This is a genomic window from Clostridium muellerianum (genome assembly GCF_012926525.1).
In the GTDB taxonomy this organism is placed as follows: Bacteria; Bacillota; Clostridia; order Clostridiales; family Clostridiaceae; genus Clostridium_AM; species Clostridium_AM muellerianum.
Genome location: NZ_JABBNI010000013.1, coordinates 57,672 through 115,342, shown reverse-complemented (window position 1 = coordinate 115,342; position 57,671 = coordinate 57,672). Strand labels below are relative to the sequence as shown.

Here is a 57,671-nt window from a genome sequence, read left to right as displayed (position 1 = left end):
TTTTAAACTCCTTAATATACATATTTTATCAAATAGCTACCATCCGTAACAGCTGATACCTCTCTGAATAAGTTTTTCTAAAACTCAAACGCAGATAAATATTACTCATAAGTAAGCTCCACCTAAGTCTAAGAATCACTTGATAGTATATTATTCTTTCCAATTAAATAGTATGCTTAAAAATTTAGTTCATTAATGTATATTTTTAACTATTTATGATAGTTATTTAACTGGTTTAAGGTTAAAAACTTCGAAAAATTATTTAAATAATAACATCACCTTAACATTTCTACTAAAAAAGTACTATTCTTTATTAAGTTGAAACAGTAATACATTTCCAGCATATAATTTATATATAGCATATAATTTATATATAAAAAAATAAGAACCTCTAATGCATAAACTAAATAACCCACATCTTGATTTAATGTAATTATATATATAAATAAAAAAGTTTTAATTTTATCCTTTACATATTACACCTCATCATTATTAATTGTTTAAAAGAACTGTTCTATCACTAAAAAATGTTAGGAGGCGTAAATAAATGAAAAAACTCTTTTATTATGTACTTATTATAACTACCTTTTTAACTTTAGGAATGTTTTCAGGATGTTCAAAAAATACTGATGCAGAGAGTAAAGAAATCGCTTCTCGGTATATTACTTTTTTCTATACTATTGATAAAAACGATCTTGAAAATTATAAAATAATAACCAATGGATTTATACCAAACGATGCAAATTCATACAATAAATTTATAAAAGCTAAAAATAGTTGCGATGATAAATTTAAGCCCTTAATGACTGATAGCGCCTATAAAGATTTACTTTTAACAAGAATGTCCTATAGAAGAGCAAAGGATGCATATGAAAATCAGTATTATTGTAAGGTGAAAAATATTAAATTAGAAAAATACGATGAAATTAAAGATAGAAATGAATTAATTTATTATTATACTATTGAAATTATACAAACATCTGTGGTAAATAATAAAAAAACTATAATTAGACAGGGTAATCAAATTTGTATTGTTAAGGAAAATTCAGCATGGAAAGTAAGCTTAGCACCTTATTAAACCATTAACTAAATCATTTAATTTAAGAAACATTGTATTTATAAAAGCGTTAATAAGAATTCTAAAAATACCCTAAATACTTAAAAGTAATGTCCTTTTATAATTCAATAAAATAGCACGCCATTTTTATATTAAATAGCGTGTTATTTTTAATTCTATTCATACTTTAAAGTGATTACTGTTAAAATTGTTATACATAAACATAATCATTCATTACTGGCTGTAAGCCTTTAGATTTAATTGCTTCATAAACTTCATCTACAGATCTTGTGTCTGCAATTTCAAATTGATCGTCTCCCTTATCCTCTGCTTCTTCAACATGACTTCCAATTCCAGTACTAACACCAGCTGAAATCTTAGTAGCTGTAAGACCAATTACATTATCACGGAACCTTTCACACTCTCTTGTGGAAATGGTAATGCTTGCAAATGGCATAAAGAGACGATATGCTGTCATCACCTGCAAAAGCTGAGGTTCATGAACGTCTTTTGGGTTAATTTTATCATTGTTTATAATAGGTCTTAGCCTAGGGCAAGAAAAAGCAATTTCTGCATGTGGATACTTTCTTTGTAAAAGATATGCATGCATTCCTGTGGCAAAAGCATCCTTTCGAAAATCATCTAATCCAAGTAAAGCTGCAAAACCAACCCCACGCATGCCACCTTTTAAGGCTCTTTCCTGAGCATTAAGTCTATATGGGAATATACGCTTGTGACCTGCTAAATGAAGAGTCTCATATTTATCTGAATTATAAGTTTCCTGGAATACAGTAACAAAATCTGCACCACACTTATGAAGGTATTCATACTCATCAGAATTCATTGGATATACTTCAAGTCCTACTAGCTTAAAGTATTTTCGTGCTATTTTACATGACTCTCCAATATATTTTACATCTGACATCTTCCTGCTCTCACCAGTAAGAATCAGTATTTCTTCTAAACCTGTTTTAGCTATAGCCTGCATCTCTTTTTCTATTTCTTCAGAATTTAATTTGGCACGACGTATTTTGTTGTGACAGTTAAATCCACAGTAGATACAGTAATTTTCACAATAATTAGCAATGTATAGAGGTGTAAACATATAAACAGAATTACCAAAATGCTTTCTTGTCTCTTCTTTTGCAAGACGAGCCATTTCTTCTAAAAATTCTCCGCCTGCAGGAGATAATAATGCTGCAAAATCTTCTAGTGTACGGTAATCATGGTTTAATGCTCTTCTTACATCTTCTGCTGTATATTTGTTATAGTCATAAGCATGCATATCACTTATAACCTGATCCATAACATCTGACTCTAATACTTCCATTCCTGGCATGTATTCCATATGATTTGTACATTGTTCACTCATAAATATCTTCCCCCTATTCTGCTAAAAATCCAGTTAATGGTGATGATGCACATGCACCCTTATGTAATACACGTCCTAAACCAGAAAGATATGCTGCACGTCCCGCTTCAATAGCTTGTCTAAAAGCTCCTGCCATAACTGGAATATTACCAGCAGTTGCAATTGCAGTATTAGCCATAACAGCTGCAACACCCATTTCCATAGCTTCACAAGCCTGAGATGGACGTCCAATTCCTGCATCAACAATAATAGGAAGATCAATTTCATCTACCAATATCTTAATAAAATCCTTTGTACTTAATCCTCTATTAGATCCAATTGGTGATGCTAAAGGCATAATACAAGCTGCTCCAGCATTATATAAATCACGAGCTACATTTAAATCTGCATGCATATATGGCATTACTATGAATCCTTCCTTTGCAAGAATTTCTGTAGCTTTGATTGTCTCGTAATTATCTGGAAATAAATACTTTGAATCATGAATAACCTCAATTTTTACAAAGTTTCCACAACCTAATTCCCTTGCTAATCTTGCAATTCTAACTGCTTCCTCTGCATTTCTTGCTCCTGATGTATTAGGAAGTAATGTTATACCCTTTGGAATGTAGTCTAAAATATTCTCATTTCCTTTAGTATTAGCACGCCTTACTGCTAAAGTAATTATCTCTGCACCAGCATGCTCTACTGCTGCCTTAATCAAATCCAAATTATACTTTCCTGAACCTAGAATAAATCTAGATGAAAACTCATGTCCTCCAATTATTAATTTATCCTTCTCCATTATTTATATCCTCCTTTAAACTTCTTTTACTCCTAAAATTAATCGTAAAATCATATTTGCCTGGTGTCCTGCACAAATAGATACTCTAGGTGCCATAAGACCCCTGCCTGGTTCTGCATTACTTTTCCTATCCCCACATAAATAAAGATTATTAAAAACCTTAGTGGTTGTAATTGAATTACTACTTTCATAACCTGCTAGTCCTGATGCTGACACTAATTTAATTCCTGGCTTATTTTCTAATAAAGTATTTATAAGCATTGCTTTATATTCAGCCTTATCAAAGGCCTCACAAACAATTGAATCATTTTCAAATAAAATAGCAGCATTTTCCTCTGTAACCTTTATAGTATCAATAGAAACTTTAATATAAGGATTAATATCTTTAATTTCTGATTTTAAGGCTTCTGTCTTTTTCATGCCTAGATGACTTATTTTATAAGCCTGACGATTTAAATTGCTAGGCTCTACTATATCAAAATCTACTAAATGAAGATGGCCTATACCGGTTCTTGCAAGTGCCACTGCTACACTGGAACCTAAACCACCAAGCCCTGCAATTCCAACTCTTGCACTTTTTACTTTTTCATGAACAAAAGGCGTATGTCTAGCCATCATTAATGCTTCTAGTTCATCTTCTGAAGGCATAACACCTTTCTCTATAAAAGATATACTGTCACCTTCCTTAAGCTCAATGTCATTTTCTGTTTGAAATCCATTGTAAATTGTAATAATATTAGAAGCTTCTAAAAACAACTTTTTTCTTAATAAATACAGCGAACAATATTCTGTTGTCCTACTTTTTCCATTTATATAAATATTCACATTAGCCTCCCCCTACAAAATTAACTACTTCTAAAAAATCACCATCTTTAATATTTGTGTTACTATACTGAGCTTTTGGTACTATTTCGCCATTTAGTTCAACAGCAATTCTCTGAAGTGAATAACCTTCATTTATAAGCAGTTTGTCCAAAGGTATATCGTTTACATTGGTTATTTCTTTTTCATTTAACTTTAGCATTTACTCACCTCTTTTACATCAAGTAAAAAAGGCCACACGAAGAACTACACCCATGGTGGTGTACCCCTTCGTGTGACCTTCACACTCTAAGATTCATTATTTAATTACACTGAGATTATAACATTGAACTAAATTAGCGTCAAGTTAAATCATATCTAAAAAAACTATAAAATTAAGGTATTAACCTTATATTCTATAGCTTTCTAAATTAAAAATAAAATTTTATAAGGCATATGAAAGAAAATAGCAAGTCAAAGATGTTAGTATATTTTGTGTCAGACAAGGAAACAGGTTCCGCTGATAGTTGTTCTATCAAAGGGTTCTGTTGACGCAGTATGACGCAAAATATACTAACATACTGACTTGCTATTTTTTTGAATATGCCTAAACTATCCTTTTAAAATCTAAAGTTCTATTCGTGGTCTTGTAGGATCACATTTAGGTTCCTTTATATCGGAAAACATTGAAAGTTTTGTTAGATAGTAACACTCTTCTCTTGACATATGATCAGCTGCTAATGGTGCTAACGTGCCCAGCACTTTCTTATCTATAATTTCTTGCTTTAACTCATCTAAGAAATCTCTAAAACAAGTCATTACTTTGTCCGCATGATGATTAAGCTTATTAAGTGCAGGAAAATCAAAAATACCAGTTCTTGTGTATCCATTGTATTCTATACTCTTTGAATATAAATTATCAAATTCATTACAATATTCCTTACTGTTTTTAATTAATTCTTTTTCTGTAGGATCAAGATTACTAACTAAAGTGGAAGCATGACCTGATCCATCAAGAAGCCATAAAAGATGAAGATGAATAGCTCCCACATTAGCTATCTTCCCTCTTATTAAAGCATTTAAAATTAATAAGTATTCATCTAACTCATTAAGCATATGATTAATAAAAGTAGGTGGTAGAGACATATTAATTTTACCTGTAATGTGTTTATTAAGTATATTTAGCTTAAATTTTCTAATTCTTATTGCTGCCGTATATGCCTGCTGATTAAGCCTAGGAAAATCTGATTTAGACATGGGCTGTCTTGACTGTATTAGCAAATTATCAAATAAACTTATAAATTCACTTGCCTGCTTAATAAAATCTTCTTCCTTGGGGGAAAGTGAATTTAAAATAAAACGAGAATGATCTCCTAAAATTTGCAGCCAAAATTGATGTTCAAATAATTCCACTTCTTCAATACTATTAAATTTCAAGTATATCCTCCACAACACAATTATTTCACTAACTATATAATATGCTTATATTAAAAATGTGTTACTATTTTTATAGAAAAAAATAGTAATGTAATTTAAATTAAAAAAACTTTCCTACACTTTCATTTATAGGAACCTCAGAAAATACTATGTTCGTAGATGTAGTAGCCTCCAAGTTTGAAACATCATCAACAAATTTTTCAATTTCTGAAATAGATTCCGCACTTAATTTCACAAGTATGCAAGAATGTCCAGCTATCCTATAACAAAAAATCACACGTGGATGATTATAAATAAATTCTTTAAACTTCTCAAATTTACTGTTTTTAAGATCAATTTGAATGATACATTGTATAGACATACCAAAAGCTTTTTCATTTATTTTTATAGTATATCCTTCAATTACTCCACTATCCTCTAGTTTTCTTATCCTTTCTGTTACAGAAGGAGGTGATAAATTAACTCTTTTTGATAGCTCCCTTATAGATAGACGGCTATCTTCTTGAAGCTCCATTAAAATTTTAATATCTGTATTGTCCATTTTCATATGATATAAATTTCCTTTCATTTTATCTCATTTAAAATATATTTATTAAAAAACTAGTATTAAATACTAAGTTAATTTTACCATTTATATATTATAATATAGTTAATTTAGGTTATCAAATTGAAAGGATGATTAAAATGAAAAATATTAGAAGTTATACAGTTTTAAATAACGGAGTAAAAATGCCATGGCTAGGATTTGGCACTTATAAGGGTGACGCTAAAAATAGTATTGTTGAAGTAGTAAAAGAAGCATTGAAGATTGGATATAGACATATAGATACAGCTTCTTTTTATAATACTGAAGAAGGCGTAGGAACTGCAATAAAAGAAAGTGGAATTTTACGAGAAGAAATATTTTTAGTAAGTAAAGTTTGGAACTCTGACCAGGGGTATGAAAAAACTCTTCAAGCTTTTGAAACTACTATTAAAAAGCTTGGAACAAATTATCTTGATTTATACTTAATTCACTGGCCTCAACCTCAAAGTAAAGAAACCTGGAAGGCACTTGAAAAACTTTATAAAGAAGGACGTGTTAAAGCTATCGGAGTAAGTAACTTTTCAGTTAAACAACTCAAAGATTTAATTGCCGATGTTGAAATAATGCCAATGATAAATCAAATAGAATTTCATCCTCAACTTATTCAAAATGATCTAATGGAATTCTGTAAAAATCATAATATACAATTAGAAGCCTGGTCACCATTAATGCGCGGCAAAGTTTTTGAAATTCCACTTTTACAGGAGCTTTCAAGAAAATATCAAAAAACAATTTCTCAAATTGTATTAAGGTGGGACTTACAAATAGGAGTTGTTACCATTCCTAAATCAACCACTCCAGCAAGAATAAAGGAAAATTCAGATATATTTGATTTTGAATTAAGCAAAGAAGATATTAATAAAATTAATGCTTTAAATATTAATTTTAGAATGGGAATGGATCCCGATAAGGTTTATGCAGGGCAAATAATTAATAATTAACTAAGCTTTGGCAGTTTAAAAATAATGCTATATTATAAGCATTTTTCTTTAACATGATTAAAATTTAAGACTTCAACTTAAAAACATTAATTAAAAACTTAAATATATTAATTTGATTCTTTAAAATATTAATTTAAATATTAATAATATCAAATTGTATATAAATCAATATTAAAATTTTTAATTTTAATATTGATTTTTTTAATTTAAAGTGATATATTATAAACACAGGAAAGGAAGTGATAATTTGGCATACAAAGTTGTTAGTAAATGCCCCGTTTGTTCTTCTAAACTTTTCATTTCAAAATTAAAATGCTCTAAATGCAGCACTATAATTGAAAATGATTTTGAAATGTCAAAGTTTGAATATCTTTCAGAAGAACAATTAAAATTTATAGAGGTGTTTTTAAAAAACAGAGGGAATATAAAAGACGTTGAAAAAGATCTTGGCATATCCTATCCCACAGTAAGAGCAAAATTAGATGAAGTTATAACTTCTCTTGGCTATAAGGTATCAAAGGAACCTTCTGTAGATAAGAAAAAAATAGTGGATATGCTTGATAAAGGAGAAATAACTCCAGACCAGGCCATCAAAATGTTAAATGAATAATATATAAAAAACTTTATTATTAATCATAAAAATGTAAGAATAATTAAAACCAATAGTATATGGTAATCCAAATAGAATATTAAAGGAGAGTTTAAAATGAATGAAGAAATGTTAAAAATATTAAAAATGATAGAGGAAGGTAAAATAACTTCCGAAAAAGCAGAACAACTTATTGAAGCACTTAACTCAAAAAGTACAGCTATCCAAACTTTAGGAAATGCTTCAAATGATACAGACATTATAGATAAAATGCTTAAAGTAAAGGTTACTTCTCATGATGGAGACGATGTAAATGTAAATCTTCCAGTTAAATTTATAAAAACAATGCTTAAAACCATAGGTAAAATACCAATAACTGATAACATTAAAGGAATGGAAAACTTAGATTTAAATCTTATTTCAGATGCAATAGACAATAATCTTTCAGGTAAAATAGTAGATGTAAAAAGTGCAAATGGCGATTTAGTAGAAGTTAGTATAGAATAGAGGAAAAAGCTTATGAGAGTATATATTAAATCAGGTAATGTGGGATTTACAATACCCGTTCCCAATATGTTTTTAAAATTTGGAATTTCAATTGTAAATACCCCTTTTATTCAAAAACACATACCTGAAGAAGATAAGAAATATGTAAATATAATTGATTGGAAACAACTTTCAGGTTGTATTGATATCTTAAAAGAATACAAAGGTTTAAAAATTGTTGATGTTCACTCAAAAGATGGAAGTCACGTTACTATAACCTTATAAATATTATTTAGTAATCAATTTTAATAAAAGGAGACAAAATGAAACTTAAAAGAAATTTATCATTTTATATGTTGGGAAGATTTATATCCTATATTGGCACTGGAATACAGCAAATAGCAATACCACTTTATATATTGGATATAACTCATTCTGCAATTATGATGGGACTATTTTCTGCTCTTAATCTATTACCTAATGTAATTACGCTGCCCTTTGCAGGAATTCTAGGCGATAGAAAAAATAGAAAAACCATCATGGTAGTAACCGATATTGGAAGAGGAGTTCTAATACTGGCTTTAGGATTTTTAGCCCTAGTCAGCAGTTTAAATATTTATATACTATTTTCAGTTCAGATATTTATTTCTATTATGGATAGTATTTTTTCAGCATCATCCACAGCAATTCTTCCAGAGCTCATAGAGGAAGAAGAACTTATGAAGGCCATGTCTCTTAGAGGTGGCAGTGATGCAATTTCCATGATTATAGGTCCTTCACTTGGAGGTATAATATATGGAGTTTTAGGAATTAAAGCAGTATTTTATTTAAATGGCTTATCTTTTATAATATCAGCAGTTTCTTCCTTTCTTATAATTTATAAAAATGTAAATGACAATAAAGAAAAAATCACCTTAAAATCATTTTTCACAGAAAATGCCAGTGTGCTTAACTTTATAAGGAAAAATAAAGCTTTAACTCAACTATCAGTGTTCTGCTTACTAATTAATTTTCTTGTTTCACCATTCTTTGACATAGTATTTCCTTATGTATTAAAAAAATGTGTAGGTTTTAATTCACAACAGTATGGTTATTTAATTTCATGTTTTACTGTTGGTATACTCCTTGGAAATATAGCAATAGGTGCTTATTTGAACAAGTTTAGCACAAAAGTAGTAATAAAGCTTTCTATTTTACTTCAATCAGTTGTGCTTTTTGTACTTGCATTTTCAGTATATCCAACTTTCATAAATTATATTGGCGGTCATAACTTGAAACTATTTATAGTTCTAGCAGCAGTAATACTATTATCTGGACTATTCAATTCAGGAATAAACACTCCTATAAATGTCAATCTTCAAAAAATGGTTCCAAATGAAATGAGAGCAAGATTCTTTGCCATACTTGGTGTATTCTGTCAAGGAGCTATTCCCTTTGGATCATTAATTTATGGGTTTATATTAGGCAAATTTGCCTATCAATATGTACTTCTCATTGTAACAATAATATTCTTTGTTACCTGCTTCATTTTTATAATGAAATCAGTGGCAGAAGTTTACGAACCACCTATGTTAGAATCTCAAGCATAGTTTTAATTAAATTTTTTCTATTAATAAACATCATCAAGCAGGAACTTTCATTTTCTGCTTGATGATTTATAATAGTAAAACAAGCCTATAACTTAAGAGCTTCCGAACCATTTTCTATGCACATTTTTAAAACTATATCTTTACTAAACCCCATGTTCTCAAAATACTTTATTTCATCAAAAATACCATCAACCTGTTCCACAGCATATGCGCCAGCATCACTTCCAAGGGCAATTTTAACCCCCATTTCATAAGCCTTTACTATATTTTTAGCCTGTATGGTATATACTTTTCTTATTGTATCAAGCTGATTTTTAAAATTACTATAATTTCTATGAAGTATATTTCCAAGAGGAGAAAGCGTAGGCACCCATATTATTTCTTTTTCAGCCATTTCGTATAATTCTTTATCAGAAATAAGAAATCCATGTTCTATAGTATTAACTCCTGCTTTTATTGCAGCAGATACACCTTCACTACCATTGGCATGTACCATTATTGGAACCCCATATTCTTTTGCACTTTTAGTCATATATTCTAGTTCATTATATGTAAATGCCACATCTCCTACATCACCAAATTTATCAAAGTTAACTATTCCTGTTAATATTATCTTTAGATGATCTAATTTATTTTCTTTCAAAACATCAAATTCTCTCTTAAAATCCTCTATTCCATTGACAGCTCTTCCTAAAAATGATCCATAATGATCTTTCCTGCAAATTGCAAATACAGGTGTTCTGTATATCATTCCTTCCTCCTTTGCAATTTCTCGTGCTAAACATGAAGCAAATATTCCATCTCCTCCATCTCTTAAAGCAAATACATTCTTCTTTTTATATTTCCTTAAAATTTCAGTAATCCATTGTCTTTGCAATTCAATTGGAGAATTGCTCCACTGCTTTTTTTTAAATAAGGTATTATGAGCGATGTGTATATGCGAATCAATTATCAACAAAATCACCTTCTTAACTTTTATTAAGAACTCTATATTAATCTTCTATAAGTTTTTATTACCCTAACTTGTAATGTCACTAGCTATGCCCCTTTATAATTAATTTTTTTTAATTTGAACTAATTTTTTTATCTAAAACATAGTCTAAAAAATCGTATTTACCATTAAAATATGAAGAAGCCTTAAGAGGAATATTAACATCAGGGTATATAGAATCCGTTTCCTTATCAGTAGTTTTAAAGTAATTACTAGAATAATATATATTTACATTTGTATTTGATAAATGTATTACTTTTACTTCACCAAAATGATTTGGTTTACCTCCTGTAGGTTCACCAATAAGTATTGCTTTTGTACTATTCCTTAAATCCATAGAATTTAATATTGCGGAAGAAAATGTCTTTCTTCCAACTATAACAAACAAATTCCCTTTTTTATTAATACTATTCCTTTTATTTATTTCATCTAAAAAATTATCAAAAAGCTTAGAATTTCCACCACCATTATCACTAAAGTCTATAACTAAAGTTTTAACTTTTTTGCTATCAATGGTATTAAAAACATCCCTTGTAAATTGTGAAAAAGAATAATTAGGCATATTGGAACAACTATTATACTTTACATAAAGCAAATTACTATTTTGAATATAATCAAACCAATAATTTTTATCCTGCTTTTGCTTTGAAATTGGAAATTTTTTATTGTACTCAGTATTATCTGATAAAAACTTTACATTTTTGTAATCTGATTTTTTTATAGGTTGTACATTTACACTGTTTGGATAACCTTCAAAATTTAAGACTATATTATCTTCCTTAGTTATTCCTGCAATTTTAAGCATTTCCACAGATCTTAGTAAAGTACAAAATTGGTTCTTTATAATAGCTTTATTATCTTTAGATATAAAAGGATCAATTTTTTCTTGAACTTGTGTCATAGAATACCCATTAACTGAAGTTAATTTTTTCCCCCATAACTCTTTATATTTAAGGGAAGAATCAACTACATAAACTCCATCATCGAATTGAAAAAAACTTACTGGATAGGATGAGTCTTCTTGAATATCAACTCTTGTATGACTATCATTTATAGAACTTATTATTTTTATAAGTTCACCCTTAATTTCCATATCGTTACATTTACTAACTTTTCCAATAAGTGAATCCATTTGATTATAAAATTCAGTTTTACTCTTAGAAAAAAATAAATTTTTATGTTTTTTAGGTAGTTCTTTTTTTACAAATTTTAAATCTGATATCCACTTTTCATCTCTATTTGAAGTATTAAGCATAGGTGAGCTAATAGTCCTATTAAACATAGATTTATAGAAATAAATACCTGCTGCTGCAGTTATAAGCATCATACTTATTACTATAAAAATTAAATTTTTCTTTTTTAATTTCATGTACATATTTTCCCCCTTAAAAATTATTATAATTAAATTTTAAATTGCATTTACAATTTAATCATAGTATTTCTAACTACAAATGAAATAATTTAAACAATACATATGAATGATTTTCGACCTTAAAACCTTTATTTAATAATAGTTTATATAAAAAATAGGTGGATTGTCCACCTATTTTAATCTTCTTAACCTTACAGTTTAAACTTATTTATCTCATCTGTCATGTCATTAGCCATATCTCTTAATTTCTCAACAGTAGAAAATAAATTTTGAGCAGTTGAACTCATTTCTTCAGATGAAGCTGCTATTTCCTCAGATGAAGCCGAGTTTTGTTGTGAAATAGACGAAGTACTTTCTACATTAGTTAAAATTGAATCTTTTTGTTTATTTATGATTTCAGCCGAAGAGCTTACATTATCTATTTCAGGAATTATATTTTCTATTTTATTTACAATTTCTTTAAAACACTTAATAGTTTCACTTATTAATGTTATTTGATTATTTAATTCATTACTCATATCACTGCTGTCATTTAAAATAATTTTTGTATCACTGGATATATTGCCTAATAATTTAGTAATTTCATCAGAAGAATTTTGACTTTGCTCAGCAAGAGATCTTATTTCATCAGCAACTACTGCAAAACCTTTACCAGATTCACCTGCTCGTGCTGCTTCAATTGCTGCATTTAGAGCCAATAAATTTGTTTGTTCTGCAATACTGTCTATTAAATTTATTATATCATTTACTTTATTAACATTATCACCTAATATATTAAGCTTTTGTCCAAATTTCTTGAAGGTTCCATCAACGTTTTCTACTGATTTAGCTAAACCATTCATGTTATTATTACTTTCATTTGCCACATTATTAATTAATTTTGATTTCTTTTGAACTTCAACTAGTGTTTTTGTCATATCATGTATTGAGCTTCCAAACTCAGCAAGTATATTGGTTACTTCTACAAGTTCATTAGCTTGCTTTTCTGTTCCTACTGCAACTTCTTGAATTGCATTTGCAACCTCACCAGATGAACTTTCTACAGTTTTAGCAGAACTATATAGATCCTCAGCCTTTTTATCAATAGACTCAGAATGACTTTTTATTTTAAAGAACATTTCTTTTAAAGCAGACTGCATTTTATTAGTGGACTTAGCAATATCACCTACTTCATCATTAATATTTAGATATTCTGAATTAAGGTTATTGGAAAAATCACCCTTTTCCATTAATTGAAGATGTTTAGTTATACTGCTTATAGGGCTTGCAATTCTTTTTGACAAAATAATTGTTATAGCTACACTTAACGCTGCAAATATTAATATAAGCAAAAATGAAATTTTCCCTATAATCTTTGCACTACTCATAAATTCATTTGTTTCAATAAAACATATGTAATTCCAATTTAAATTTGAGTTTGATGGTCTTTGAACATTTATAGAATATTTTTTCCCATCTTCAAGTTTCATTTCAAATGAAGTATTTTTATTATAAGAATTATTTAATTTACTTACATTTAATTCTTTTATGTTTTTCGAAATTAATTTTGGATTTTTAGCATTTGCTAAAATAGTACCATGTTCATCAACTAAAACAATGTATCCGTTTTCTCCAACTTTAATACCTTTAATCATTTTTGTAAGCTTATCAAGGTCAATATTCATAGTTATTGCCCCTTTAACTGTACCAGCAGAATCCTTTATTAAGCAAATTGAAACTATACTTTTAGATCCATCTGAAGAAAAGTACACATCACTTAAAACAGGTTTATCTGTATTTGCAAGTGCAAGCTTGTACCAATCCCTTTTTCTCGCATCATAACCATTTTTTCTAGATGAAGCTGGGTACTGTACATATCCTCCATTTGATTCAACTCCTAATGATACACTTTGTATTTCAGGATGCGAATCCTTAAAATTTTTAAAAGTACTATATACTTCTGCTTCAAAAGGATCATTTGTAAGTGGTGTCATTGGAACCACCCCTGAAGGATCTTTTTTATCAACATATGAAGTTATTCTTGAATCTGATTGTTGAAGAAGCGCACTTTTAGCTAATACTTGGGTATCCTCCTGAATTAATGAAATATAGTCATCTATGCCCGTATTTACCTGAATTAATTGTTTATTTACTGAATTCGTATAATCTTTTTTGGTTTGTATAACTACTTTCCAATAAACAATTGTACCCATTAAAAGTAGTGCCACTACAGTTAAAGAAACAAAACATACAATTAGTTTATTTTTGATATTAAGCTTTAAATTAAACTTTCCTTTCATATAAATATCCCCTTTCCCTTCTGCAAAATTTACTTCAAAATGCAGTGTTAATTAAAATACGAACTTACCTTATTTTATCATACATTCATGATTTTTTTCCAAAATAATACCAAAAATAATATTTTTTTCTTCTACTTGAATAATCACTATATACTTTTAAATTATTTTAAATCTTAAAACAACTTGTTAAAAAACTATACTATCTTAGCAAAATACTATAACCTATATTGGAATATAATCGTCAATAAAAAAATGCCCGCAGCCCATATTGAATACAGACTGCTAGGCTGTGTACTAATATAAAAATATTTCTGTCTATATTAGCCTATACATTTTATCCTAACAAATAACTTTTAAACATATATCTATGCTTTTAAAAATTAAACTTAGGCATATGAATGAAAATAACTAGTCAAATATACTTAACATACTAACTAGTTATTTTTTTGAATATGCCTTATAACATTTCTAATATTTCTACTGTATAATTTTCACTTGGAGCATTAACTTCAACTACATCTCCAACTTTTCCGCCCATTAACGCTTTTCCTAAATCTGATTCTACACTTATAAGCATATTTTCTGGATCAGCATCTATAGTAGTTACTAATGATATAATTTCTTCATATTCATCTTCTACAAATTTAATTTTAAACTTACTATTAACTCCTATTACTGATTTATCTATATTTTTACCATCTATTACAGTTGCAGTTGAAATCATAGTTAATAAATATTGAATTCTATTATCATTTTCTCTATAGTTTGCACAAGCTTCTTTATACTCTGCATTTTCAGACCTATCACCATGTGCCGCAGCTACTAGTTTTTCCTTTGCTATTTGAGCTCTTTTTACAGTCATTCTATAATCTAATTCCTCTTTTAATTTATTAATATTTTCTTCTGTTAGTATATTCTTCATATGATGTAACCTCCCCAAGATATATTCTGTTAATATTATATATTATCTAGAAAAAAAATAAAAATTTCTTTATTCCGTATCTTCTACAAATTCGCCCATTTTCTTCTATTCCCATGTAAATAGAATCCACAAGCTAATACTCTATGTAAAGCTTATGGATTAAATATAACCTTTTATTCTAAAATTATAACTAATTGTTAACCTATAGCACTATTCTCATATCCATCATTTACTATTTCTTCAATAACTTCATTACTATATTCCTTACATAATAGTGCCCTAATATATCCTCTATCTTTATTGGTGGATTCAATATAGAATCCCCTACCATAATAAAATCTAACAAGTGATAACATTCTAGACGCGGTATGTAGATATAAATTTGTAACTCCTACCTGCCTCATTTCATTATCAACTGCATTCATTAATATTTTTCCTATACCCATATTTTGAAAATCTTCTCTAACAGCAAATCTACTTAGATAAGCAGTATTATCTGGTTTTACTTCAACTCTAACACTTCCAACAAGAACTCCATCTAAAATCCCTACAAACATAACTTTAGTTTTTATTTCTTTTTCTAAATCTTCATAGGTTTCATTAAGAGAAGCAACAAGTTCCGTTATTTCTGCTCTCTCTGCATATAATCTAAAAGCTTCTTTAGATATATCTTTTATTTGAGGTATATCCTCAAAAGTAGCTCTTCTAACTACAAAGGTCATATTTTTCATCGATCTATCTCCTTTTTCTATTTGTTAAAATAAAAGAACAACCACCATATGTATGACCAATTGCTAATTATTTTATGTATAATTATACAATTTTATGATTAAAAATTCAATATCTAGTTTAAGAAATTTTACGGCTTTCATTTAACATTAATAATTTCTAACACTCCTATAATATTAAAAGTAACACGCCAAAAATCTCCTTGTTTACATTAAATCAGCTTACATTTTAATCATAGAAACATTTTATATTCTCTTGTAAATTCTTTAATTTTAATGTATTATGGCATGTTTTTGATCAAAAAAGTTTTGAATTCCTATTAATAAAAAACCGCATTAGATTAATCTAACACGGTAAGTAAAATAATTCATCTCTTTTTAATTTTAGCATTATAGGCTAATCTATTAGCAGCTAACTTTCCACTAAATAAAGCTCCTTGCATCCAACCATGTGTTGCAGAAGTATGCTCTCCAGCAAAGAATACCCTATTATCATATTCTGGTTTTAAAATATTATGTGAAAAAATTCTTTTTTGTTCTGGTGTAAAGAATGCTACAGCCCCTCTAAACCATTCTTCATTATTCCAATGAAGAAATTTTGACTGTGTTACTATAGAATCCAAATAATTTCTAGGGAGTCCGTGAACTTGCTCAACCTGTCTTTTAACTTGCTTAAAATGTGCATCTCCCCTTATACTTCCTATATGTGTGGCATATTTGTTTAAATTGTACGAACCTGTTAATACTCCTGGTTCATTTGGGTTAGCCCCAATCATGGCATGATCTGAAGGATATAATATATTTGTTATAGATAGGTCAGTATTAGTTACACCACCTACAATCCCTCCATAATCCGTATCCTCTTCCCAAAAACGCTTTTTACATAACAGTAGGGTTCTATGTCCATCTACATAATTTATTTCTCTTATTGCCTGCATTTTTCTATTACTAAAGAAAGGCAAAATATCCACAGTTGAAAGTGTTGTAAATGGAATAGCACAAATAACATAGTCAAATTCTTCTGCACTTTCTCCTTTAATATTATTACCTTTATATCTCAATACAACCTTTTTTTCATTTTCAGCTTTATATATTCCCAATACCTGACTGCCACCTTTCCAGTTCACCTTTCCTAGTTCATTTTGAGGTATCCTATATTCTTTAGGTACTTTAGATGTTAAAGACTTGTAAAATGCAATTGGCAAGTTTACATTGCCACCAGCAACTCTATAAAGATAAGAAAAATTTTCTGGATAATCCTCCTGTAATACCTCATTATAAGATAAATCAATTAATGCGCCTGTAAATGCATCAACGCTTGCTATCATATCTATAGCATCATGACTGAGCCCCAGCATTTCAAAATTTTGACGAATGCTAATATTAAGTAAAGTATTGTAACTTGGATCATATGCAGGAAGAATCTTTAAAATTTCAGCTCTTGTTTCTGGATGCAGCTTATTCATGAAAAAATGCACTGCATATTCATAAAGCTTGGGCCAGATCGTATTTTTTTCTATTTGCCTTAAATTGTATTTTGGATAAATCTTTTCTTCAATGCTTTTAGGATCTTTTCTAGCTCTTGTTTCTTGTACATATACAAAGGCATTAGGATTGTTTTGAATAAATGGCTGTGTAGCAAGTCCAAAAAGATTAATATAATGCCAGGTGGTTTCATGTGCCACTGGAATCCTAAGTGGACCAAGTTCACCATAAAACTTTTTATCTTCGTCAAAATAGTAAGTATATACTCTCCCTCCCACTCTATCTTCTAGAGCATCAAATACTGTTATATCAAATCCAAGTTTTCTAAGTTCAAAAGCTGCTGACATGCCAGCAAGACCTCCGCCTATAATACCTACCTTAATTTGTTTAAATTCACCTGGATGCGCATAATTTAGAATATCTGATGGAGGACTCAAAAGTTTAATAATATTGTTAAAATCTCCTAATCTATCTGACTTACGTAATGCATTTTTTAGTAATGCATACCTTTGTTCATTAGTTGGATTTAATGGTTGGACACCAATTCCATATCTCTCCATAAAACGTTACAACTCCTCAAAATATCTCCTAATAACATATATATTCAATTTTATATGTCTAATTCCAAAATTAAAATTATATCCATGTATAAAAATAATAGATAAACCATACACATATTATTGTGTAGTTTATCTATTACTTTAACTTGCTAATTATGATGTTTTTCTTATATAAATCATACTTAAAAATTATCCAATTTGTTTACTTTATATTAAGTACCACAAAAAGTTCTATAAGCACAATTTCTTTTCTTAGGAAGAAGAGCATATTCATCCTGCTTTGCAGAGTATTCAAACGGGTTTGAAAGAACATTATTAAGTTTTTCCATTATACTATAGTCTCCATTTATTGCAGCTTCTAGTGCCTCTTCTACTTTGTGATTTCGTGGAATTATTGCAGGGTTGCTGCTTTTCATTAACTTATATGAGGATTCCTTTGGTTCCTTTTGTCTCTCCAGCCTTGTCTGCCACATTTCATGCCACTTAACAAATTCTTCAGTATCAAATATCATCATATCATCCGATTTATTAAGAGTTAATGCACGGAATGTATTTGTATAGTCTGCACCATATTTCTCCATTATACTAAGTAGTTTTCCAATAAGGGCTTCATCCTCTATTTCTATATTAAATATTCCAAGTTTTGCCCTCATTCCTGTTATCCAATTATTATGATACAAATCATCAAAGTTCGAAATAGCATCCTTTGCCAGTTTTACAGCCAGCTCCTCATTATCACTGATAAGTGGAAGTAATGCTTCAGCTAATCTAGATAGATTCCACGCAGCAATATTAGGCTGGTTACTATAGGCATATCGTCCATAAATGTCAATGGAGCTAAATACTGTTTCTGGATTATAGCTATCCATAAAAGCACAAGGTCCATAATCAATGGTTTCTCCACTAATAGCCATATTATCTGTATTCATAACTCCGTGGATAAAGCCAACTAACTGCCATTTAGCAATTAACGAGGCCTGGCGTCTAATTATTTCATCAAGCATAGAAAGATAGCGATCTTCATCATTATGAATCTCTGGAAAATGTCTTTTTAATGTATAATCAGCTAGTGCTCTAAGCTCCTCTACACTGCACCAGTTTGAAGCATATTGAAAAGTACCTACGCGCAAGTGACTAGCAGCTACACGTGTAAGAATTGCACCAATCTCTTCTTTTTCACGAAATACTTTTTCACCAGTTGTAACTACTGCTAAACTCCGGGTTGTGGGAATATTAAGTTCATGCATTGCTTCACTTATAATATATTCTCTAAGCATAGGTCCAAGCGCTGCTCTGCCATCTCCTCCACGAGAATATGGTGTTCTACCTGAGCCCTTAAGCTGAATATCAAATCGTTGTCCTTTTGGGGTAATTTGTTCACCAAGCAGTAAGGCCCTGCCATCTCCAAGCATGGTAAAATGTCCAAATTGATGTCCTGCATAAGCTTGAGCAATAGGTACAGCTCCTTCAGGAATTTCATTTCCAGCAAATATAGCTGCACCCTCATTATCTTTTAGCTTTTCAAAGTTAAATCCCAAAGACTTTGCAAGTGGATGATTGAGAATGATTAACTTTGGTGAAGATACAGAGTTTGGATTAAGTCTTGTAAAAAATGATTGTGGCAATTGTGCATAACTATTGTCTAAGTTCCATCCTGCTTTTACTACTGTTTTCGTCTCTGTTATCATATCTCTCTTTTCCTCCTATCTTTATCTAATGGCTGCCTTAAGGTTTATTGATATAAAAATAATGAAGCTATTTTTAGTGTCCTCTTCTTCTAATCTTATTATGCGTTTATGAATTTTATTTTCTTTAGCAATTTTGCACTTTACTTCATATGAAAAAAATGATTATGTTATAATAAAGAAAAAAGTTTTTATACTTCTGTATTAAACATTTTTTCAATACTTAAAACTTTGTTAGTATCATATCTCTTAAATTAACCATGTAAAATGAGGTTTTGATTGTGTTAATAGTCCCATCAAAATCTTATAAATAAGCTTAAAGTAGGTGTCAAATTTGGAAAAATCAAAAATTTTAATTGTAGAAGATGATGAAGAAATAAATAATTTAATTTTTCATTCTTTAAAAAAGGAAGGCTACGATATAGTTCAATTTTTTGATGGCAAAGAAGCTGTTGAAAAATATAGTAACTCTTTTAATCTAGTAATACTTGATTTAATGCTTCCTTATGTTGATGGAATAGAAGTACTTAGACAAATTAGAACAGTTAATAATGCTCCAGTTATTATTCTTTCAGCTAAGGATGAAGAAACAGATAGAATTATCGGACTAGGTATGGGTGCTGATGACTATATGGTTAAACCATTTTCAACAAGAGAATTGGTTGCAAGAGTTAAAGCTCAACTTAGAAGATACGTTTATTACAATGAAGATAAACATAATTCTGTTCTAACCTATGATAAATTGAAATTAGATACTTCAAATTATAAAGTATTTAAAGAAAATAAAGAGTTAAATTTAACCCATATAGAATTTGAACTTTTAAAATTCTTTCTTGAAAATCCTGATAGAGTATTTACTAAAGCTCAAATATTTAATAATGTTTGGAAGAATGAATATGTAAATGATGATAATACTGTAATGGTACATATAAAGAGATTAAGAAATAAAATTGAGGACAACCTTAATGATCCTAAATACATAGTCACTGTATGGGGAATTGGTTATAAGCTTGGTGAATAAAATGAAGTTATTGGTATATATTTTGAATATTATAGTAATGTTTCTTATAATTTTAATAGTATTACTGATTAAAAAGATAAACTACATAAGCAAAACAATAGATGAAGTTGTGCAGGGAAACTTCAATCAGAGAATAAGACTTCAAAATCATATAAAACCTTTAAATACATTATGCATAAAAATAAATAGCTTAATTATGAAAATGCAAAAAATATTTAAAAAAAGTAAAGTAAATGAAGATTCAATAAAAAAAATGATATCTAACATATCACATGATCTTAGAACTCCATTAACCTCAATGCTTGGATATATAGAACTTGTGCTTAATGATAATACTTTAAGTGAAGAAGAAAAAAAAGAATATATAAAAATAGTTTACAATAAGGGTAATCATTTATATAGCCTTATGGAAGAGTTCTTTCAAGTTTCCAAGCTAGATTCAAAAGATGTTAACTTTGAAATAAAAAAAATAAATGTCTCTGAAATTATAAGGCAAAATATAATATCATTTTTTAATGAATTAAAGAAACGTAATATGGAGCCACAAATAAATATTCCAGAAGAAGATATATATGCTTTTGGGGATGAAAAAGCAGTAAATAGGATACTAAGTAATCTTATAAATAATTCTTTGAAATATGGATCTGAAGGTACCCTGATAGGTGTTAATTTAACTTATGATAAGAACAATGTTTTTATATCTATATGGGATAATGGAGCAGGAATACCTAAAGAAGAAATAGATTATGTATTTGATAGACTATATACTGTTGAAAAATCAAGAAAATTAAATTTAAAAAGCAGTGGATTGGGGCTTTCTATAGCAAAAAAATTAGTAGAATCTTTAGGAGGGACTATCTCGGTAAGCAGTACTCCTTACGAAAAAACAGCTTTTACATTTACATTACCTATCAATTGAAAATAACTATAAGAAATACTTTACTTAAAATTCATGATTAAAAAAGGTAGTCCATGTGGGCTACCTTTTAGAGCATTTGAATCAATACTTTTAGCAAAATTTAATTAATACAAAAAAGCAAATCTAAAGAATTTCTGAAGAAATACAATTAGATACAGAAAATGAAAGCAGATAATTAAATTTAAGAAAATTGTAAGATCTATGTAAAATGGGTGTAAGGATTATATTGTATATTATATATAGAAAGAAAATTTAATATTTCAGACTAGTTTATAGGCAGCAAGAGAATTCTTTACTGTCAACAAAATTTGAATAAGTGGCAAAGAGAATATCTCTGCGCTATATAGGAGGGTAATATGAATAATATTCTAAAAACTTATAATCTAACCAAAGAATTTAAAAATTTTTCTGCAGTTAAAAATTTGAATATGACTATTGAAAAGGGAGATATATATGGCTTTCTTGGACAAAATGGGGCCGGTAAAACTACTACTATAAGAATGGTTATGGGACTTATAAAAGCAACTTCAGGAGAAGTGGAATTATTTTCTCAAAAAGCTTCACCAAAAAACAGAAACCTACTTCAAAGAATAGGATCGATGATAGAATATCCAGGTTTTTATCCTAATTTAACAGCAAAAGAAAATCTTGAAATACATAGAAGAATGATGGGAATACAAGAAAAAACTTGTATAGTAGATTCTCTAAAAATAGTAGGAATAGAGGATGTAAAGAATAAAAAAGTAAAGGAATTTTCTCTTGGTATGAAACAAAGACTTGGAATAGCCAGAGCTCTTTTACATCATCCAGAATTTTTAATATTAGACGAGCCTACCAATGGACTTGACCCTATGGGAATAAAGGAAATTAGGGAATTAATTATTGATTTATCACATAAACAAGGTATTACTTTTTTAATATCTAGCCATATATTAAGTGAAATTCAGCAAATGGCGAATAAGATTGGAATAATTCATAAAGGTGAACTTTTAGAAGAAGTACCTTATGATGAGTTACAAAAAAGGAACAGGCATTATATCAATATTAAGGTGAATGATGACAAAAAAGCTTCTTTTATTTTAGAACAAAAATTAGATATAAAAGACTTTGTAATATGGGAAAAAAATAATTTAAGGGTTTATGAAAAACTTCAAGAAGCTTCAAATATAAATAAAACTTTAATTTCAAATGACTTATTTGTAGATGAGATATGTTTAAAAGCAGACAGCTTAGAAGATTATTTCTTAAGACTTACAGGAGGAAATTAAATGTTTAATATAATATACTCTGAAATTTTAAAGCTAAAAAAATCCTATTTGTTTACTATAGCAGTAATTACTTCAGTTTTTTTACCTTCAATTGCATTTATTGTGTCACTTTCAAATGATTATAGTGGTATTACAAATGTTTTAAAATATTCACTCATTAAAGATTACAGAGCCAATATAGAAGTCAATTGTTTTTGCTTCTTATATACAGTTTTATTCTCTTTAATTGCCGGATATATCTTCTCCAGAGAGTTTGCTGATAAAACAGATAATATAATATATACTTACCCAATTAGTAGAACAAAAATATTTATAGGCAAATTAATAACCTTATATATAATAATTTCGTTTATATATGTTGTTCAATTCTTAGCTATGTATTTAAGTTTATCCATAGCCTGGCATGAATTACCTTCCAATAATTTTATTACTACAGATATGAAGGTCAACGTATATTCATTATTAATGGAATTTATATTAATGCCTATACCCATATTAATTGCCAATATAACAAAGAATATTATTTTTCCAGTAGTGTATGGGGTATTGGGTGCCCTTTCTTGTATGTGCGCTGTAGCTGTAGGTTCTGTGTATTCAGCTATTTACATGCAGTTTTCTCCTTTAATGCTACCTATACTTCCTATGTATTATTTTCATGCAGGAGATCCCATTGATTTTATATTAACTACCATAAGTGCAATACTCACTTTCAGCATATTTATGTTTTTATCTATTTACCATTACAATAAAATGGATGTCAATTAAGTTTAACGGAGGAATTTAAATGTTAAATATAATATATTCAGAATTTTTAAAGTTAAAAAAATCCTATATTTCATCTATAGCATTAATTGCTGGAATAGTTATGAGTATACTTATGATAATTGGAAATTTAGTTATCGGTATAAGTATGCCCTTTGAAAAATTTGCATGTAATATAGAACAGATGAATCTTGTAATATTAAATCCAGTTTTATTTTCTTTAATAGCTGGATATATATTCTCTAGAGAATTTACAGATAAAACTGCCAGCATATTATATTCTTATCCAATTAGTAGAATGAAACTTCTTATATCAAAATTGATTACAATATATGCATTAATTTTTTTAGTTTATTCTATTCAATGTATATCTGTAGGTTTAAGTTACTACATAGCAAATGGAATAGTGCCTTCATATGCTTCTATAATAAATTACATAAAGGCTAATATAGTTTCCATGCTATTTCAATTTTTATTAATTCCAATTCCAATATTAATTGGAAATATCACTAAAAATATTATAATGCCAACAGTGTACGGTATATTAAGCTTCATAACAGCAGGTTTTATAGGAATGAATTTCACTTATGCTGACTATATTCCTTTAATGGCACCTTATATTTCTACACAATATTTTTACTTTAATAAAGATATTAATCTTAATCATATTATATTTTCTACAGTCTTTTGTTTTATTATATTTATGCCAATTTGTATCTATGAATTCAATAAGAAAGAGATAGATTAGATTTTTTATACAAAAAGGAGTTCAACAATGAGTAAATTTATAAAAATTAGTTTTTGTTTTGTTTTAATTTTTTCAATTATATTTTCTACTGGCTGCGAATCCCAATATTTAGGTGGAGATAGAAATGCTAAGTGGAAAAAAGATTTAAGTTATTTAGAAGAAGCTCTTCCTAAAAAGCATACAAATTTATTTTTTAAAATTAGTAAAGAACAATTTCATAAGGATATAAGCAACTTGAAAAACTCTGTAGATAAATCAAACGATGATGAGATTGTAGCTGGAATCTATAAAATAATGGCGTCTATTGGAGATGCACACTCCACTGCTTATAAGGAATTTTCTAAAACATATCCTATACAATTTTATTACTTTAAGGATGGAATATATGTAATTAATACCACTAGTCAATATAAAGAGGCTCTTTACTTAAAGCTTGTGAAGATTAACGGAATAGATATAGAAAAAGTTAAACAAGCAATTATTCCTTTAATTGTTGCTGAAAATGAAGGAATGATTAAAAAAAGTATACCTAATTATTTATCAAATCCTGAAATTCTTCATGGAATTAAAATTACTAAAGATATAGAAAAAGCAGTATTTACCTTTGAAAATGATAAGGGAGAAAGCTTTGATATTAATATAAAAGCTATAGATAGAGGCAAAGGTGACAAGCTAATTGTAAATCAGTCCTATGACAGCTCCTATCCTTTATATATGCAAAAACCAGAGTCAAACTATTGGTACAAGTATTTAGAAAAAGAAAAAACTTTATATTTTAAATACAATAGGTGTTTACTAGATAATGACGAAAAAACTCCTAAAATAGAAGATTTTATAGCTGACATGTTAAAGTTTATGGATAATCATCCTGTAGATAAATTTGTAATTGATATGAGAGATAATGGAGGTGGTAAAGATAAGTATATAACTCCTATAATAGATAAATTAAAAAATAATAAGCTAAATAATAAAAATAGTTTATTTGTTATAGTTGGAAGAAGGACCTTTTCTGCAGCTATGGTTGACACAGTTCTTTTAAAGAAACAAACTAATGCAACCTTTGTAGGTGAATCTACTAGTGCTAAGCCTAGTCATTATGGTGCTGTGAAACATCTTACTCTTCCTAATTCAAAAATAGAGCTAGGATATTCTACACAGTTTAATGAAGCTGATGAACTTAATGAAAGTAATAAAGAAGGCAGTATGGATGGTAACTTAAACACTTTTATACCAGATAAGACAATTGAAATATCCATAAAAGATTATGTAAATAAGAAAGATCCTGTTTTAGATTATATATTGAATTTACAGTAGTTTCAAACATATCCTCCAAAATTAAACAATATTTTATAGTAAAAATTTATTACTTCTTAATTTCATATTTAAGATATGTATAATAAAATCTTGTACTTGATTGTAGAATTTTGATATAATTAAATAAAAGTATCAGAATTTTATCTAAATTTAGAATTATTGTTATAAGGAGGATATTATGATTAATATCAAACATGAGGACGTTTTAAAATTAATTGCCGAATTAGAAGTTGAAGCATTTTCAACTGGCATAATGTTTCTATTCATTGAAAATCGTACAATAAAGTGGAAAGTAGCTTCAAAAAAGTTTGATATGGATATATTTAAAGAAGGTTCCAATGTATCTGAAACTGCTATTGCCGTAAGAGCTATGAATGAAAGAAAAATTCTAAATGAAAAGGTACCAAGAGAAAAATATGGACAAAGATTAATTACCATTGCAGTCCCTCTTGTTGATGATTCAGATACATCAGTAGGTGCATTTTCTATAATACTACCAAGGCTTCATCCAGTTGCCGCCAGCTTTCCAAATTTTGCATCTATAGTGACTGAACTATTTCCAGAAGGATCTTTTCTATATATGTCCGATTTAACTAAAATAGCATATGTTCAAGGTTCTAAAAAGTTTACTTTACCTAATATGCATGTAGGTTATGAATTAAAGGAAACAGACATTGCATATCAAACTATTCATTCTGGAAAAGCTCAGGTAAGAGAAATAGATGCAGCGCGTTATGGTGTTCCTGTTTATGTAGCAAATCATCCATTATATGATGAAGATACAGGTAAAAATATAGTAGCAACCCTTGGTGTTGTGGTTCCTAAAAGTGCTTCCAGCAAATTAAAAGGTATTGCTGGAAATTTATCGACAAGTTTAAATGGTATAGCTGCAACTGTTGAACAGCTGGCTTCCAGTGCAACAAATATACATGAAAATGGACAAAACTTATATAATCATGTAAGTTCTGTTGGTGAAGTTTTAGAAAAAATAAATAGTATTTCTGAATTTATTTCTTCAGTAGCTAGTCAATCAAATATGCTTGGGCTCAATGCTTCCATAGAGGCAGCACGTGCAGGAGAACTGGGACGAGGTTTTTCAGTTGTAGCTAATGAAATTAGACAACTATCCACACAATCAAAAGAAACTGTACCTCAAATTAAAGTATTAACTGAAGAGATAAAAAATAAAATAAATGAAATTGGTAAGGAAAGTGGTGAATCCTTAGTAGCAAGTGAAGAACAAGCTTCTGCTACAGAAGAGATTTCTGCTAGTGTTGAAGAATTATCAGCTATGGCAACTGAATTAGAGAATATTGCAAAAGACTTATAAAACAAAAATAATTCACTCAACTTTCTTTTAAATTAAAGATTTTTCGTAGTGTAACGGAGAAAAATCCTCCTTCACTGTCCTCTGTCAATTGTCCTTTGTCCTCTCAAAAAAGTTGAGTGTTTTATCTTTTATGCTATTTTACACTCTCCATAATTATATCTTCATATCTAACTATTCCAAGTGGACTAACTCTTAATCCTATAATTCCTTTCCTTGAGACGTATCCAACCTGTGGATGATATAAAAATATCCATGGAGCATCCTTAACTATTATCTTCTGTAACTCTTTATACATTTCTATTCTCTTATGAGGATTTATTATTTCTTTAGCATTGTTCATCATGTTTGTTACTTTTGAATTACTATATCCAGTGAAATCAGTAACATTAGCTGGATTAAACATTGGCTCAAGAAAATTGTCCATATCTCCAGTATCCGAAAGCCACCTGCTTAAAAATAAGTCACTTTTATTAATTGACTCAGGTTCTAAATACTTATCTGGACTTACCTTTTCTAAAATGCATTCAACTCCTATATTTTTTAGATCATTTATAATAAATTGAGTTATTTTATTAAAAGTAGATTCACTACTTTCATCTCTAATTAAAACTCTAAGTTTTGCATTTCCTATCAATCCGCGCTTTCTATTTAAAATTTCTCTTGCTAGTGTAGGATTATATCTGGAATCTGATAAATATCCATTATCAATCATATTAGGAGGCATAGGTCCTAAAGCTTCTTCCCCAAGCCCACCTAAAACTTCATTAATAATTCTTTTTTTATCAACTCCTAAATTAAATGCGCGTCTAATTTCATTATCCCGTGCAAAAATAGAGTTAGATTTAAGATTAAATCCAGCATAATAAGTTCCCATAACACTTTTGTATTCTATATTGGAAATTTGAGCTTTCGATAATTTATCTATCTGTTTCTTATTATCTATTGTTATAAAATCACAATCTTTATTAATAAAACTCTCAGCAGCTCGCTTACCTTCAAATTCTATAATAACTTTGTCTACATATGCTGTTCCCCCAAAGTAATCCTTAAATGCAGTTAATGTACACTTTTCCTTTTCTATGCTTTCTATAATATATGGTCCACAGCCTGTAAACTTTCCTCTTTCCGCATCTTCTTTAGGCAGTATACAGCAAATATATTGTCCTAAATTAAGCAAAAATCCGCTGTACGGACATGTAAGTTTAAGAGAAATTCTATATCTATTAATTACATTTATTCCCTTCACTTCTCTTGCTTGTCCATTTAAATATTCTTCAGCACCTTCAATTTGCTCCAAAAACCAAGCATTAGGAGATCTTAATGAAGGACTTAAGAGTCTTTCATAAGAATATTTTACATCTTCAGCAGTTATTTCTCTTCCATTGTGAAATTTTGCACCTCTCCTCAAATTAAACACCCATGTTAAGTTGTCATCTTCAACATACCAACTTTTAGCAATTCCTGGAGTAATTTCCCCTGTTGAACTAATCAATAATAATCCACCATGAACATTGTATAAAATTTGCCCGCTTTGTGCATCAAAAGCTAATTGTGGATCATACTCTAAAGGAGCTTCACTTAGAAAAGTTTTAATTACTGATTCATTTTTGTCTTCAACTTGAATTTTTCCAAGAAGTTTAGTTGATATACTTTTAAGATCTTTAGACACATCAGAAAGGACATTTAAAGCAGTTTTTGTATATTGAGTATTTAATGATGTTGTTTCTACCATTTCCATAACTTTTTCTGAAGTTTTGTTCATTTCTTCTGTTGAAGAGATGATAGTCTCTAAACTTTTTGTTTGTTTTGAAACTGCAGTATTAATTTCTTCAGCTACATTACTGGTAGTGCCCACTGCATTTATTATATTATCAAATACTTCTTTAGTATTACTTGCAATTTCATTTCCTTCTAATACTTTCTCTATACTTTTATCCATAGCAGCTATAGTCTTATCTATACTGCAATTTATCTCACTAATGGTACATGAAATCTGATGTGCTGACTCAGAACTTCTTTGAGCCAAATTTTTAACCTCATTAGCAACTACTGCAAAACCCTTACCAGCTTCTCCAGCTCTTGCTGCCTCAATAGAAGCATTTAGGGATAATAAGTTTGTATTATCCGCTATATCCTTTATAATTGTAAGCATCTCATTTACATGCTCTGCTTTTGAACTTAAATCATTTACAACTTCTTTAACAGCTTTTACTGATTCTTTAATATCAGTCATAGCCTGTATGGAGTTATCAGCCGCTTTACTGCCTTCTTCAGCTATTTCCATTGTTTTTTCTGCTATTTGTTTTGAATTTTCAGTACTTGCACAGACTTCTTCTGCCAAAGCTGAATAATTATTTACTTCATTTACCACCTTTTCTATTGATTCCATTTGTACTTCTACATTTTCAGCAATATTTTGTGTTAATGATATTAAATTTTCAGTTGCAAAACCAGTTTCTTGAATTTTTTCGTTTATTCTGGTTACTATGCATTCCTGATTACATTTTAATAAACTTAATCCGCTGCTTCTCATATTGCTAATATCCCCCTGTTTATCAGTATTTTCAGTTAACTTGTGGCTATTTTTTCTCCAACCTAACATCGTTATCCCCCCACGCTAATGTAAAAATAAAGCTTTATGTAAAAATTATACCACAAAGTTACATAAATTAGACAGATATAAATCCCATATTTTAATAAAAAGGTTAATTTTTAAATTAAATTCCTACATTAATCCACATAAAAGAACATCAAAACTTCTAATCTTTATCCTATACCTGTTAGAAATCTTAATATTTTAATTTATTAATAATAAATACTTATAAATCTTCTCAAAATATAGTTCTATTACACAAAAGTGTTGATATATCACATAGAAAAAAGAGGGTTAGATCTCCCCTCCTTTCTGCATAACATAATATTATAAAATTTTTAAGTCCTATTCAAATATTGATTTCACATTCTTAAGCTCCTGACGAACTTTAATGCCTTGAGGACAATGCTCTTCACATTTACCACATTCTGCACAGTTTGATGCTTTTTCGTAAGGCTCAAGTGAATCATAATATTCTTTTTCACCAAACATATAATAATTATTATAAATGGTAAAACACATAGGAATGTTTACTCCTGAAGGACATGGCATACAATATTTGCAACCTGTACAATTAACCTTAGTTTTCTTCTTAATAATAGCCTTAACTTCATCAATTGTTTCTAATTCTTTTTTTGTTAATGAATTTGCTTCAGCTTCACTTGCTGTTTTCACATTTGCTATAACTTGTTCCATTTCATTCATGCCACTTAAAACAACTGATACTTCTGGATGATTCCACACCCATTTAAGAGCCCACCCAGCTGGTGTTCTTTTTATTTCCGCTTCATTAAATATATCTTTTGCTGATTGTGGAAGATTATTAACCAGCTTACCACCTCTAAGTGGTTCCATAATAGTAATTCCAAGACCGCGCTTTGCAGCATATTTTAGCCCTTCTGTTCCAGCTTGATACTCTTCATCTAAATAATTGTACTGTATTTGACAAAATGACCAATTATAATAATCTACTATTTCCTTAAATGTATCCAATTTATCATGAAATGAAAAGCCTGCATATTTTATTTTTCCGCTTTCTATAGCTTTATCCAAAAACTCATCAATACCAGCCTTTTTTAACTTATCCCAAATTGTACTATTAAGACTGTGTATTAAATAAAAATCTATTGTATCTGTTTCAAGCCTTTTTAATTGCTCATCTAAGTATTTATCCATGTCTTCTCTATTTTCTATAAGCCAGCTTGGAAGTTTTGTAGCTAGTTTAACTTTTTCTCTATAACCATCCTTCAATGCTTTGGCTACAAACGGTTCACTTGCTCCACCTTTTTCCATACCTTTTCCATGATAAGGATAAGCAGTATCTATGTAATTCACACCATTATCAATTGCCCAGCGAATTAACTTTGTTGCTTTTTCCTCATCAATATTAGATGTATCTTCTCCTTTAATAGTCGGAAGCCTCATACATCCAAATCCTAAAATTGAAACCATTTCATTGGTCTTTCCGAACTTTCTATATAACATAATATCCCCCCATTAAGTAAATAGTTAATTTTTAAGATTAGACAAAACTTATTTATGACGATTGTTTTTATTCAAATATTATAATAACTTACCTTAGCTTATAACAATATTTATACTCTTATTTTATAAAACATATTTATATTAGTAATAAAAGTACTATATAAAATTCTAATCTACTTATTTATAGTATAAGAAATATATATTCAGAAAAAAATTTTTAAATTCCTACTAAAATAAAAAAATAAGCCTGCTACATAACAGGCTTACATAAAACTCATTTAATAAATTCCATTAATTTATCTATAAAAAGCATTTCGTATAAATAATTTATCTAATAATACATACATTTTACCATGTCATCTTTTCATGTTGTCATAACTTTCTTCTTGAATTATTCAAGTACTTACAAATTACTCATATCTTAAAGCTTCAATAGGATCTAATTTTGCTGCTTTGGTGGCTGGATATAATCCAAAGAATATTCCAATTGCTGACGAAAATGCAAATGCTATTAGTATTATTCCAATGGATATTGGAATATGCATTTTTAAGAGGGCTCCAACAATCTTACCTGTAGTTATACCAAAAATGGTACCAATTATTCCTCCTATAAGACATAGTATTATAGATTCCATAAGAAATTGTATCTTTATGTCACGTGTTTTTGCTCCAATTGCTTTTCTTATACCAATTTCTCTAGTTCTCTCCGTTACAGATACAAGCATTATGTTCATAACACCTATTCCACCTACTAAGAGTGATATAGCTGCAATAGCACCAAGTATAGTTGTTATAACACTTAACCCTTTGGTTACAGCTTCAAGTCCTTTAAATCCATTTTCAGCTACATATATGCCTTTACTTTGATGTTTACTTTCTAGAATTCTTATTATACTAGAGCTTATCTTATCTGCTTTACTCATATCTGATAACATTACTGACATATAACTAATATCAGTGTTTGCGAGTAACCTATCTGCTGCTGTTATAGGTATGAATACTCCACCTGGAACGTTATCTGATGCTCCTCCCAAATTTGCATTAGGATCCTTATATACACCAACTATATGAAAATTTACTTCTCCATTATCCGATGTAATCTCAATATCTTCCCCAATTGCATTATCAATTCCACGAAATAACTTTCCAGCTGTCTTTTCATCTATAATTGCTGCACTAGATCTTGCATCTACATCATGTTGATTTAAAAATCTTCCACTGAGCATTTTTATACCTGAAAGCTTGTCATAACCTTGTGTTGATGCTACAATTTCTGCACGCCTAGATTTATTCTGAACCTTCAAATTTCCACCACCTGAAAGCATTGGAACAACTTGTGTAACTTCAGGTATCTTATCCTTTATAAGATCAATATCCTCCATAGTAAAGTAGTCCTTCCTCTCTATGGATTTATCTGAAGATTGATTTAAACGCACATTAACTACATTACTACCTACCCCTTGAAACTCCCCTGCAATATATTCTTTTGCTCCAGCACCTATAGAAACTATAGTTATTACAGAAGATATTCCTATTATTATTCCAAGCATAGTTAGCAAAGATCTTAATTTATTTGACTTTATGCTCTGTAATGCAGATTTAAAGCCTTCCTCTACATTCATTAGTTCTGCCTCCTAACTATAGTCCTATTTGCAACTAAACTGTCAGAAATTATAGTTCCATCTTTAAAAACTACATTTCTTTTTGTATGCATGGCTATATCATGTTCATGTGTAACCATAACAATGGTTACGCCTTCATCATTCAACCCTTGAAAAATGCCCATTATTTCCTCACTTGAAACACTATCTAAATTTCCAGTAGGTTCATCTGCAAGTATTATAGAAGGATTATTAACTAAAGCCCTTGCAATGGCAACCCTCTGCTTTTGTCCCCCTGACATTTCATTAGGTTTGTGATGAATTCTGTTAGATAAGCCAACTCTGTCTAAAGCTATTTTTGCTTTCTTTTCTCTTACATGCTTAGGTACTCCTGCATACATCATTGGAAGTTCAACATTTTCCATAGCTGTAAGTTTGGGAAGCAAATTAAAAGCTTGAAATACAAATCCTATTTTTTTATTTCTTATTTCAGCTAAGCTGTTATCATCTAGTGAAGACACATCCACATCTTCCAAGTAATACTTTCCTTCTGTAAGTTTGTCCAAACATCCAAGGACATTCATAAGAGTAGATTTTCCAGACCCAGAAGCACCCATTATAGCTACATATTCTTCTTTCTCAATTTGCAAATCAATTTCTTTTAAAGCTCTAAGTTTTATTGATCCAGTGTCGTACACTTTAACTAAATTCTCTAATTTAATTATCACTTATTGGTCCCTCCTGTTTGAGCCTTTGAAGCATCTTTTACAATGTCACCATCTTTAAGTGAATCGGAAGGATTTGTTATATATCTTTCACCTTGTGAAAGACCACTTATAACTTCTACTGTATCATCAGTTTCAATTCCAGTTCCTATATATTTTTTTGAAACTTTGTTTTCAGAATTTACTATGTAAACATACTTTCGTTTTGTAGCTTTATCTTGTTTTATACTATCCACGCCCATAACAATTGCATTTTGTCTTTCATTAAATACAACTTCTACATCAGCTTTATATCCTGATTTTATGCTGTCACCTGTACCTGCACTATTAAGAGTTACTATAACATTTACTTTAGCTTCCTGCTGCGCATTTTTATCATTCATTTTTGTTTGAGCTATTTCACCAATATCCGTAACAGAACCAATATATTTCATTTTGTCATTTCCTTTTACTTTAACAATAGCCTTTTGTCCCTTTGAAACCTTCATAGCATCATATTGACTCATATCTATAGAAACTTTATACTTTGAATCATCATCTACTATTATCTTATCACCTGCTTGTGAAACTTGGCCTTCTTTTGCATCAACTTTTACCACTTTTCCATCTACGCCAGATTTTATGTCACATTGAGCTATTTTTTCATTTAAGCTATCAATTTGGGCTCTTATAGAACTTGTTGAAATTGACCCACTACCATTTCTGTCTTGTCCTCCTGGAACTCGTGTCTGTGACATTGCACTTTGAGCATTGTTTAAATCTGCTTGTACCTTATTTAACTCATTTTTATAATCAGATGAATCCATTTGAACCAAAACATCATCCTTTTTTACATCTTGTCCTTCTGTTACTAATACCTTTGACACTTTTTGAGTATTACTCAAAGTTATTTCATTCCTATAATTAGGTTGTATAGTTCCAGAAACTACAGTACTTTGAGCTATATTTTTCTTAATAACCTTAGATATATTCACACTTTTTACTTGGGATTTTTGAGCTTTTGAATAAGAAGATATTCCTATTATTACAATTATAATTAGAACAACCGCTATAATTCCTAATTTCTTCTTATTCTTTATAAATTTAAATTTAGATTCCATTTTTCTTTTTCCTCACCTTTCTAAATATAATATGCAGATTATTTAAAAATACAATACATCTTCATTATAACAATTATTACAATATTATTCACCTTTTCTCAGAAGTTGTATAAATAGACATAAAGCTGACATTATATAAAATGTAATGTCAGCTTGTCTATTATGAAGATTTAATGACAATATCTTTAAATTAAACCCTTAATAGCATTGAAAATCTAACAATAATTGAAACAATATAAATTCCAAAAACTATTATTGCAGCTTTCTTAATCTTCATTTTAAATACAATTGAAGTTCCTATTGCCACTAATATACTGCTCCATATATAGAAAAAATCTATAGTTGAAAGCAACTTATAAATGGAACTCTTTGTATCTACTGACGAGCTTAAAAATAATGTAAAACTTGTGGAAACATTCTTCACATTTTGTGGTTCTGTAAACATCATTATTACTGCAGTTAAAATTAATCCTATCAGTACTGGAACATAAGCTAGAAGATTTATGCAATATAAGTTTTTAAAATTCCCATTTTCTTTTGCAATAGATGCAACAAGTTTAATAAATGCACTTGATATCAATGCTACTAAAGCTGGCATAATTAATGCTCCAAATATTACAGAAATTATAACTCCTGTTTTTATCATTGGAAGTGCAGCTTGAGATACATTTGTCATTTCTTGAGTTTGTGAAATAGTATAAGTTATAAGTTTAGGCAGTTCTACTATGGTAGCAATTAATTGAATAAGCGTTATGGGGATTAAGTATCTCCATACTTTTGGATTTTGGTTAACTTTCTCCATTGTTTCTTTTGGTGATATTATAGCACCAATAAGAGTCTTTAAAATTCCATCTTTACTTTCTTTTGACATTAATTCTCCTCCTAATTTGAAATAATTTACTTCTATACAGACATTAGCTATTTATATTTATTATGCAAGAATTGTAAGCTTCGTGTTTATACTGTATATATATATCATATACAGTATAAACACAAAAATCAATCAACTTATCCAAAAAAGTAAAATAAAACTATTCACAAAATAATATGTCTTCTGACTCATATTATTCCAACAATATATACTTCTCTAATTTTTTTATTTATTCCATGGCTACCATTGCTAATACCCAACCTTCTTCAAGTGGCGGATAAGTTCTTCTAAGAATCACTTGATTTTATCAAATTTAATTTCACTTTTTTGATAAAATCTTGATTTTTATTTGATATTCTTATTTTGCAAACAAGAAAGCAGTTATTTAACTGACTGTAAACTTTATTAAACAAGGAGCGTTAATTATGCAAGAAAATTATTTATTACAAACTGAAAAATTAACAAAAAAATTTAAAAAGGAATATTCGGTAAATTCTCTTTCCCTTTCAATTCCTAAAAATCACATTTACGGATTGTTAGGTGCTAATGGAGCTGGAAAATCTACCACACTAAAAATGATAACAGGATTGTTAAAGCCCACTTCAGGCGAAATTATATTTGATGGTCACAAATGGAATCGTAATGATTTAAAAGATATAGGTTCTTTAATTGAGCAACCACCTATTTATGGAAATCTAACCGCAAAGGAAAATTTAAAAGTTCATACTACTCTTTTAGGATTATCAAATAAACGTATTGGTGAAGTATTAAAAATTGTAGATTTGACAGATACTTACGATAAACAAGCTAAAAATTTCTCTATGGGAATGAAACAACGTTTAGGTATTGCTATTGCAATTTTAAACCATCCAAAATTATTAATTTTAGATGAACCTACTAATGGCTTAGATCCTATAGGAATTCAAGACTTGCGAAAATTAATAAAATCTTTTCCAGAGCAAGGGATCACTGTGATTTTATCCAGTCACATCTTAGCTGAAGTAGAACAGGTTATAGACTATGTGGGAATTATGAGTCACGGTGTTTTAGGCTACCAAGGCAAAATCAATCCTGGTGAAGATTTAGAATCCTTATTTATGGAAGTTGAATACGAAACTAGAAAAAAGAGAGGAATTATATAATGATTAAATATTTAATTGCTGAAAATTTAAAAACAAAAAAAACTATACTTCGTAAACTATTAATTTCTATACCAATGTTATGTGTAAGCCTTGCTCTTATTTTTGACTTTCTAGGTTTTGGATATTTTACTAGTAAATCTGCTTTTACTTCAATAAACCATTGGTCATTATCCTGGATGCCACTTTTAGTTGTTTTTCTTACAGGTATGTTTCATAAAATTGAGCAAAGCAGTACAGGCTATAAAACCATTCTTTCTTTTCCAATTGATTTAAAGAAAAGCTGGATAGCTAAAATTGCAATTTTATCATTTTTTACATTAATAGCTTCCCTATTTTTAGGAATACTTACAACTATATTAAATATCGCATTTACTAGTACGGAAGCAAGTGTTGTTCCATTTTATAATTGTCTTATATCAATTATCATAAGCTGGATTACATCACTTTGGCAAATCCCATTATGCTTATGGTTAAGTAGAAAAATAAACTTTTTTATCTTATTAATTTTAACTTACGGTGCTAATTTAGAACTTGGTGCAAGCAGAGCTCCATCTTCTTTATGGTGGTTATTCCCATGGAGCATACCTCTTAGATTGCAATGTCCATTACTCCACTTACACCCTAATTGTTTACCTCTAGACTCAAACAGCCCGTTATTAAATTCTTCAGTTATTCCAGTTGGAATTGTATTAAGCATTTTATTGTTTTTTATATTAGTGTTTATTACAAGTTATTTATTTAGTAAAAGTGAGGTATGTTAGTATGATTACATTTTGGCACAGTTACAAAGCAGAATTTTTAAAAAATAAACATGGTGTTTTTTTATGGACACATATTATATTGCCTTTACTATCAGTTATTTTTATGACCTTTTATAGATTTGGAAAATTAAATGATTTAGCTTTATTTGATTATTTCTTTAAAGCAATTGGCTTTTTCTTTCCAATAATTTCTGCAGTTCTTTGCGGATTAATTGCAGATCAAGAAAAACAAGCTGGGCATTGCCAGATAATGCTCAGCAAACTGCCTCATAAGGCAACTACCTTTGTTAGTCAATTATTTATGCTTCTTACAATGTGTTTAGCTTCTATCTATTTAGCAATTATATTATTTATAATATCAATGAAATGTATAATCCATGTAAATAACATTAATTATCTTTTATATTTTAAAACAGGTTTTTTCATATTTTTAAGTGTTATCTTCCTTTACAGTTTATATTTAGCTTTGGCCTATCATTTTAGTACTGGAGTTTGTATTGTAACTGGATTTGCTGGTTTAATCATTGCTGCTTTAGCTTCTACAGGTCAAGGAGACGGTGTTTGGATGTTCTTGCCATGGGTATGGCCTATGAGAATTGTAAACTTTATACTTAAATTTCAATTTAAAATTTCGGGAGAAGTATTGACCGCTTATACATATAGTGAACTAACTACAGGTATAACATTTATGACAGTAATGACAATTTGCTGTATTGTCATTTATATTCTTTCATTTCATTTTTGGGAAGGTAGACAAAAGTAACTAAAATTTAGTAAAATAAATTCTATGTAGTTTCACTCAATTTTCGAACATACAAAATTTTGACTTAATATAAATATAATCCGAAAGTTGAGTTACTAAATATAGAAGGATGTGAACGCATGGCGAAAATTTTAGCTGTAGACGATGATAAACGAATTTTAAAATTAATAAAAAATGCTTTAGAAATTAATAATCATGAAGTAGTTACATTGCAAAATGCAGAAAATACTCCTATAGAAAACTTTTGTGAATATGATTTGATTTTACTAGATGTAATGATGCCAGGAATAGATGGATTTAAACTTTGTGAAAAAATACGTAATTCAGTAGATTCTCCAATTATTTTTTTAACAGCAAAAACAGAAGAATCTTCAATTGTTAGAGGGTTAACTCTTGGAGGCGATGATTATATATCCAAGCCTTTTGGAGTAATGGAGCTCAACGCTCGTGTTGAAGCATATCTTAGGAGACAAAATCGCGGAAAATCTACTAGAAAATTAATATATGAAAATATTGCAATTGATTTTGATAAGAAGGAAATTAGTATTGGTGGTAATTCTGTTAATTTTACTAAAAATGAATACAATATTTGTGAATATTTAGCATTAAATCGTGGAAAGGTTTTTACAAAACAGGCAATTTTCGAATCAATCTATGATCTTGATAGTGATACTCAATTCTCAGTAATCACTGAATATATAAGATTAATTCGTAATAAATTTAAGAAATTTGATTGCTCTCCTATTGAAACAGTTTTGGGGGTTGGATACATGTGGAAATAAAAAAAACATCTATGCAGGCATATATTATTAAATTCATCTTTAAAATAGCATTTTGTTTTATAGCATCCTTATTAGCCATTTTTCTTATTTTTAATTATATGCTAAATTCACACATACTTCTACCTTCTAACTATTCACAACAAATGGTAGAAAAATCTAAAGAAACCATAAAAAATGCTAAAGAAGTAACTTCTGACTTAATACCAGAAAACTTAAACTATGTTATTTTGGACAAACAAACTTTAAATGTAAAAAAAAGTAATATGAGTGATTCAGAAATTAAAAAAGCTAAATTAAGTGTTACTGATCCTCAAATTGGAACTAATGTTTATGCGGTAATTGAAAGATCAAAAGAATACTGTGTAATACATTACCAATTTGTTGTTCAGTTCAAAAATCCTACACTTAGAAAATTAGTCCATTATCCTGAAATAACTTTAATAGCACTTTTTATTATTATTTTATTAATTACACTATACATTCTTTCTTTGCAATTTTCAAATAAGATAAAAAATGAATTAAGCAAATTCAGCTATGTTACTGAAAAAATTGAAAAACAGGATCTAGATTTTGAAGTACAAAATGCATACTTTATAGAGCATCAAAGGGTTATGGATTCCTTAGATAGTCTACGCTATAGCTTAAAAAAATCTTTAACAATTCAATTTGAACAGGAAAAAAACAAAGGAGAACAAATTAGTGCACTAGCCCATGATATTAAGATACCTATCACTGTTATCAAAGGAAATGCAGAACTACTAAATCTTACACAAAAAGATGAAAAAGCATTGGATTTCACAAATGAAATTATGGAAGCAACAAGTGAAATAGAACATTATACCCAGCTTTTAATTGATGCATCTAAAAATGATGAAACTTTTATAATACATAAAGAAAAGAATAATATAAATGAATTTTTAAACATAATTGAAAAAGATACGCTTTCCTCTATTGGAAATAGCAATATTTGTTTTAATTTTAATAACAAGATACCTAATGAATTAATGTGCAATATTGATTCTATGTCAATGAAACGTGCATTCATGAATATTATTATAAATTCCATTGAATACACTAAAGATGTATTAACTTTAGATACTTACCTAATGGATAATTTAGCTTATTTCATAATTACCGATTCTGGAGACGGTTTTTCTCCTGAGACATTAAAAAAAGCTACAGAATTATTCTATACTGGTAATAAGAGCCGAAGCCAAACAGGCCATTATGGTATTGGATTATCTTTTGCAAATAAAGTAATTAAAGCTCATAATGGTAAGCTTAACATACAAAATGATATAAATACTGGCGGTGGACAAATTATAATTTCATTACCTATAGATCTAGATCTACATGGTTAACTTTTATTTTGTGACACAACTTATATTTAAAAAGAGTACCTTTAAAGTTAATATTAAACTTTAAAGGTACTCTTTTTCATATGTATCACTATAATTAAATTTTGTTACGCAGATAAGTTTCTCTAAGTGCAATTTGATTATTTATCTTAAATAAAGTTAAAATTGTCTTTTACATCCTATTTCATTTAGTACTTATTACTTTCCACTCATATGACAGCAATCCCCAGAATCACTATTTTTCTTCTTAGTACCTTCCCCTTGTGCCCTAACTTTAATTAATTCGCCTACAATACTAACCGCAATTTCTTCAGGTGTTTCAGCGCATATGCTAGTACCAATTGGTGAATAAACATGCTTAATTTCTTCTTCTGTATATCCTTCACTAAGTAATGCATTATAAATCTTATCTCTTTTACTGCGGCTGCCTATCATACCAATATATCTTGCATCACTTCTAAGTACCTGTTCTAAAACAATCTTATCATAAAGGTGTCCCCTAGATACAATTACTAAGTAGCTATCCTCATTAATATGTAAATCAGGTAATTTATTAAAAGAATCAATTACCATAAGTTCTGTAGGTTCTGCAAACCTTTTGCGGTTAGCATAATCTTCTCGATCATCTAATACTACAGTTTTAAATCCTACAGTTTCGCATAGAGGTGCAATTCTTTGAGATACATGTCCTGCTCCAAAAATATAAACTGTTCCAGATGGTCTTAAAGGTTCTACTAAGAAACGTTGGTTATCTATTACTTCAGCATGAATAGATATTTTAGCTGGACCAGCTATAAGCTTCTCTAAAATATATGGGTCACAATCAATATCACCAATAAGTGTTTTATCTGGTTTTACTATACATTGCTGCTTTCTAACACCATGCTCATCAGAACCATTATCTAAAACGGTAATAAACCAAGCCTTTTCTCTATTCTTTTGAATTTTTCGTGCAGCTTCATAAACAACCTTATTATTTTCATTATTTGCATCAATAAAATCTATTAAAACTTCTCCCTTACCTCCGCAAATCATATCCATCGCATCTACATCCTCACTAGTTAAGTCAAAAGGCTTCATACTAGTCTCTTTGGATTCAAACGCTTGTACTGCAAATTTTATAGCATTTGCTTCTAAACGTCCGCCTCCTATGGTACCTATAATTGAACCATCTTTATGGACTATCATCTTTGCTCCTGCAGTACGTGGTGCCGAACCCGTTCTATCAAAAATAGTTGCAAGTACAAAGCTTTCCTCCTTATTTAAAAGTCCCATCATTTCTTTATACAATTCTTTCATTATACATATCCCTCACTTAATAATTACTTTTAATATATTAAATAAAGTATTTATATTAAATTACTTCATTTAACATCCATTTGTAACAAAAATTCATCTATTATAAAATATATAACATGATTTTAAACGTATTCAATAATGTATATTTTAGAAGCCTTTTAATTCTTATATTCATTATGTATAAATACTAGTATTCTACATATTATCCATAAATCCTTCATATTACATATAATTTTATCAAAATTCATCTCACTACTCAAAACAATACACATATAACTGTCATTATTATAAAAGTACACAATAAAATAAGAGCAAGTGTTACATTAAAAATGTGTATGTACTACAAATACTGAATATAATCAATGTTTGAAGTTACACTTCAATAAACTTGCTCTTACTTTTTGTCATTTTACATATTTCAATCTTTTAACTTTAGTTTTGCGAATACACCTGCATGGTCAGAGGGCCATAATCTTGATTTAGTTCTATCTAATTGGGATTGCCCTATAACTTCAGCTCTAGCTACATACCAATTTTTTTCGTTTTTCAATAAAATTAGATCAATTCTTTTATTTAAGCTAGATTCTGCATTTAGCAAGTCACTATCCTGGCAACATGTAAATCCTTTGTTCTTACCTGCTTCAATCCAACTATCCTTAAAACCTGCAGTAATTAAATTTACATAAGTTGTTTCGTTATCATTTGCATTAGAATTAAAATCACCTATTAATATAAGAGGAAGTTCTGTTTTTCCTGGTCCATCTAACAATTCATTTGCCTGAGCAATTTGTACTTCAGGTGAATCTGAATCAAGATGAGTATTAATTATTCGAAACACACTCCCTTGGAAAGAAACATCAAAAGCAGACCATCCTCTTAAAGCTGTAAATGTTTGTTTAGAAATGTTAATCTGAAAATTATTTTTAAAATTGGCCTCTTTCTTTTTTATAGCCTTCAAATCTTCCCTATCACGAATTAAAATAACATCTCTATCACTTAAGCCTATAGTATTACCAGTACTACCTGGCAGTGCAGCTTGAATATTCTGATTTACTGCTGCCACTTCATATTTTAATCCCCTATATCTTAATTCACGAATAAGTATATTTGCAAAATCATATGAAACCACATGAGAATCAGGTGAAATTAATTTCCACACAACTGCTTCCTGCAATCCAATAATATCTGGCTTTTTCAAATTGATTTGATCAGCTATGGTTTTCGCACGTTCTAGAAAATTAGTTGCAAGAAACTGTCTATAAACTTCAGTGACATGTTCTGGAATTTGCTCAGTTGAACAGGCAGCAAATAATGGTGTTAGTTCTGCACCTAAATAAATATTCCATGTCATAACAGAAAGCTTAACATTTTCTGTTCGTTTCAATCTATCCCCTTCTTTTTTTTTACAATCATAATTTAGTATATGTCCTTATAGTGTTTTTGTGAGTTTTGAGTACTTATTTAAATTTAATTCTCCTAATCTTATAACTATGAACTTTTAAGCACCGTTAATATCAATTTTTTACAATGTATGTAATATTAATTTTTACACATATTAAAATACGTAAAGTTTTAAGACTTCAAAAACATTAAAAAACTATAAGGATGAGGATTATAAACATGAAAAAAAATTTGTTAATAATTATTTCTATTATAACTATACCTTTTATAATGCTTTTTATACATTTATCAAAGAAAACTAATTTACCAAACAAAACTAAAGAAACACCAAAAATAGTTCAAGAATCTCCATATAAGAAATATGGTTATAACATAAATGTAGGTTTATCTAAATATAAGAATGCATTAAAAAAGACGAATACTCAAAAAGTAACAATATATTGTATAGGTGAATCTAATATGAGAGGTGAATATTCCAGTGATGAAGTAAATAAATCCTGGGTTGGCATAATGAAATCTTCCCTTCAAAATCAATATGGTAATGCAGGAGAAGGCTTTATAAATATATATGAAGGTGCTCTGCCACCTGGTACTAAACCTAGATGGACATTAGGGCAGAATTGGAGTGTTTCTGGTGCCTTAAACACCATAACATCTAATGTTGGTGGTTTCGGTGGATGTTTGGGCGTTTCACCTAAAAATGCCACCCCTGCAACTTTAGCTTTCACTGGAACAAATTTAGATTTATTGTACTCTAAATCACCAATTGGTGGTACAGCAGAAGTAACAATAGATGGCACAAAAGTGGGTACTATAAATTGCTTAGGTGAAATATTAAGCTTCTCACATAAAATTTCCTATTCAAACTTAAATAACACTAATCATACATTAGTAGTTACTCCTACTACTAAATCAAAAATTTACATAGAAGGCGCTATCGCTTCATCAAACACTACAGGAATTGAGGTGGATAAAATAGCCATTTCTAGCAAAGGAGCAAATTACTTTAGCAATGATTTTACTAAAAAAATTTGGGACCTAGCACCTGCTCCAGATCTAGTACTTATATCTTTTGGCCTTAATGAATCAGGAAGCCATGTTCCTGTTGAAAACTATAAAACAAATATAACAACTTTAGTAACCTACTGGCAAGGAAGAGGTAGTAATGTATGCTTAGTTACAAATCAAAAACCTGCTGATTCATGGACAACAAATTGGCCTGCTTATATAAACGCATTATATGAAATATCAAATACTTATAATATAGGACTTATAGATATTTATAAAGCTTATTTTGAAGATTACACTGAAGCACAAAAACAGGGGCTATTTGGAATGAAAATTAATGATTATTCCGGAGGCAGCGGAACAAACACTGCTCATCCCAGCGATAAAGGCTATAAATATATTGGAGATATAATTTATGAAAACTTAAAGTAAAAAATGTAACCATACTCTTATGTAGTATGGTTGCATTTTTTGTAGATTCATATTTTTGTTCGCATTACTTTACTGTAAACTTCTTTTCTACTGTCTTATTTAATTTTTTTCCATCTTTTGATTTCAAATCTCCAGTTATTATTAAAAGATATTCTTCTCCCTTTACAAAACCATCTTTAGAATTAATAGTTATGTTATTAGATGAATTTAAAGACATTTCAATATCTAAAAGGTTTCCATATTTATCAACAATCATGATACTACTTGAATTAACAGTTTCTTTATCCAGTGCCTTTGTAAAGCTTAAATTCCAACTTGTTTTTTTATCACTTATTTCTTGATCAGGCATAACCTTTTTATTAGAATACTGATTTACTTTATCTAAAGTTTTGCTTTGATTAGTAGTTAGTTTTGCTTTTAGGCTAACAATTTTATTCCTCAATTCAGTTATTTTATCCTGCAACTCTTTAGCCTGACTATCACTTATGTTTTTAATCTTCGCAATATTTTTTTCTGCTGTGTTTAGCTTATTGTTTATAGCATTCAATTTTCCACTAAAACTATTGTATCTTGCATTATCTTCATTTTCATATTCTTTTTCAAACTCATCACTTAATTCATCTTCTGTATCAGTAACATCAGAACTATTTTCTTGATCTGTAGTACTATTATCCACTGTTGTATCTGTTGATGCATCTGTTCCAGAAGTTGTTGTAGTATTTGATGCTGAACTATCACTACTATCCGTTGTTGTATTTGCATCTCCCGTTTGAGTGGTAGCATCCGTTGTAGTTGCAGCTGTTGAAGTACTTGTACCTGTCTTTGTATTATCTGTGCTTGTTGTTGTGCTTCCTGATGAATTACTTCCATCTGTTTGCGTAGTATCTATACCTGTTGTTGAGGTACTTGTATTTTCTGTCTTATCTTCTGTATTCGCTGTTGGTACAGTTCCAGAATCTGCTGAATTATTTGCACCTGTTTGTGTATTATCTGTAGTGCCAGTTGTAGTATCCGTTGAACTACCTGTATCTGTTAAAGTAGAATTGAAATACTTGTTCATGGATTTCTCTACTACATTTAACGATAACTCTATCTTATTAATTCTGCTTGATACCAAGTAAATCTGTTTTTCTAACTTCTTATCTTGATTATTCTTCACAGTACTACTGTGAGTTTTCTTTGAAACATCGATATTTACCTTACTGTTTGGAGAAGCTGCTAATGCACTACTACTTGAAAATGACATCATTAATGCTACCGATAAAACTAAAATTTTACTCTTTTTCACGGAAAATCCCCCCTTTATAAACATATTATTAGTTTTTTCGCTGGATTTTCCGAAAACTTTATATGCTTTTAATTTATTTTTTAAGTTAAATTAAATCAAGTTTAAAATTATATATAAAAATTCTTTGTAAAAATCTCTTGATATACCTTCACTGGTAACAAGTGTTTTTCCATACACAAATTCACTTTGCAAAATTAAGATAAATCAGCTAATATGTTTAATATACACTAAATTATTACCTCTCAAAGCAAAATATAAAAAATTAAAGCTTTATATTACTATAAAATTCATCTGAAAACTTACATAGGAATTTATTATGTGTTTAAGACTTCTTAATTTTATTTTATCTATACAAATGTTATTAATTGATGCAGGTATGAATAAAAAAGCACTCTTAAATAAAAACACTATTTTTTAATAATTCTAAATTTTGTAAATGTATGTAATTATTAATCGTTAAATATTATATAAAATAAACTAATTTAGTTAAAATTATCTGTTGTGATTGGGGGGAATTTCATTATGTTAACCAAATTATTTATAAACTTATGTATTTTAATAACCTTTATAAGCATTAGTAATAATTTTTTTATAAATAAAAATCTAAGTAAAAATCCCCCAATATCCTTAAAGATTCTAATTGGAATTTATGCTGGCTTATTAGGAATTTTACTGATATTATTTAATATATCAATTACTTCTCCAGTAATAACTAATTTTTCTTTCTTTCCAATACTTTTATGTGCTCTTTACGAAGGATTCTTATCTTCAATTGTAGCATCTTTGTTAATAAGCACCTTCCACATCATATATTTTGGTACTTCTAATGCTTCTACAACTGCAGCATTAATTTCCTTGCTAATAGGAATTGGATTTAGTATCATTAATTCAGCCAGAATATCAATAAAGCGAAAATGGATTTATTGTACTATATATTTATTAATATTAAATTATACTTCAATATTTATCTTTGTTAAGGATCCAATAGATATATTTAAAACTTTTATTACATACAGTATTATTACATTAATTATGTTATATTTTATATTCAAACTTATAGAATACTTAAGTAAATCTTTTAAATTATATAAAAAATTAAAAAGTGAAGCTAGCATAGACTTTTTAACAGGTTTAAATAATGTAAGACAATTTAATCATATGTTTACTATTGCATCACAGCAAGCCATAAGGAACAAAGAATATATGTCCTTACTATTTTTAGATATTGATCATTTTAAAAAAATTAATGATACCTTTGGACATAGTGCTGGAGATATTGTATTAAGAGATTTAGCTGTCATTTTAAACCGCAGCTGTCGAGTATATGATATAGTATCTCGTAATGGTGGCGAAGAATTTTCCATACTTCTATTAAACTGCTCAGCCAATCGTGCTCTGGAAGTTGCAGAAAGAATAAGAGAAACCATAGAAAATAATAATTTTTATATTTCTGATAAAACTTTTATTAATATAACAATTTCCATAGGAATTTCAACATATCCTAATATAACTAATAATATCGATAAACTGCTTGAACATGCTGATATTGCATTATATGAAGCTAAAGGCACTGGTAGAAATAAAACAATTCTATATAACAGTACAAGATATTTAGCAAATGTAGAGTAATATGATTTAGTGAAAAACATATATTTATTAATGTTAAAATGGAACCTATATAACTAGACTGTTTTTATCTCTGTCTACATTTACAGGCTCCATTTTACTTTTAAATAAACCATTTTTTTAATTGTGAACAAAATTTCACGTCTTATGAACATTTGGTTGTAACATTTTATAATTCATGCTAAAATATAAACGTTTGTATTTTTTAAAGAATAAAATTAGTATGAGATACATCTAATCAATCAGAAAAGTTTATCAAGGTTTAAAATTAAATTTGATAATCATTTTACAAAAGCAAAAATGTTATACTTTAAGGAGGTGTAGTTATGTCCTATAACATTATAGATGTTCTTGCTAAATATTAAACAAAGTCTATATCTTTTTCAAGATTCGGACTTTTTTATTTATTATGCAGTTATAGGAAATTTGTTAAAATCTAAAATCACTTGGCACTTATGCCTTAATTTACTTTGAAGGATATTCTTCGCTTAAATTGATCATTGTAAATTATATAATTATCTATAGTACTAACATACTATTATCTGTACTTAATTTCATATTTATAAACATTAATAAATGTAAACACTATTCCATTTTTATTTATTTTTTACAATTTTATCCACATAATCCACAGTTTTATCCACAGTCTTTTCCATTATTTTAAAGAGCACGTCATTTTAAATTAGCTTTTAGTCATTTTAAGACATCCCCTTTAAATGTCCAATGAATTTTAAAATATTTTATCAATAAATAAAAAGCCTGCATCCTAAAAGATACAAGCTTTTTCATTACTTTAATTTATTTTCATAAGCCTCAACCATTTTTTTTACCATATTTCCTCCTGTAGGTCCAGCTATAGCACCAATTTCTTTAGTCTTTAAGTCTGCTACATATCTTTTATCTAAATTAACTCCCAATTCGTTTGCAGTCTCCATTTTTAATTTATCTAGCTTACTTTGTGCACCTGGAATTAAAGGTTTATTTGACATAAATATCTCCTCCTTCGTGCTACTTTATTGACATTTTATTTTATGTAGTTTTACACAAATTAATGTAGTGAATTTATGGATAAAATAAATATTTTCTTTCATAATTAAAAAAAGTGTGTTGACTTTCCCATTATGGTAAAGTTTAAAATATAATTAATCACTTCGAAGGAAAGTAAAATTTAGGAGGTTTCAAATGTATACCATAGGACAATTTTCGAAAATTGGAAAGATTTCAACTAAAATGCTAAGGCATTATGATAAAATCGGATTAATCAAACCTAGTTTTGTGAACCCTGAAAATCAATATAGATATTATGAAAAATATCAGGTTAAGGATATATTAAGGATAAATAAACTTAAAATATACAAATTTTCCTTAGATGAAATAAAGCAAATTATTGAGGATAAAAGTAATGAAACTTTAAAAAAATTGCTACAAAAACAGATAAACTACATCACAAATGAAATAGAGCACAACAATAGTATTTTACTTGAATTAAAGACTTCTGTAGAAAATTTGAAGAAAGGTGATGATATAATGGCTTCTAAAAGAAATTTTGAGATTTCAGTTAATAATTTAGAGGACAAATTAGTCTTAAGTTTAAGAGATATAATACCCATGGACAATATATCAAGCTTAATCGGGAAAGTTTTTCAAAATATATATAGAAATAATTTAGAGGTCTGTGGAAATATAATGACTGTTTATTACGACGAAGATTTTGATGAAAGCAATGCAGATATAGAAGTTTGTATACCCGTAGATAGAGAATTTCAAACAGGTACTATTATAAAAACAAGAATTTTAAAAGGAGGTTTGCATGCACATACTGCATTTGTAGGTTCATACAACGAAATTGGAGAAGCTTATGCAGAACTTACTGATTGGATTGAAAAAAATCATTATGAAATAATTGGTGCTCCTTATGACAAATATATTAAAGGACCAGAAGCAAAATGTAATCCTAATGAATTTATAACTGAAGTGTATTTTCCAATTAAGCATAAATAATTGAAATTACAATAAAAAATTAACTATGCCTAAAATGTATTTTATAAAAGGAATAGTAATAAACTTATAACTATTCCTTTTATCTATATCTATACATACAAATTACGGACACGTAGGTTCTTTAGGTGGTGTAGGTTCCCTGGGACCTGTAGTTGTATCATTACTATAGTTGCTTTTATTATCTGTATCTTCAGTTTTACTTTCTACTTTATCGGATGTGTTTATATTTTGTTTATTTGTCTTTGTTGAACTTGTTTTTGACTCATCCGTTTTCTGTGTACTTGCTTTGGAAGTGTCAGTTTTTGATGTATTCGTTTTTTGTACATCTGTGTTTGAATTATTCGTTTTTGATGTTCCTACCACCTGCTTATCTGTATTAGATATACCTGTCTTTGAAGTATCTGTATTCTGATTATTTGTTTTTGTTGAAGTTGTTTTTCCTTCATCTAACTTTTGTATTTCAGTTTTTGATGTACTTGTTTTTTGCTCAGAAATACTTTTACTACTAGAGCATGCAGAAAAGGAAACAAATAAAAATACAATGGTTGATAAGCTAATAAAATATTTAATTAATTTTTTCTTCATATGTTTACTCCCTCTTTTCTAAACCTCACTTAAATATTCTACAAACCTACACATAATCCTTTATTTATACAAATAATTTGCATAACATATTTTTTACTTTATGTTTACTGCTATTAGTTGTATAATTATATATATAAATTACACATTACTCAAATAATGTAAATTTTTTTGCAAAAATCGGAGGTTTTTACACATGGAAAATTGTACAAATGTTCTATCTACAAATAATTCAATTAATAAAAATAAAACATCAAATACTACTAAAAAATTAAATGAAAAATCCTTTGGCAATATTTTTAACAGAATTATTACTAATAAAATTAATAATTCTACTAAATCTAACTTAACAGCTGTATCAACTTCTTCTATTGAAGACATAAATGAAAAATTAGAAGCAGAAATGGAACAAAAAGCTGATGCTGCTGTAGAAAGATTAGCTGGTTTTTTCGGAATTGGAAAAACCTTAATGAAAGCTATATTAAAAAGCATGAAGATTAGCCCTACTGAGCTCTTGGATCCATCTAGAAAAAAGGATATAATAAAAACTTTAACAAAAAAATTTGGCTTAGGCAAAGATAGAACAGAAGCTCTTACTAGCTTAATCACCGACTTTCAGAAATAATTATATGTTAGTATGTAAAAGAATAAAATATAATTATAATACCTGCATAAATCAAAACTAGCTTATATTTTTAATATATAGGCTAGTTTCAATTTACACATAGTTTTTAAAACCTTACACTATTTTTTTAATCATACTTTTACTTATATTCTTATCTCTAACACCTTCTGTTTGTTAATGTCGTAATTACCAATACTTTTTCAAATTTAATTTTCACCTTAGATACTTTAAATATATATTTTACTTTCTAATATCTTTGTATTTTGATTTATTTTTATCCTCTGGATTTATGTACTCAAAATCTCCATTTGAATTTTTTCTTATTCCTAACTTTGTATATTGATTATCTTTTGTTTTACGTTTATTTACCATAAACATCGCCTCCGACAATTAGTATATGTAATAAAAATTTTTTTATATATTTAGTACTTTTAAATCTATAAAACACTTTTCATTTCTAAAAACAATGGATAAAAGTAGTAAAATTCCATTACATTTAATTTTAACTAAAAACATTTTTTAATACTAAAACAAAAAAGCCAGCAGTTTTCTGCTAGCTTTTTTATTTATTAAATATGAACAACTATCCTCATAAATAAGAAGTAAACGAAGGATAGCTATAATAATATGGATAATAACCACCGTCATAATAAATAGCTCTACAATTTGCAGGACTTTTTCATAATTTTTTATTGTTTTTGTAAGTTTTATCCAATTATTAATTTTCACAATTTCATGATATGAACTGTTCTTAAATATATTAGCTATAACCTAATATTCATCATCTCTATGTCCGCCATGTCCACCATGTCCACCATGTCCTCCGTGACCGCCATGCCCTCCGTGGCCACCGTGACCAAATCCAAAACCTGGATAAACATAGTATGGATAAGCATAATTATAATATGGATAAGCATAATATGGATAAACATAATCATAGTATGGATAAGCATAATATGGATAAACGTAATTATAGTATGGATAAACATAACCTGGATAACCAAAACCATGGAAACCACCATGATGACCTCCATGCATACCTCCGTGCATACCTCCGTGCATACCTCCATGCATAGGTCTATAAAGATCATCAAACATACTAAAAGTTTCTTGCTCATCTTCTGACTGCTGTGGCATTCCAGATTGAGCAGGCATTTGTTGCATCATAGGTTGCTGCATCATAGGTTGTTGCATCATAGCGTTATCTTGCATTGGTGATATTCCTTGCATAGAAGGATTTACATCCATCATAGGATTTGCTCCCATCATAGGATTATACATTGATGGATAACCTTGCATCATAGGACAATTATACATCATTTGCTTACATTTACAATCCCTTTCAAAATTACAGTCCCTTTCAAAATCTTGATCTTCGTCAACCTGTCTAGTTTGAGAATTTTTTTCTTCCATGTTTTACCTCCAGTAAAGTTTCTTCATTAATTATTATATTAAGAAACTCTAAAAGTGTTACTCCTAAAGTTTATTTTTTTGAATAAAAATTTTATGAGTAACAAAAACAAAAAAATATATTACTATCATCTTAAATTATATTACTGTAGTTTAAAACATACTCATTTATTTCTAAACTAAGAAATACGTTATTTTAAAACATTAAAATTAAAACTATACTATCTTTAAATTTATCCTTTTATATAGAAGTTATTTAAAAATCATTGTGTCAATTATACATCAATTAGAATACTTTATAACTGTAGGAATAATAAACAAGGAGTAAAACACAATTATGGCATATCTAAGAAACCCTGAAAATAACATGTTAAATGCAAATTATCCACCAATGGTCAATTGTATTCCACAAGAAACTGTAATAAAAAATGTTCGATTAGCAGCTGCATATGTTCCTTATCAAAAATTTTGCACTCTTTTCCCAGCTATTGAAGCTCTAAAGAAAGGTACTGCTTTTCCAGAACTTTTTAGTCCATATGAAAAAATGGAGAGAAGATATATGCGTTTGGAGAAAATGCAAAACAAATGGCAAGCAGATGGTAAAATGGACAGAATGGAACTTCTAAAACAAATTACTGCCACATGCTTCATGAAAGAAGACCTTTCTTTATACCTTAACACCCATCCAACGGACCAAAATGCTATTGCAAAATATAATTTTTATGTAATGCAAGGTAAAAAATTAAAAGAAAAATATGAGATGCATTATGGTATGCTAACTGAAAATAGTTCCTGTAGTCCACGTCCATGGCAGTGGATAAATGAACCTTGGCCATGGGAACCTGATGCTAATTTTCAGCTTAATAGGGAGGGAATGTAATATATGTGGACATACGAAAAATTCTTAGAATATCCTATAAAAATTAAAAATCCTAATCCTAACATGGCAAAAACCATTATAACTCAATATGGTGGACCTGATGGTGAATTGGCTGCATCCCTAAGGTATCTAAGTCAAAGATTTACTATGATTACTCCTCAAGCTATAGCAACATTAAATGATATTGGTACAGAAGAATTAGCGCATTTGGAAATGGTAGGCTCAATAGTTCATCAATTAATGAAAGGTGCAAGTATTGAAGAGATTGAAAAAGCAGGCATGGGTGCCTACTATGCAGATCACGGAAAAGGTATATACCCTGCAAGTGGTTCAGGTGTTCCATTTAATGCTTCATACATTCAATCAAAAGGTGATCCAATTGTTGATCTTAATGAAGATTTAGCTGCTGAACAAAAAGCAAGAGCTACCTACGAATATCTAATAAACATGGCTGATGATCCTGATGTAATAGAACCTTTAAAATTTTTAAGAGAAAGGGAAGTTGTCCATTATCAGAGATTTGGTGAAGCTCTAAGAATTGTTCAAGAGCGTTTACAAGAACCTCATCTATTTGTAATGCCTAACAAAATTATTTAAGACTTAAACTATTATTATAATATACATTAGTTAAATATTGGTATTTAACTAAATTCATATAAATTTTCAAGCTTTCAAACTTATATGAACGTATTATTCTAATACTTAAATACTTTATTTAAGTTGAAACAGTATATTATCAAATTTATATTAAACTAGAACTAGGTTTGACTGCTCCTTATTAATATAGGTCTGTATATTCTTTCATGCAGACCTATATTTTATAGTTAATGTATTTTATTCTTTACACTTTTCTAAATTATATATATTTTTATCATGAACTTTATGAAACATAGTTACCGATACTACAGCTCCTGTTAATGCGCAAAACATATCCCACTGTGTATCCAATTTATCTCCTTGATATTCTAAAAACTTTTCTGGATTCATTCCATATACTATGCTTGATAGGCCTTCTAATATTTCATAGAAACTGCTTATTGATAAACAAATACACACAACAATTATGGATAATACTATTCCTTTTTTTAATTTTACTTTTCTTATTAATAACTCTCTTACAATAAAAGCCGGCACAAACCCTTGCATAAAATGACCAAATCTATCATAATTATTTCTCCTTAAATTGTATACTTGCTTTGTCAAATTAAACAATGGCACGTTGCTGTACTTGTAATGTGCTCCGATTAACATTATTATCGTTACTATTAAAATAAGTACATACACAAAATCTGTAAACACAAACTTATTGTAAGTAAATACTAATATTATAATTCCTATAAAAGCAGGTAAAAATTCAAAAAACCATGAAGAATAGTCATGAGGTTTGATTGCAGATATAATAGAACATAAAACAAATAATATTAATAAAATAATATGCAATTTTTTAGATGTATTATTCTTTTTTACTTTTGTCATAACATGCTCTCCAATTATATTTTCTAATTACAAATCACCATTAACTTACCATAACATAAGTTGCAAACACACAATATGTTAAAAAATCTACATTATAGTATAACTATACTCTAAAATTTCTAATATTGTTTTTTACACCTTTAACTATATTAACTATATCCATATAAGCTTGCTGTGCCCCCTTTGTTACAATGGGTCTCCCTAAGCTTACAAAATGTAACTTTCTTGAAGCATACCCACCTATATTCATAAGTAAATTAACAGCAGGCTTAGTATCCGCAATAAAGATACCATTACTACTTTCATGTAAGATAGAATACATATCTTTAATAGCAGGTATTACTATTTCGGGATTATATTTTCTAGCTAAAGTGTAAACTTTTGCATTAAATTCATCTTCACCAATATATATTAGCCTTCCAATTTGTTCTTTTTCTATTTTATCAAAGGTTGGTAAATTAAGTAATTCAGACTCACTTGGTATCCTATTAGTTGGTAATTTATTAATATGTATATTAGCTGCTACTGCTGTAGAATGCGCTCCTCCAACATCATGATATATAACAATCATACTATTTCTACCTCCATAAATTTTCATCACTAAATCTTTCTTAGTTAAACTTTATTTTCCCATTAAGTCTATATAAATACATACTTATATATATATATTATGGTCTAGATTATAAAAAAATATAATATTACATTCAAGTAACCATTTTACGAAAATTGCATATTATATATTGTGTATATTTTATCAGGAGGTAAATACATGTATTGTTACACCCACGTAAATCAATTCACTTGTGTCTTTAATGAACTTCAATTGTGGACTCATATTTCAGAAGATCATCCAAACTTTTTTAAAAGAGTAGCTAAACTTTCTGGCATTAACCTTCCAAGACCTATTATAGATAACCTTACCAACATTCATAGAATGTTTTCAAAACTGCACAATGATGTGATGTATTTAAAAAGGATTGTAGATTCTAATCCTGCACTTTATGCTAGAAATATTGCTAACGTAAGAAGATTAATTGATGAATTTATAGTTCATGATACACACGCTTTATCATTTTATCCACAATTATTAAGATTTGGTCGAGGAAATGCAGCCTGGCAGGAATTAGTTAAGCATATTATTGATGAACAAACTTTTATGCTTGAACTATTTAAAGACTTAAGACAGCAGATAAGATAGTACTTTTTTTTAATGACTTTTGATACAGAAATACTTACTAAGAATTTTCAACTATTAGGTAATTATAAAACATTGTTACAATTAAATAAAATTTTCAAAACATACATTGTTTAAAAATTATGCTATTGGATATTTTCCAACAGCATAATTTTTTCTTGCATTTTTATCATAAAATGCTATTAAGATAATATAGACTACCTACTTTACTTATGTAAATACTCTTAAAAAATATTTAACTGTATCTAAAATATAATTTTTAATAACACTTTTCTTTTTAATATTAAGAGCATCCATTTTGTAATAATTTTTCTTTAAATAAATCGCAAAAATCATAAAAATTATCTGGAACAACATTTGGATATTGGCTTGATAAGTTTTTAGTAAACTCTTTTATTTTATCTACAAATCCTAAATAATTATCATTATTTAAATTATTTCCACTCAACTCAAAGTTCGGCACAGATATTCCCTGGCTTTCCATATAATCCATCATTGTATAAAAAGAAAACATCATAGATCCATAAGTATATCCATCTCGAGTTACAGTGCCAACTTCATCACATGTTTCCTTAAGAGCGTCATATGCTTTTTTAGTATTAATTATTACATTATTTTTTTGCTCTATTTGAACAGTATCACCTATATTCTCTTCAGATTTATTATCTTTTTTTTCAGCAATTACCTTTGTATTATCGTAAATTGATTCATTTTTTATATTTAAGTTTGATACATTATAACCACCTATTTTATTCATTCATATTCCCCCTTGTACTTAATTATATTTTTTATCGTATATAACAAAAAAAACTTAAATTGTAAAATAACTACATGTTGTTTATCTTATTAGTGTAATTTATTTAGTCATCAACATTTCTTTTTTATGCAAATTATTTTAAATAAAAATATCACATAAAAGTAGAACTGTAAATAATTATGGCATAAAAGCATAAGAAATTGTCCTAAAAACAATTTATATATGTAAATTTTTCTTTTAAGTTCATTTTTTGACACTTTCATGCCACTAATATTGTATTTATTCTTTTAGTATATATAATAGATATTGTAAAGATTACTTAATCTTGAATTCAAGCAAATAATTTTTATAATTTACAATACATTATGTATTTTTTAATTAAACATTTCATTCTTTTTACAAACATAGCTAAATAGTTACAAATAAAATTACCAAGGGGGAATTAAAATGAAAAATTTCTTTAAAAAGATTTCAAGTTTATTTCTAATTACTTTGCTGCTTACAATTGGACTATGTACCAAAAATGTTTCTGCATACTCTAATAGCTGGAACTTTAATATAAGTCAAGTTACTAACGTTAAAGATTATGGTGATAATGTATATGCCATTGGAAATGTATCACAAAAGACATATACAGGAAACTCCTATAATGTCAACACTAAGAATATTGGTATTCAATGTAAAATTGTAAATACTAATAGTGTGCTTAGCGTATTGGTAGATTCTCAATTTATTGACGATCATAGTAAAATATTAGATTTCGAGCAATTTGGAAATACTTATTACAAAACTATTCTTGTTAAGAATTTGACACCTGGAAAACATAAAATTGAAATTAAAGCATATGCTCCTGGCAATCCAGATCTCAAATCAGATTATATTTATGTAAATATTCCTAATTAGTAATTATATAATACTAAAATGAAAGCTATGAAATAAGTGTGTAAATATTTCATAGCTTTTTAAATTAAAAATAAATTTTATGCTATTACTGTAACTTCAACTCTTTTATAATCTAAGCTCCAAGTTACAATATTATTTATCATGATAAAACCTTATTTGAACCTGAAAATTACTTACCATTATTACTAATTAGTGTCTTCCTGCTAATTCAGACTCTCTTCTAGGATTTGCAAAACTAGGTTCTGTAGGGTTAGGATCTTGATAATATCTACCTGGTGTTGACAAATCAAAGTACAATTTTGAATCCTTTGTAACTCCAAAGTTCTTATTTGATCCAGTATCTTTAACATTATTAAGAGCCTCTCTAAATAATGCATTATGTGCTTCTTCTCTTTCTAATAAAAAGTCTATAGTTTCTCTAACATATTTATCATTGATTTGACGATGAAGGTATTCATATACAACCTTTGCTCTTTGTTCTGAAGCAATATTAGAAAGTAAATCTGCTACTAAATCTCCAGTTACTGTTACATAATTTGCTGTCCAAGGTTCTCCAGAAGAATTAGTTAATACTGGTGATA

At 28.6% G+C, this 57,671-nt stretch carries 58 protein-coding genes (2 of these 58 cut by a window edge); 26 read left to right on the top strand and 32 right to left on the bottom strand.

The window, feature by feature from the left end; genetic code table 11:
* Nucleotide 1, bottom strand: partial view of a DUF3298 and DUF4163 domain-containing protein gene (locus tag HBE96_RS07400; RefSeq protein WP_169297119.1) — a 1-nt sliver only. 701 nt of this gene lie to the left of the window's left edge; a 1-nt sliver of its 702-nt coding sequence is all that appears in the window; its start codon straddles the left edge of the window (only 1 of its three bases is visible, at nucleotide 1); the stop codon falls past the left edge of the window.
* 546 nt (nucleotides 2-547) lie between these two features.
* On the opposite strand from HBE96_RS07400, the gene HBE96_RS07395 reads away from it, so the two are divergent.
* Nucleotides 548-1,078: a hypothetical protein gene (locus HBE96_RS07395; RefSeq protein WP_169297118.1), complete on the top strand. Its 531-nt coding sequence runs from the start codon at nucleotides 548-550 to the stop codon at nucleotides 1,076-1,078.
* 190 nt (nucleotides 1,079-1,268) lie between these two features.
* On the opposite strand, the gene thiH is transcribed toward HBE96_RS07395, so the two are convergent.
* The 6 genes from thiH to HBE96_RS07365 all read right to left on the bottom strand — a co-directional run bounded on the left by thiH (nucleotide 1,269) and on the right by HBE96_RS07365 (nucleotide 5,998).
* Complete coding sequence (gene thiH / locus HBE96_RS07390) at nucleotides 1,269-2,429, bottom strand: 2-iminoacetate synthase ThiH (protein ID WP_169297117.1); 1,161 nt, start codon at nucleotides 2,427-2,429, stop codon at nucleotides 1,269-1,271.
* A gap of 13 nt (nucleotides 2,430-2,442) precedes the next feature.
* Nucleotides 2,443-3,213 (bottom strand): thiazole synthase, encoded by a 771-nt coding sequence (locus tag HBE96_RS07385; protein WP_169297116.1) that lies wholly within the window; start codon nucleotides 3,211-3,213, stop codon nucleotides 2,443-2,445.
* A 15-nt stretch (nucleotides 3,214-3,228) separates the two neighbouring features.
* Nucleotides 3,229-4,038, bottom strand: a complete 810-nt coding sequence (thiF, locus tag HBE96_RS07380; protein WP_169297115.1) for a sulfur carrier protein ThiS adenylyltransferase ThiF — start codon at nucleotides 4,036-4,038, stop codon at nucleotides 3,229-3,231.
* A 1-nt stretch (nucleotide 4,039) separates the two neighbouring features.
* Nucleotides 4,040-4,237 carry a sulfur carrier protein ThiS gene (gene thiS, locus HBE96_RS07375; protein WP_169297114.1) on the bottom strand — a complete coding sequence of 66 codons (198 nt, stop codon included), beginning with the start codon at nucleotides 4,235-4,237 and terminating at the stop codon, nucleotides 4,040-4,042.
* Between the two features lie 404 nt (nucleotides 4,238-4,641).
* A complete protein-coding gene (locus tag HBE96_RS07370) occupies nucleotides 4,642-5,451 on the bottom strand; it encodes a DUF2935 domain-containing protein (RefSeq protein WP_169297113.1) in 810 nt (269 codons plus the stop codon).
* 100 nt (nucleotides 5,452-5,551) lie between these two features.
* Nucleotides 5,552-5,998: an Lrp/AsnC family transcriptional regulator gene (locus tag HBE96_RS07365; RefSeq protein ID WP_169297112.1), complete on the bottom strand. Its 447-nt coding sequence runs from the start codon at nucleotides 5,996-5,998 to the stop codon at nucleotides 5,552-5,554.
* Nucleotides 5,999-6,135: 137 nt separating this feature from the next.
* On the opposite strand from HBE96_RS07365, the gene HBE96_RS07360 reads away from it, so the two are divergent.
* The 5 genes from HBE96_RS07360 to HBE96_RS07340 all read left to right on the top strand — a co-directional run bounded on the left by HBE96_RS07360 (nucleotide 6,136) and on the right by HBE96_RS07340 (nucleotide 9,642).
* Nucleotides 6,136-6,978, top strand: coding sequence for an aldo/keto reductase (locus tag HBE96_RS07360; RefSeq protein WP_169297111.1), 843 nt, complete (start codon nucleotides 6,136-6,138; stop codon nucleotides 6,976-6,978).
* 247 nt (nucleotides 6,979-7,225) lie between these two features.
* Complete coding sequence (locus HBE96_RS07355; protein ID WP_169297110.1) at nucleotides 7,226-7,588, top strand: DUF2089 domain-containing protein; 363 nt, start codon at nucleotides 7,226-7,228, stop codon at nucleotides 7,586-7,588.
* Between the two features lie 96 nt (nucleotides 7,589-7,684).
* On the top strand, nucleotides 7,685-8,074 hold the full coding sequence (locus HBE96_RS07350) for an SHOCT-like domain-containing protein (RefSeq protein ID WP_169297109.1): 390 nt from the start codon (nucleotides 7,685-7,687) through the stop codon (nucleotides 8,072-8,074).
* Between the two features lie 12 nt (nucleotides 8,075-8,086).
* Nucleotides 8,087-8,338, top strand: coding sequence for a hypothetical protein (locus HBE96_RS07345; protein WP_169297108.1), 252 nt, complete (start codon nucleotides 8,087-8,089; stop codon nucleotides 8,336-8,338).
* A 38-nt stretch (nucleotides 8,339-8,376) separates the two neighbouring features.
* A complete protein-coding gene (locus HBE96_RS07340; RefSeq protein ID WP_169297107.1) occupies nucleotides 8,377-9,642 on the top strand; it encodes an MFS transporter in 1,266 nt (421 codons plus the stop codon).
* Nucleotides 9,643-9,727: 85 nt separating this feature from the next.
* On the opposite strand, the gene HBE96_RS07335 is transcribed toward HBE96_RS07340, so the two are convergent.
* From HBE96_RS07335 to HBE96_RS07305, 7 genes are all read right to left on the bottom strand, one after another.
* Nucleotides 9,728-10,606, bottom strand: a complete 879-nt coding sequence (locus HBE96_RS07335; RefSeq protein ID WP_342590161.1) for an amidohydrolase family protein — start codon at nucleotides 10,604-10,606, stop codon at nucleotides 9,728-9,730.
* Between the two features lie 100 nt (nucleotides 10,607-10,706).
* Nucleotides 10,707-12,008 carry a S41 family peptidase gene (locus tag HBE96_RS07330; protein WP_243186857.1) on the bottom strand — a complete coding sequence of 434 codons (1,302 nt, stop codon included), beginning with the start codon at nucleotides 12,006-12,008 and terminating at the stop codon, nucleotides 10,707-10,709.
* A 188-nt stretch (nucleotides 12,009-12,196) separates the two neighbouring features.
* Complete coding sequence (locus tag HBE96_RS07325; protein WP_169297105.1) at nucleotides 12,197-14,284, bottom strand: methyl-accepting chemotaxis protein; 2,088 nt, start codon at nucleotides 14,282-14,284, stop codon at nucleotides 12,197-12,199.
* A gap of 457 nt (nucleotides 14,285-14,741) precedes the next feature.
* Nucleotides 14,742-15,206, bottom strand: coding sequence for a GreA/GreB family elongation factor (locus tag HBE96_RS07320; protein ID WP_169297104.1), 465 nt, complete (start codon nucleotides 15,204-15,206; stop codon nucleotides 14,742-14,744).
* Between the two features lie 197 nt (nucleotides 15,207-15,403).
* Complete coding sequence (locus tag HBE96_RS07315; protein WP_169297103.1) at nucleotides 15,404-15,937, bottom strand: GNAT family N-acetyltransferase; 534 nt, start codon at nucleotides 15,935-15,937, stop codon at nucleotides 15,404-15,406.
* Nucleotides 15,938-16,302: 365 nt separating this feature from the next.
* Nucleotides 16,303-17,979, bottom strand: a complete 1,677-nt coding sequence (locus HBE96_RS07310; protein WP_169297102.1) for a flavin monoamine oxidase family protein — start codon at nucleotides 17,977-17,979, stop codon at nucleotides 16,303-16,305.
* 212 nt (nucleotides 17,980-18,191) lie between these two features.
* Entirely contained in the window at nucleotides 18,192-19,664 is a 1,473-nt protein-coding gene (locus HBE96_RS07305; RefSeq protein ID WP_342590163.1) for a protein adenylyltransferase SelO, read from the bottom strand.
* A gap of 334 nt (nucleotides 19,665-19,998) precedes the next feature.
* Here HBE96_RS07305 and HBE96_RS07300 point away from each other — a divergent pair, with 334 nt between their 5' ends.
* The 7 genes from HBE96_RS07300 to HBE96_RS07270 all read left to right on the top strand — a co-directional run bounded on the left by HBE96_RS07300 (nucleotide 19,999) and on the right by HBE96_RS07270 (nucleotide 27,026).
* Nucleotides 19,999-20,685, top strand: coding sequence for a response regulator transcription factor (locus tag HBE96_RS07300; protein ID WP_169297100.1), 687 nt, complete (start codon nucleotides 19,999-20,001; stop codon nucleotides 20,683-20,685).
* A 1-nt stretch (nucleotide 20,686) separates the two neighbouring features.
* On the top strand, nucleotides 20,687-21,604 hold the full coding sequence (locus HBE96_RS07295; RefSeq protein WP_169297099.1) for a sensor histidine kinase: 918 nt from the start codon (nucleotides 20,687-20,689) through the stop codon (nucleotides 21,602-21,604).
* 356 nt (nucleotides 21,605-21,960) lie between these two features.
* Nucleotides 21,961-22,872 (top strand): ABC transporter ATP-binding protein, encoded by a 912-nt coding sequence (locus HBE96_RS07290; protein ID WP_169297098.1) that lies wholly within the window; start codon nucleotides 21,961-21,963, stop codon nucleotides 22,870-22,872.
* Nucleotides 22,873-23,637: an ABC transporter permease gene (locus HBE96_RS07285; protein ID WP_169297097.1), complete on the top strand. Its 765-nt coding sequence runs from the start codon at nucleotides 22,873-22,875 to the stop codon at nucleotides 23,635-23,637. It begins immediately after the preceding gene.
* A 19-nt stretch (nucleotides 23,638-23,656) separates the two neighbouring features.
* Entirely contained in the window at nucleotides 23,657-24,382 is a 726-nt protein-coding gene (locus HBE96_RS07280) for an ABC transporter permease (protein ID WP_169297096.1), read from the top strand.
* Between the two features lie 27 nt (nucleotides 24,383-24,409).
* A complete protein-coding gene (locus tag HBE96_RS07275; RefSeq protein ID WP_169297095.1) occupies nucleotides 24,410-25,696 on the top strand; it encodes a S41 family peptidase in 1,287 nt (428 codons plus the stop codon).
* Nucleotides 25,697-25,874: 178 nt separating this feature from the next.
* Nucleotides 25,875-27,026 carry a methyl-accepting chemotaxis protein gene (locus HBE96_RS07270; RefSeq protein WP_169297094.1) on the top strand — a complete coding sequence of 384 codons (1,152 nt, stop codon included), beginning with the start codon at nucleotides 25,875-25,877 and terminating at the stop codon, nucleotides 27,024-27,026.
* A gap of 133 nt (nucleotides 27,027-27,159) precedes the next feature.
* Here HBE96_RS07270 and HBE96_RS07265 read toward each other — a convergent pair whose 3' ends face one another.
* From HBE96_RS07265 to HBE96_RS07240, 6 genes are all read right to left on the bottom strand, one after another.
* Entirely contained in the window at nucleotides 27,160-29,628 is a 2,469-nt protein-coding gene (locus tag HBE96_RS07265; protein WP_169297093.1) for an ABC transporter substrate-binding protein, read from the bottom strand.
* A 336-nt stretch (nucleotides 29,629-29,964) separates the two neighbouring features.
* Entirely contained in the window at nucleotides 29,965-31,104 is a 1,140-nt protein-coding gene (locus HBE96_RS07260; RefSeq protein ID WP_169297092.1) for an aldo/keto reductase, read from the bottom strand.
* Between the two features lie 410 nt (nucleotides 31,105-31,514).
* Complete coding sequence (locus HBE96_RS07255) at nucleotides 31,515-32,726, bottom strand: ABC transporter permease (protein ID WP_169297091.1); 1,212 nt, start codon at nucleotides 32,724-32,726, stop codon at nucleotides 31,515-31,517.
* Entirely contained in the window at nucleotides 32,726-33,433 is a 708-nt protein-coding gene (locus tag HBE96_RS07250) for an ATP-binding cassette domain-containing protein (RefSeq protein ID WP_169297090.1), read from the bottom strand. The genes HBE96_RS07255 and HBE96_RS07250 overlap by 1 nt, the downstream gene beginning before the upstream one ends.
* Nucleotides 33,430-34,530 (bottom strand): efflux RND transporter periplasmic adaptor subunit, encoded by a 1,101-nt coding sequence (locus tag HBE96_RS07245; protein WP_169297089.1) that lies wholly within the window; start codon nucleotides 34,528-34,530, stop codon nucleotides 33,430-33,432. The genes HBE96_RS07250 and HBE96_RS07245 overlap by 4 nt, the downstream gene beginning before the upstream one ends.
* A gap of 190 nt (nucleotides 34,531-34,720) precedes the next feature.
* Entirely contained in the window at nucleotides 34,721-35,401 is a 681-nt protein-coding gene (locus tag HBE96_RS07240) for a Yip1 family protein (protein ID WP_169297088.1), read from the bottom strand.
* Between the two features lie 425 nt (nucleotides 35,402-35,826).
* On the opposite strand from HBE96_RS07240, the gene HBE96_RS07235 reads away from it, so the two are divergent.
* The 5 genes from HBE96_RS07235 (at nucleotide 35,827) to HBE96_RS07215 (ending at nucleotide 40,210) form a co-directional block, all read left to right on the top strand.
* Nucleotides 35,827-36,543, top strand: a complete 717-nt coding sequence (locus tag HBE96_RS07235) for a lantibiotic protection ABC transporter ATP-binding protein (protein WP_169297087.1) — start codon at nucleotides 35,827-35,829, stop codon at nucleotides 36,541-36,543.
* Nucleotides 36,543-37,304: a lantibiotic immunity ABC transporter MutE/EpiE family permease subunit gene (locus HBE96_RS07230; protein WP_169297086.1), complete on the top strand. Its 762-nt coding sequence runs from the start codon at nucleotides 36,543-36,545 to the stop codon at nucleotides 37,302-37,304. Before HBE96_RS07235 ends, HBE96_RS07230 begins: the two co-directional genes overlap by 1 nt.
* Before the next feature lies 1 nt (nucleotide 37,305).
* Complete coding sequence (locus tag HBE96_RS07225) at nucleotides 37,306-38,067, top strand: lantibiotic immunity ABC transporter MutG family permease subunit (protein WP_169297085.1); 762 nt, start codon at nucleotides 37,306-37,308, stop codon at nucleotides 38,065-38,067.
* A 119-nt stretch (nucleotides 38,068-38,186) separates the two neighbouring features.
* Nucleotides 38,187-38,849, top strand: a complete 663-nt coding sequence (locus HBE96_RS07220) for a response regulator transcription factor (protein WP_169297084.1) — start codon at nucleotides 38,187-38,189, stop codon at nucleotides 38,847-38,849.
* Entirely contained in the window at nucleotides 38,840-40,210 is a 1,371-nt protein-coding gene (locus HBE96_RS07215) for an ATP-binding protein (RefSeq protein ID WP_169297083.1), read from the top strand. The genes HBE96_RS07220 and HBE96_RS07215 overlap by 10 nt, the downstream gene beginning before the upstream one ends.
* A 195-nt stretch (nucleotides 40,211-40,405) precedes the next feature.
* Here HBE96_RS07215 and HBE96_RS07210 read toward each other — a convergent pair whose 3' ends face one another.
* Entirely contained in the window at nucleotides 40,406-41,506 is a 1,101-nt protein-coding gene (locus tag HBE96_RS07210) for an XdhC family aldehyde oxidoreductase maturation factor (RefSeq protein ID WP_169297082.1), read from the bottom strand.
* Between the two features lie 418 nt (nucleotides 41,507-41,924).
* On the bottom strand, nucleotides 41,925-42,890 hold the full coding sequence (locus HBE96_RS07205) for an endonuclease/exonuclease/phosphatase family protein (protein ID WP_169297081.1): 966 nt from the start codon (nucleotides 42,888-42,890) through the stop codon (nucleotides 41,925-41,927).
* Nucleotides 42,891-43,126: 236 nt separating this feature from the next.
* Here HBE96_RS07205 and HBE96_RS07200 point away from each other — a divergent pair, with 236 nt between their 5' ends.
* Nucleotides 43,127-44,347: an SGNH/GDSL hydrolase family protein gene (locus HBE96_RS07200; RefSeq protein ID WP_169297080.1), complete on the top strand. Its 1,221-nt coding sequence runs from the start codon at nucleotides 43,127-43,129 to the stop codon at nucleotides 44,345-44,347.
* A gap of 64 nt (nucleotides 44,348-44,411) precedes the next feature.
* Here HBE96_RS07200 and HBE96_RS07195 read toward each other — a convergent pair whose 3' ends face one another.
* Nucleotides 44,412-45,635: a hypothetical protein gene (locus HBE96_RS07195; RefSeq protein WP_169297079.1), complete on the bottom strand. Its 1,224-nt coding sequence runs from the start codon at nucleotides 45,633-45,635 to the stop codon at nucleotides 44,412-44,414.
* Nucleotides 45,636-46,384: 749 nt separating this feature from the next.
* Complete coding sequence (locus HBE96_RS26635) at nucleotides 46,385-46,519, bottom strand: hypothetical protein (protein WP_281064334.1); 135 nt, start codon at nucleotides 46,517-46,519, stop codon at nucleotides 46,385-46,387.
* A 148-nt stretch (nucleotides 46,520-46,667) separates the two neighbouring features.
* Between HBE96_RS26635 and HBE96_RS26230 the strand changes: the two genes are divergently transcribed.
* Nucleotides 46,668-47,264: a GGDEF domain-containing protein gene (locus HBE96_RS26230; RefSeq protein ID WP_243186856.1), complete on the top strand. Its 597-nt coding sequence runs from the start codon at nucleotides 46,668-46,670 to the stop codon at nucleotides 47,262-47,264.
* A gap of 785 nt (nucleotides 47,265-48,049) precedes the next feature.
* Here HBE96_RS26230 and HBE96_RS07185 read toward each other — a convergent pair.
* The gene (locus tag HBE96_RS07185) at nucleotides 48,050-48,250 is read right to left on the bottom strand and encodes an alpha/beta-type small acid-soluble spore protein (RefSeq protein WP_169297077.1); all 201 of its coding nucleotides are present in this window, start codon (nucleotides 48,248-48,250) and stop codon (nucleotides 48,050-48,052) included.
* Nucleotides 48,251-48,443: 193 nt separating this feature from the next.
* On the opposite strand from HBE96_RS07185, the gene HBE96_RS07180 reads away from it, so the two are divergent.
* Complete coding sequence (locus tag HBE96_RS07180; RefSeq protein ID WP_169297076.1) at nucleotides 48,444-49,262, top strand: MerR family transcriptional regulator; 819 nt, start codon at nucleotides 48,444-48,446, stop codon at nucleotides 49,260-49,262.
* A 102-nt stretch (nucleotides 49,263-49,364) separates the two neighbouring features.
* Here the strand turns inward: HBE96_RS07180 and HBE96_RS07175 are convergent, their stop codons facing one another.
* Nucleotides 49,365-49,847 carry a cell wall anchor protein gene (locus HBE96_RS07175; protein WP_169297075.1) on the bottom strand — a complete coding sequence of 161 codons (483 nt, stop codon included), beginning with the start codon at nucleotides 49,845-49,847 and terminating at the stop codon, nucleotides 49,365-49,367.
* 193 nt (nucleotides 49,848-50,040) lie between these two features.
* Between HBE96_RS07175 and HBE96_RS07170 the strand changes: the two genes are divergently transcribed.
* Nucleotides 50,041-50,469, top strand: a complete 429-nt coding sequence (locus tag HBE96_RS07170; RefSeq protein ID WP_169297074.1) for a hypothetical protein — start codon at nucleotides 50,041-50,043, stop codon at nucleotides 50,467-50,469.
* 240 nt (nucleotides 50,470-50,709) lie between these two features.
* Here the strand turns inward: HBE96_RS07170 and HBE96_RS26630 are convergent, their stop codons facing one another.
* Both HBE96_RS26630 and HBE96_RS25965 read right to left on the bottom strand, forming a co-directional pair.
* Entirely contained in the window at nucleotides 50,710-50,841 is a 132-nt protein-coding gene (locus tag HBE96_RS26630) for a hypothetical protein (RefSeq protein WP_281064333.1), read from the bottom strand.
* A 399-nt stretch (nucleotides 50,842-51,240) separates the two neighbouring features.
* Entirely contained in the window at nucleotides 51,241-51,882 is a 642-nt protein-coding gene (locus tag HBE96_RS25965; RefSeq protein ID WP_206154852.1) for a hypothetical protein, read from the bottom strand.
* A gap of 334 nt (nucleotides 51,883-52,216) precedes the next feature.
* On the opposite strand from HBE96_RS25965, the gene HBE96_RS26225 reads away from it, so the two are divergent.
* Nucleotides 52,217-52,759 carry a spore coat protein CotJB gene (locus tag HBE96_RS26225; RefSeq protein ID WP_243186855.1) on the top strand — a complete coding sequence of 181 codons (543 nt, stop codon included), beginning with the start codon at nucleotides 52,217-52,219 and terminating at the stop codon, nucleotides 52,757-52,759.
* A 3-nt stretch (nucleotides 52,760-52,762) separates the two neighbouring features.
* Nucleotides 52,763-53,356: a manganese catalase family protein gene (locus HBE96_RS07150; protein ID WP_169297073.1), complete on the top strand. Its 594-nt coding sequence runs from the start codon at nucleotides 52,763-52,765 to the stop codon at nucleotides 53,354-53,356.
* Nucleotides 53,357-53,593: 237 nt separating this feature from the next.
* Here HBE96_RS07150 and HBE96_RS07145 read toward each other — a convergent pair whose 3' ends face one another.
* Together HBE96_RS07145 and HBE96_RS07140 are read right to left on the bottom strand one after the other, a co-directional pair.
* A complete protein-coding gene (locus HBE96_RS07145) occupies nucleotides 53,594-54,235 on the bottom strand; it encodes a DUF2238 domain-containing protein (protein WP_169297072.1) in 642 nt (213 codons plus the stop codon).
* Between the two features lie 103 nt (nucleotides 54,236-54,338).
* On the bottom strand, nucleotides 54,339-54,806 hold the full coding sequence (locus HBE96_RS07140) for a DUF3189 family protein (RefSeq protein WP_169297071.1): 468 nt from the start codon (nucleotides 54,804-54,806) through the stop codon (nucleotides 54,339-54,341).
* A 198-nt stretch (nucleotides 54,807-55,004) separates the two neighbouring features.
* On the opposite strand from HBE96_RS07140, the gene HBE96_RS07135 reads away from it, so the two are divergent.
* Nucleotides 55,005-55,433, top strand: a complete 429-nt coding sequence (locus HBE96_RS07135; protein ID WP_169297070.1) for a DUF2935 domain-containing protein — start codon at nucleotides 55,005-55,007, stop codon at nucleotides 55,431-55,433.
* Between the two features lie 280 nt (nucleotides 55,434-55,713).
* On the opposite strand, the gene HBE96_RS07130 is transcribed toward HBE96_RS07135, so the two are convergent.
* Entirely contained in the window at nucleotides 55,714-56,187 is a 474-nt protein-coding gene (locus HBE96_RS07130) for a hypothetical protein (protein WP_169297069.1), read from the bottom strand.
* Between the two features lie 447 nt (nucleotides 56,188-56,634).
* Between HBE96_RS07130 and HBE96_RS07125 the strand changes: the two genes are divergently transcribed.
* A complete protein-coding gene (locus tag HBE96_RS07125) occupies nucleotides 56,635-57,090 on the top strand; it encodes a hypothetical protein (protein ID WP_169297068.1) in 456 nt (151 codons plus the stop codon).
* 189 nt (nucleotides 57,091-57,279) lie between these two features.
* Here HBE96_RS07125 and HBE96_RS07120 read toward each other — a convergent pair whose 3' ends face one another.
* Nucleotides 57,280-57,671, bottom strand: partial view of a manganese catalase family protein gene (locus HBE96_RS07120; protein WP_169297067.1) — the 3' portion only. Its footprint extends 304 nt past the window's final position; the window shows 392 of its 696 coding nt (coding positions 305-696); its start codon lies beyond the right edge, outside the window; its stop codon occupies nucleotides 57,280-57,282.

Coding starts and splice junctions, on each gene's coding strand:
- HBE96_RS07395 (WP_169297118.1), top strand. CDS start 548: ATGAAAAAACTCTTTTATTATGTACTTATTATAACTACCTTTTTAACT.
- thiH (WP_169297117.1), bottom strand. CDS start 2,429: ATGAGTGAACAATGTACAAATCATATGGAATACATGCCAGGAATGGAA.
- HBE96_RS07385 (WP_169297116.1), bottom strand. CDS start 3,213: ATGGAGAAGGATAAATTAATAATTGGAGGACATGAGTTTTCATCTAGA.
- thiS (WP_169297114.1), bottom strand. CDS start 4,237: ATGCTAAAGTTAAATGAAAAAGAAATAACCAATGTAAACGATATACCT.
- HBE96_RS07365 (WP_169297112.1), bottom strand. CDS start 5,998: ATGAAAATGGACAATACAGATATTAAAATTTTAATGGAGCTTCAAGAA.
- HBE96_RS07360 (WP_169297111.1), top strand. CDS start 6,136: ATGAAAAATATTAGAAGTTATACAGTTTTAAATAACGGAGTAAAAATG.
- HBE96_RS07350 (WP_169297109.1), top strand. CDS start 7,685: ATGAATGAAGAAATGTTAAAAATATTAAAAATGATAGAGGAAGGTAAA.
- HBE96_RS07345 (WP_169297108.1), top strand. CDS start 8,087: ATGAGAGTATATATTAAATCAGGTAATGTGGGATTTACAATACCCGTT.
- HBE96_RS07340 (WP_169297107.1), top strand. CDS start 8,377: ATGAAACTTAAAAGAAATTTATCATTTTATATGTTGGGAAGATTTATA.
- HBE96_RS07330 (WP_243186857.1), bottom strand. CDS start 12,008: ATGTACATGAAATTAAAAAAGAAAAATTTAATTTTTATAGTAATAAGT.
- HBE96_RS07325 (WP_169297105.1), bottom strand. CDS start 14,284: ATGAAAGGAAAGTTTAATTTAAAGCTTAATATCAAAAATAAACTAATT.
- HBE96_RS07320 (WP_169297104.1), bottom strand. CDS start 15,206: ATGAAGAATATACTAACAGAAGAAAATATTAATAAATTAAAAGAGGAA.
- HBE96_RS07315 (WP_169297103.1), bottom strand. CDS start 15,937: ATGAAAAATATGACCTTTGTAGTTAGAAGAGCTACTTTTGAGGATATA.
- HBE96_RS07310 (WP_169297102.1), bottom strand. CDS start 17,979: ATGGAGAGATATGGAATTGGTGTCCAACCATTAAATCCAACTAATGAA.
- HBE96_RS07295 (WP_169297099.1), top strand. CDS start 20,687: ATGAAGTTATTGGTATATATTTTGAATATTATAGTAATGTTTCTTATA.
- HBE96_RS07290 (WP_169297098.1), top strand. CDS start 21,961: ATGAATAATATTCTAAAAACTTATAATCTAACCAAAGAATTTAAAAAT.
- HBE96_RS07285 (WP_169297097.1), top strand. CDS start 22,873: ATGTTTAATATAATATACTCTGAAATTTTAAAGCTAAAAAAATCCTAT.
- HBE96_RS07280 (WP_169297096.1), top strand. CDS start 23,657: ATGTTAAATATAATATATTCAGAATTTTTAAAGTTAAAAAAATCCTAT.
- HBE96_RS07275 (WP_169297095.1), top strand. CDS start 24,410: ATGAGTAAATTTATAAAAATTAGTTTTTGTTTTGTTTTAATTTTTTCA.
- HBE96_RS07270 (WP_169297094.1), top strand. CDS start 25,875: ATGATTAATATCAAACATGAGGACGTTTTAAAATTAATTGCCGAATTA.
- HBE96_RS07265 (WP_169297093.1), bottom strand. CDS start 29,628: ATGTTAGGTTGGAGAAAAAATAGCCACAAGTTAACTGAAAATACTGAT.
- HBE96_RS07260 (WP_169297092.1), bottom strand. CDS start 31,104: ATGTTATATAGAAAGTTCGGAAAGACCAATGAAATGGTTTCAATTTTA.
- HBE96_RS07255 (WP_169297091.1), bottom strand. CDS start 32,726: ATGAATGTAGAGGAAGGCTTTAAATCTGCATTACAGAGCATAAAGTCA.
- HBE96_RS07245 (WP_169297089.1), bottom strand. CDS start 34,530: ATGGAATCTAAATTTAAATTTATAAAGAATAAGAAGAAATTAGGAATT.
- HBE96_RS07240 (WP_169297088.1), bottom strand. CDS start 35,401: ATGTCAAAAGAAAGTAAAGATGGAATTTTAAAGACTCTTATTGGTGCT.
- HBE96_RS07235 (WP_169297087.1), top strand. CDS start 35,827: ATGCAAGAAAATTATTTATTACAAACTGAAAAATTAACAAAAAAATTT.
- HBE96_RS07230 (WP_169297086.1), top strand. CDS start 36,543: ATGATTAAATATTTAATTGCTGAAAATTTAAAAACAAAAAAAACTATA.
- HBE96_RS07225 (WP_169297085.1), top strand. CDS start 37,306: ATGATTACATTTTGGCACAGTTACAAAGCAGAATTTTTAAAAAATAAA.
- HBE96_RS07220 (WP_169297084.1), top strand. CDS start 38,187: ATGGCGAAAATTTTAGCTGTAGACGATGATAAACGAATTTTAAAATTA.
- HBE96_RS07210 (WP_169297082.1), bottom strand. CDS start 41,506: ATGAAAGAATTGTATAAAGAAATGATGGGACTTTTAAATAAGGAGGAA.
- HBE96_RS07200 (WP_169297080.1), top strand. CDS start 43,127: ATGAAAAAAAATTTGTTAATAATTATTTCTATTATAACTATACCTTTT.
- HBE96_RS26635 (WP_281064334.1), bottom strand. CDS start 46,519: ATGATACTAAATCCAATTCCTATTAGCAAGGAAATTAATGCTGCAGTT.
- HBE96_RS26230 (WP_243186856.1), top strand. CDS start 46,668: ATGTTATATTTTATATTCAAACTTATAGAATACTTAAGTAAATCTTTT.
- HBE96_RS07185 (WP_169297077.1), bottom strand. CDS start 48,250: ATGTCAAATAAACCTTTAATTCCAGGTGCACAAAGTAAGCTAGATAAA.
- HBE96_RS07180 (WP_169297076.1), top strand. CDS start 48,444: ATGTATACCATAGGACAATTTTCGAAAATTGGAAAGATTTCAACTAAA.
- HBE96_RS07175 (WP_169297075.1), bottom strand. CDS start 49,847: ATGAAGAAAAAATTAATTAAATATTTTATTAGCTTATCAACCATTGTA.
- HBE96_RS07170 (WP_169297074.1), top strand. CDS start 50,041: ATGGAAAATTGTACAAATGTTCTATCTACAAATAATTCAATTAATAAA.
- HBE96_RS26630 (WP_281064333.1), bottom strand. CDS start 50,841: ATGGTAAATAAACGTAAAACAAAAGATAATCAATATACAAAGTTAGGA.
- HBE96_RS25965 (WP_206154852.1), bottom strand. CDS start 51,882: ATGGAAGAAAAAAATTCTCAAACTAGACAGGTTGACGAAGATCAAGAT.
- HBE96_RS26225 (WP_243186855.1), top strand. CDS start 52,217: ATGGCATATCTAAGAAACCCTGAAAATAACATGTTAAATGCAAATTAT.
- HBE96_RS07150 (WP_169297073.1), top strand. CDS start 52,763: ATGTGGACATACGAAAAATTCTTAGAATATCCTATAAAAATTAAAAAT.
- HBE96_RS07145 (WP_169297072.1), bottom strand. CDS start 54,235: ATGACAAAAGTAAAAAAGAATAATACATCTAAAAAATTGCATATTATT.
- HBE96_RS07140 (WP_169297071.1), bottom strand. CDS start 54,806: ATGATTGTTATATATCATGATGTTGGAGGAGCGCATTCTACAGCAGTA.
- HBE96_RS07135 (WP_169297070.1), top strand. CDS start 55,005: ATGTATTGTTACACCCACGTAAATCAATTCACTTGTGTCTTTAATGAA.
- HBE96_RS07130 (WP_169297069.1), bottom strand. CDS start 56,187: ATGAATAAAATAGGTGGTTATAATGTATCAAACTTAAATATAAAAAAT.
- HBE96_RS07125 (WP_169297068.1), top strand. CDS start 56,635: ATGAAAAATTTCTTTAAAAAGATTTCAAGTTTATTTCTAATTACTTTG.